Below are 57,671 nucleotides of genomic sequence, written 5' to 3'. Positions count from 1 at the left end.
TACACTCCTGCGGTAAAGATGCAATGTTGCCAATCGCGTTAAGCTTAATGTTGTTTTTATTAAGTGTTTCGGTTTCTTTATTGATGGTAGAGATAAGAATCTGCATCAAAGCATCCACTTCTTCTTTAGGCCGGTTCCAGTTTTCGGTAGAAAATGCATATAGAGTTAAGTACTCGATACCTACTTCCACGCAGCCTTCTACAATGTCTTTCACAGAAAGTACACCTTGTTCATGGCCAAAAACCCTCACTTTACCCTGGCCTTTTGCCCATCTTCCATTACCGTCCATGATTACGGCAATGTGCTTTGGCAGGCGGCTATAGTCTATTTGTTCTTTAAATCCCATTAATTATATCAAAATCAGCTTAAAAGGAATAGCATTTTGAGGATACAAAGGTAAAAGATATGCCAACACTAACAAATAGATAAGTGTCCCTTTTTCGAAAATCGCCTCTTTGTGTGCCTGGCTGTCCAATTTGATAACGTGAAGGATCGGATAAATTCACCTGATTCTGGCCATTTCCAACAAAAACGGGATTAACCGGATAGCGGCCGCTTACATCATCAATATAATCGGTAGAAGGCGTTCTGTAACCCAACTCGGTAAAAACACTCCAGGTATCTTTATAATTATACCTTAAGCCCAGGCCATAAGGAATGGTTAAAACGGCATTCTTATATCCATTTTCCTGTCCTTCGGTAGCCAGGCGGTCTAACCGGTACCGCTCGCCATTTACTTTTACAGTTGGTTTAAATACCAGTAAACCCACCCCGGTGAAGAGGTATGGTGTAAATTGCCTCGTTCCGCCACCAAGGTTGAAATTAAAAAAATTAAAATCCACCAGTCCGCTAAATTCGTTCAGTGAAGTTCTAAAACGCAGGTTCCGCTCACGGAACTGCTCACTGCTCGAATAGGAATCATCAGCTTTTACCTCTCCATAGGTATAATTTAAACGAACACCCAGGTATTGGTTAAAATTCCGCTTCACATAAGCCCCGCCAGATAAACCACTGATATATAAAGGATTGTTTTGATTGAGATCACCAATATAACCTGCCCCACCAGCCATCAGCCCAACTTCCCAGGAGGGTTCGCCTATAGGTGCACGCTGTGCATGGACAAGCTGCCCGCTAAAGAAGAAAAAGAGGATAATGAATAGCTGTTTGCCTGGCGTCATACTTAGTAGTTACGGGTATCAATGCCCCATAATAATTTATTCCTTAACGTGTTTAAGTACGTTTCATTGTTAAGGCGGATCAGATTTATGCAAAAATCGGCTTTTTTGATGCTGATTTTAACCGAACGCTCTACTGTTACCGTGCGGCTATCGCAGGAAACGAGGAATTTCGATTCCCTGGCTTCTACTTCAAAAGAGAGGGTGTTGCCATCAGGAACCACTACCGGCCTAACATTTAAATTATGTGGTGCAATGGGCGTAATTACAAAGTTTTTGGAATCAGGGTAAATAATCGGTCCGCCGCAGCTTAGTGAATAAGCGGTAGATCCTGTTGGGGTGGCAATAATTAATCCATCTGCCCAGTAAGAATTAATAAACTCACCGTTCATGGAGGCATGGATAATCATCATGGCCGAATTATCGCGTCGGTGGATCGTAATATCGTTCAAAGCAAAGTTTTCTTCGCCAAATAAGCCATTATCCGATTCTAAGGTTAACAACGAGCGGGAATCTAAAGTATATTCGCCATTGCTCAAGGCCTTTAATGCCTGTCCGATTTCATTTTTATTGATACTCGCCAGAAAACCTAAACGGCCAAAATTAATCCCGATTACGGGGATCCCCGAATTGCGGATTAGCGATAATGTATCTAACAAGGTCCCATCACCACCCAGGCTCAGCAATACATCAGCATGGTCTTTAAGCTCGGCGTGGTTATGAAAGATAAGGGTATTTGAGGGCAGTTTGATTTTGCCGTGAAGGGATGTTTTAAATTTAGAATATAAAACGGGTTGGATATGATGTTCGGCAAAATGATCAAAAACCTCCTGAACATAGGGCAAAACCGTATCATTAAAATCTCTCCCGTAAATTGCAATCCTCATAAAGCAGGTTTATACATTTAAATAATTCATGAAAGAATCGTAACGCTCCTGCGACCCATCATCAATCTGTGTGTTATTATATACTTCTTTAACGAGGTAATCGTACCTTTCGAAAGAAGCTACCAATGAAGTAATTTCTGTTTTATTTACTTTGAGCGTTACTTCTAAACGTGTAGAATCTTCGAAAGCGTTGACGTAAGAAGAGAGTACCTGTGCATTATCGGCTTCAACAATCTGAGCGATGTGCGCAAGTGAATTATCACGGTTGCTGATTTCGAGTACAATAATTCCACCGGGTTCATTTACGGCGTATTGTTCTGCTACAGCATTAACCATATTATTGATGGAAATTAAGCCTACATAATTTTTCTGTTGATCCAGTACCGGAACAGCAGTAAGTTTTAGCTGGCTCAACAGCCTGATTACATCATATGTATGTGCATTGTTGAGCACAAAAACATTAAGTGTATTTACGGCAGCATCACTTAAAAGGGTATCGTGATCAGGGATATTTAATAAATCATCTTCAGAAACCAAACCCAGCAAAGTAGCCTCGTTAACTACCGGCAAATGCTTTAGTTTAAAATCGTTCATGCGATCTAAAGCTTTTTGCACCGTGTCAGCGGTTCTTAATGATGGAATTGCATCCGATATGATTTCTGCAGCAAACATTATTTCAATAATATCCTATCTAAAAATTTATCCAAAAAGGTATTAAATATTTCGGGATGTTCCATCATAGGCGCATGCCCGCATTTATCTACCCAGTTTAATTCAGAATTTGGCAATAACTGGTGAAATTCTTCTGCCACTTCCGGTGGGGTAACTTTATCGTTTTTTCCCCAGATCAATGATACAGGGATGGTAATTTTTGAAAGTTCTTTGGCCATGTTGTGGCGGATTGCCGATTTAGCCATGGTTAAAATCCTGATTACCCTCGAGCGGTCGTTAACGGTTTTAAATACGTCATCAACCAGTTCTTTGGTTGCCGTTGCCGGATCGTAAAAAGTAAATTCTACTTTTTCTTTAATGTAATCGTAACTCTCCCTGCGCGGAAAAGAACCACCAAAAGCATTTTCGTATAAGCCCGAACTTCCGGTGAGTACCAGGGCTTTCACAAATTCCTGATGTGCAACCGTAAATACCAGTCCAACGTGGCCACCAAGCGAATTGCCCACAAGCACTACCTGGTTTAAATTTTTATATTTTAAAAAACGGTGAATGTACCTGGATAAAGCCTTTACACCGAGGGTTAAAATCGGCAGATCATAAATGGGTAAAATCGGGATAATTACACGGTAACGGTCTTTAAAGTGCTCTATAACAAGCTCCCAGTTACTTAGTTCGCCCATTAAGCCGTGCAGCAATACCAGTGTCTCGCCTTTTCCAGCTTCGATGTATTTAAATCCGTCTTCTTCTATTATCGGGTAAGTCATATATATTTAGATGGTATTGTGCTACTAAGTTAGTAGAGTAAAATTAAATTTATGCATTTCTATGCCATTTTTCTGAAATAAAATCGAAAACGGTATAAAAACTCCATTTGTAATGCGTAAAGCGGCTAGCGGCTGGCGATAAATTAGCCTTAAACCTTTCAAGCCTCTACCTTTTACCTTAATTAAGCCAGTTTTTCTTTAACAATTTCGGCAATTAATTTTCCATCGGCTTTACCAACAAGTGCTTTATTTGCCAGGCCCATTACCTTCCCCATATCTTTAACCGATGTAGCACCAGATTGTTTGATTACCTCTTCGATAATTGCGGCAACTTCTGCCCTGTCCAGCTGCTTAGGCAGGAAGCGGTTAATTACTTCAATTTCTTCTTCTTCAACCTGGTATAAATCTTCGCGATTTTGCTGTTTATAAATATCAGCAGATTCACGACGTTGTTTAATCAGTTTCTGAAGGATTTTAAGCTCAGCTTCTTCTGTAATTTCTTCGGCTGAACCTTTTTCTGTTTTAGCCAAAAGTAAAGCAGCTTTAATTGCCCTTAAACCTCTTAATGTTGCCTGGTCTTTAGCCAACATGGCTGTTTTCATTTCCTGATTTATAGTATCTGATATCATTTTTATTACCCCAAACCCCTAAAGGGGCTTTCTTTTTATTAATTTGAATTATTTCTTATTAAATTTCCCACGTAATCCCCCCTTTCAGGGGGTTAGGGGGTTTTATTCACTATCGTTGCTGTTGCCTGTGCGGTTGGCATTATCAGCATATCATTAATATTTACATGCTTTGGTCTGCTCACTACGTACCAGATGGCATCGGCAATGTCATCGGCAATTAAAGGCTCAAAATTTTCATATACCTTTTTTGCCCGCTCTTCGTCGCCTTTAAAACGCACCACCGAAAATTCGGTTTCTACCATACCCGGATTAATTGCAGTCACTTTTATCCCGTGGGCAAGCAAATCGATACGCATGCCTTTGGTTAAAGCATCAACAGCATGTTTACTGGCACAATATACGTTTCCATTTGGATAAACTTCCTTACCTGCAATAGAACCGATGTTGATGATATGGCCTGACTGGTTAGGGATCATCCAGTTGGAAACAATTTTGGTTACATAAAGCAAACCTTTCACATTGGTATCAATCATGGTATCCCAATCATTTGTATCGCCTTTATCAATCGGATCTAAACCCTGACTTAAACCTGCATTGTTAACTAACACATCTACTTTTTTCCATTCGTCAGGCAAAATTGCTAAAGCCGCGGTAAGGCTATCTTTATCGCGTACATCAGCAAGAACCTGTTTAATGGTGATGGCATATTTATCTTCAAGGTGATGGGCAATTTTAGCCAGTCGGTCTTCCCTGCGCGCCAATAGCACCAAATTGTAACCTTGTTGGGCAAATGTATGTGCACAGGCTTCGCCAATACCAGAAGTTGCGCCTGTAATTAATGCAATTTTAGACATGTTTATGAATTTTAAGTCACGGTAAGCCCCAAGCTAACACTTCAAGGTTTACCTACATCAGCAAAGGTAAGTTTTTTTGAATTGCAGGACTATTGAAAAATCAAACTGAATGTTAATTGACGTAATTTCAACTTATCTATCGGATTGGCATAAACGGTATCGTCATGCTGGAGCAGATCGCCTTTAGAATACGACAGTTTAATTTCGGGCGACATTTTGAAATATTCGAAATAAATATCAAAGCCAATCCCCGTTTCGTAAGAAAGATAATTACGCTGATTTTTTAACAATTTGTTTACCGGACTTTCACCTTCATCGAAGGTTTTCTTCTTCGAGGCAATATCTATCGAGTATTTTGCACCACCGAGCCAGTAAGCCCTGAAATTGTTCAGGCGGTTGGATTTTACTTTTATCCCCAGTGGAAATTCGAACATGGTAGCCTGCACTTTCCGCTCAACCAGTGATTGAAAATTTTTGGTCTGTCCGTTACCCAGGTTAATCGGTTCCTTTGGTTCATATTCGTAACTGACTACCCTATCGCTGAATATAAGTGAAGGGGTTGCACGGATATCAAAATTATCGGAAATCATCCGGTTCATTACAAAGCCCAGTCCAAACCCTTGCGAGGGGGTACTGTAAATCGCATTTAAACGTGAAGTAACAGGAATGCCCGAATTGGGATCGTAAGAAACCCCTAATGAATTTGGTACTTCGTAGAAAGGCTCACGCCAGTTTGCTTTTTTAAGGATTTTGTATTCTGCAGAGATGTATTGAAAATTAAAACCAAAACTCCAATCTTCATCATCTATACCACCACCCCAGTTTTGGGCAAAAGCAGTTGCAGAAACAGCGAAGAGTGAAAGAATGAGGCTTAATTTTCTGATCATTTGGTCCCTATGTATATCGAACTTATTCCAAACGTTAAAATTCTTTGTTTGGTACTTTTGAAACCTATTTTTTGCATCAGCCCTGTAAAATCTTCTCCATCAGGAAAAGCCGCTACCGATTCGGGCAGATAAGTATAAGCCCTGTGATCTTTAGAAAACAGTTTACCAAAAAATGGCGTGATGTGCTTAAAATAGAAGTTATATAATTGTTTTACCGGAAATACCTTTGGTTTGGAAAACTCTAAAATCACCATTTTTCCATTGGGTTTTAGCACCCGGTACATATCGGTTAATCCTTTTTCGAGGTTTTCGAAATTCCGCACGCCATAAGCACATGTAATGGCATCGAAAGTATCATCTTCGAAGTGTAAACCCTCCGAATCGCCCACCTGAACGGTAAAAGTTTCGTTCAAATTACGTTCGTTGATTTTTTTCCTGGCTACATCAAGCATGCCTTCAGAAATATCTACACCAATTACCTTTTCGGGATGAAGCTTTTTAATGGCTTCAAAGGCAAAATCGCCCGTTCCTGTAGCTACATCAAGCATAATCCGTGGCTGGATGGAAACCAGTTCTTTAATGGCTTTCTTACGCCACAACACATCAATGCCTAACGACAGAAAATGGTTTAAAAAATCGTAAGTGCCCGAAATGTTATTGAACATGGTTGCAACCTGCTCTTTTTTAGTTGCATCTTCTACTTGGTATGGGGTGATATTCTGATTCATGATATGAGGCAAAGATAGATAAAAGTCGGGAGTCTTTAGTCCGGAGTCCGAAGTCTTTGACGCAAAGTATTCAGTGTATTGTCAAAAATGAGATTAAAAAAGATTATCAAATTGGACTCCGGACTTCGGTCTTCGGACTTCCGACTCAAAACCCTACCTTTGCGCCTATGATTATCAAAACGGCAACATTTGTTTGCAGCAACACCCAAATTTCGGCCCTGCCAGTACCAACAATGCCCGAATATGCATTTATTGGCCGCTCTAACGTGGGTAAATCTTCCCTGATCAATATGTTGGTAAATCAGCATGGATTGGCCAAAACTTCCCAGCGACCAGGAAAAACCCAATTAATTAATCACTTCCTGATTAACGAGAAATGGTATATTGTCGATTTACCGGGTTATGGTTATGCCAAGGTTTCGAAAACAAGCAGAGAGAAATGGGAAAAATTTATCCGCGCTTACATTACCAAAAGAGAAAGCTTACAGTGCGTTTTTGTTTTAATTGATAGCCGTTTGGAGCCTCAGGGAATCGACATTGAATTTTGCTACTGGTTAGGCGAAAAACAGATTCCTTTTTCTTTGATTTTCACTAAAGCCGATAAACAGGGAATGACCACCACTCAGAAAAATGTAGCTGCCTTTAAGAAAAAATTAGGGGAATTTTTTGAAGAAATCCCGGCAACCTTTATTACATCTGCTGAAAAAGGAAACGGAAAAGACGACGTTTTAAACTTCATTTATGAGGTGAATAAAGATTTCGTGGTTCCGACAGATTATAAAAAGTTTTAGATGGTTTAGTAGTTCATTAGTCATTGGTTAATGGTTCATAGTTTTGTAGCTCATGGTCCATGGTTGGGTTGTCGATAGCAAGTTTCAGAAATCTATTTAACGACTGATTTTTCTTTAAACTATTAAATTTTCAACTATAACGATCAAACCATTGAACCAACTAACACAATTAACCGTTAACCAATTTATACAGTTAACCCTTTCTATTAAATGAAAAAATACTTTTCACTCGTATTATTCGCTCACTCAGTTTTTGCGCTTCCATTTGCCATGATTGGCTTCTTTCTGGGCGTTACCACTACCGAAAGTCCATTTTCGTGGTATAAACTGATTCTGGTTTTGCTTTGCATGGTTTTCGCCCGTAATTCGGCAATGGCCTTTAACCGTTATCTGGACCGGAATATCGATGCTAAAAATCCGCGTACCAAAATGAGGGACATTCCGGCTGGTAAGGTTTCGGCAAATGAGGCGCTGATTTTCGTCATAATCAACTGTGTCCTTTTTGCCATTACCACATACTTTATCAACCCGCTTTGTTTCTATTTATCGCCGGTAGCGCTGTTTGTGGTTTTATTTTACAGTTATACTAAAAGATTTACTGCACTATGCCATTTGGTATTAGGCTTAGGACTTGCCCTGGCGCCTATTGGTGCCTATATTGCCGTTACCGGACATTTTGCCCTCGTTCCTGTACTTTATTCGTTAACGGTACTTTTCTGGGTAAGCGGATTTGATATTATCTATGCTTTGCAGGACGAGGAATTTGACCGTGAAGAAAATTTACACTCCATACCATCTGCGCTTGGCATTAAAAATGCTTTAAATGTTTCGGTGCTGCTACACGTGTTATCGGCTACCTGTGTAATTTTACCAGTGTTTTTTACATCTTTCAGCTGGGTTTATTACGTAGGTATTGTGTTTTTCTGTTCGATGTTGATATATCAGCACTTACTCGTTAAGCCAAACGATATTAGCAAAGTAAACAGGGCTTTTCAAACCTTAAATGGTTATGCATCGGTGGTATTTGCCGTATGCTTTTTAATAGATGCGTATTTGAGACATAAATAAAATGAGAGAATGAATGAGTTTTAAATGAGTGAGTGATGACCATTCTCTGATTCAATCCTTCTCTCATTCAATAATTAAAAATTTTAAATGAGTGAGTGATGACCATTCTCTAATTCAATCCTTCTCACATTCAATAATTAAATATTATGATGATAACGAAAAAACCCAGAACATATATTCCGCAGGAACTAACCATTACCTGGGAAAATTTAGAACCGATTTTTACTGAATTACAACACCGCGAAATAAACAACGCAGCTGAACTGGAGCAATGGCTAAAAGACCGCTCGGAACTGGAAGCCGCTTTGGAAGAAGATTTTGCGTGGAGATACATTAAAATGAGTTGCGATACCGCCAATGGAGAGCTGGTAAAGAACTTTCAATATTTTGCAACAGAAATAGAACCGAAAATCTCTCCGTTAGGCAACAAACTGAATAAAAAGTTTGTAGAAAGTCCGTTTATGGAAGAACTGGATAAGGAAAAGTATTTCGTTTACAGCCGTGCAATTAAAAAAGCTTTAGAACTTTACCGCGACGAAAACATTGAACTGTTTACTGAATTACAGGTAAAACAACAGAAATACCAAAGCACCACAGGTGCAATGAGCGTGCAAATTAACGGACAGGAATACACTTTGGAGCAGGCTTCGATCTTCATTAAAGATTTAAACCGCGAGGTTCGTGAAAATGCATGGAAAACGATCCAGCAGCGCCGCTTAATTGATAAAGATGACTTAAATATCCTGTTTGACGAGTTAATTAAGCTACGTAACCAGGTAGCGTTAAATGCAGGTTTCGAAAATTACCGCGATTATATGTTCCAGGCTTTGGGCCGTTTTGATTATACGCCTCAGGATTGTTATGATTTTGCCAATGCGATTGAGAAAGAAATTGTTCCGATTTTAAAAGAACAGGCAGAAAAACGTCGCGAAGCATTAGGTTTAGAGGTACTAAAACCCTGGGACCTGGAAGTAAGCGTAAGTGGTAAACCAGCTTTAAAACCCTTTAATAATGGTGAAGAACTGATTGATAAAAGTATTGCCTGTTTTAACGCCATTGACGAAAAATTGGGTGCAAAACTGGCTACCATGAAGGCCAATAATCTTTTTGATGTAGAGAGCAGAAAAGGCAAGGCACCGGGTGGTTACAATTATCCTCTGGCCGAAACCGGAGCGCCATTTATATTTATGAACTCTGCAAACTCGCTGCGCGATTTAACCACAATGGTTCATGAAGGAGGACATGCCATCCATACTTTTTTAACAGCTAACCTGGAGCTGAACGACTTTAAACACTGTCCGTCTGAGGTAGCTGAACTGGCCTCTATGAGCATGGAGTTAATCTCAATGGATAACTGGGATGTTTATTTCGACAATGAAGAAGATTTAAACCGCGCTAAAAAAGAGCAGCTGGCCGATGTGTTAAAAACATTGCCATGGGTTGCGGTAATCGATCAGTTTCAACACTGGATTTACACCAACCCTAACCATACCGCTGCCGACCGCGAAGAAACTTTTAAACAGATTTATAACCGCTTTGGCGCTGGTTTTGCCGATTGGACAGATTTAGAACAGCAATTTGGTAACGGATGGCAGAAACAACTTCATTTGTTCGAAGTTCCATTTTACTATATAGAGTATGCTATTGCGCAATTAGGTGCCATTGCCGTTTGGAAAAACTACAAAGAAAATCCTGAAAAAGCTTTGGAGCAATACCTGGCTGCACTTTCTTTGGGCTACACCAAACCAATGAATGAAATATATGAAACCGCAGGTATTAAATTTGATTTCAGCGCAGAATATGTAAAAGAACTGGCCGGTTTTGTAAAATCGGAGCTTGAGAAACTGGGATAAGAGTGGTAGAAGGTTTGAAGGCGGAGGGCTGAAAGGTTTCCCTCCTCACCGTTAAATAAACGAAAGTCGTGGCATTTTGCCACGACTTTTTTTGTTTGCATTTAAAAAAAATTCGTCATCTCGACCGGAACGCAGTGGAGCGCCCGCCTGCTTCGGGCAGGGAGAGATCTATCTCGAGGTAGATCTCTCGACTACGTTGCACTCCGCTCGAGATGACGGTAACTTAATAAACAAATGGCCAATAAACTATAAAACAACTTCCTTTTTCCGAATCCTTGAGATGATAAACATGACTAAAACCGATAACAGGATCATAACCAGGTAACTGTAACTTAGGTTTCGTTCATCTTTGGCAGGGATCAGGTTTACCACACCATAACTCAATAGCGAAACAATTACATAGGTGAAACCACCTGTCAGGCCACCTGCAATTCCTGCATTTTTAGGGAACTTGCTTAAACAGAAAGTGAAGTAGTTATTAAACGTATAGCCTGCACCGACATGGATAATAAAAGCAAAGAAAATTAACGACCATAAGTTAGACACGAAATTTAAGCTCACAATCATTAGTACTACAAAAGCAACCTGCAACAGCGAATTGATCATTAATCTTCTAAAAAAGGGTTTATTAATGGTTGCTTTACCGATAAAGCCACCAACCATCCAGGCGAAACCCAGAAACAGTGAGCTATAACCTGCTACCACCGGAGAAAAATTTAAATGGTGCTCAATGATAAATGGTCCTGTCATATTGTAAACCATCACCATGCAATAGGCCAAACCCAGCATTACAATACCTAGCGTAAAACTGGTGGTTTTAATCATTTCGGCATAAATGCCTGTTATTTTCTTCAGCTGGAAATCGGTAAAATGCCTTAAGGTTTCACCGCTGAATATGATTTCCAACACTGCAAAAACGACTGCAAATCCGGCTAAAAAGTAAAAATTAGATTCCCAGCCAAAAGCGGTTTGCAGATAACCGCCTATAAATGGCGCAACGATTGGTCCGGTGCTCCAGATGATGGAAAATAAACTCAAATAATGTTTTAGCTGATCGCCTTCAAAAAGATCGACAAAATATGCCCTTTTTGCCACCACAATTGCACCTACCGTTACCCCATGGATAACACGCATGAAATAAATAAGGTAAATGTTATGCGTTGTGGCAATAACAATACTGGCTACGGCAAAAATCAATAATGCATAGAGTGAAATTTTATACCGGCCAAAACTATCGAGTACGCTGCCAATAAAAAGCTGCGAAATACCATAGCTGATTAAGAAAATACTTAAGGTAAGCTGAACCTGAACATTGCTTACCTGTATTGCCCCTGCCATATCAGGCAATGAAGGGATATAAATGTCTGTGGCAAAGCCCGAAATAGGAAGTAAGGCAAAGGCCAGTAATGTGGCAATGCCCTGGTTATGTGCTTTGATATATCTAATTGATGTTGTATTTGCGGTCATGATACTACCCTGTTGTCATTAATATTCTAATCAAACAAGGTTTTATGGCATTGTATAACCTTTTTCGATCAAACAGCGGCAAAAATATAACTTTTAAAAAGCCTAAAATTATGCGAATCAAATAAAGGATTATTCTAGCCAAATAATTGCCTTTTTTGACTTAAAATCAATAATCATACAATTTTTAAACCCGTTTTATCCTTAAAACCATCTGTAATGAAAATTATATGCGGCTTTAAACGTTTTTAACCAAACTTTTTATAAGTTTGAAGAAACAATCAAACAAAAGATGTTCGAAAAGCTATTCAGAAAGAAATCCATTTCCAAGATATTACAAGATGCAGCAAAAGGCTATGGCGACCATGAAAACACATTACGTAAAACACTAGGTGTTCGCGATTTAACCGCTTTTGGGATTGCAGCAATTATTGGTGCTGGTATTTTTAGTACGATAGGTAAAGCAAGTGCCGATGGAGGTCCGGCAGTAATCTTTTTGTTTATTTTTACTGCAGTTGCCTGTAGTTTTGCAGCCTTTGCCTATGCAGAATTTGCCTCAATGGTTCCGGTTTCGGGCAGTGCATATACTTATTCTTATGTGGCTTTTGGCGAACTTGTTGCCTGGATTATCGGCTGGTCGCTCATTATGGAATATTCCATAGGGAACATCACCGTAGCCATATCCTGGTCTGATTACTTTACCGGACTACTCTCCACGATAAAAATACCTTTTCTCGGCATAGATGGCATTCATGTACCCGACTGGATGACAATGGATTACCTAAGCGCTTATAACGGACATAAACATGCGGAGGCACTTTTGGCGGCTGGTAAAAACCTGGCAGGCCTGGATCCGGCTACGGCTCTGGCCAACAATGCCTGGCTTACCGCACCACAAATAGGTGGTTTTCACCTTGTGGCAGATATTCCGGCTTTAGGCATTATCATATTGATTACCTGGTTAATTTACCGCGGTATGAAAGAAAGCCGCAACGCAAGCAATGCCATGGTGGTAGTTAAATTGGCTGTAATTCTTTTGGTTTTATCGGTTGGCATATTTTATGTTGATACGAAAAACTGGAATCCCTTTGCTCCAAACGGTGTTTCAGGGGTTTTAAAAGGCGTTTCTGCAGTATTTTTTGCTTATATCGGTTTCGATGCTATTTCTACCACAGCTGAAGAATGTAAGAATCCACAGCGTGATTTACCCCGCGGTATGATGTGGGCAATCATCATCTGTACCATACTTTACGTTGCCATTGCCCTGGTTTTAACGGGTATTGTTAAATCAGATACTTTAGCTGTCGGCGATCCTTTAGCGTTTGTTTTTGACCAGATTAATTTAAAATTAATGAGTGGTATTATTGCAGTAAGTGCGGTATTTGCCATGGCCAGTGTGCTATTGGTTTTCCAAATGGGACAACCGCGTATCTGGATGAGCATGAGCAGGGACGGATTATTACCTAAATCATTTTCTAAAATCCATCCGAAATATAAAACACCTTCATTTGCCACTATTGTGGTGGGGTTTGTGGTTGCTGTTCCATCACTGTTTATGAACCTGACCATTGTTACCGATCTTTGTTCTATCGGAACATTATTCGCTTTTGTACTGGTTTGTGCAGGCGTTTTAGTATTGCAAAACAGACCGGATGTACAACGCGGAAAGTTCAAAATCCCTTACGTAAACAGTAAATTTATTGTTCCTGTAATATTTATCGCAACAATCATTTTCGCCTTTACACAATATAGTAAGGAAACCAAAGCATTCTTCTTCAATTCACCTAAAACCATTCAAACGGTAACTTTTGTTACTTCTTTAAGTGGCGATGAGCTAAAAATTGTAAAGGAAGAAATAGTTAGAAATGCTGCCCCACAGATTATATTAACAGAGAAAGTTGATGCTGAATCTTATCTAAGCGCCTTACCTGCTGATCGTTACGAACAGTTTATATCAGCTTCAAAAGTACCGGTAGAAAAGAAATATGAAAGCGGCTGGGGCTTGTTTAAACACAAAATCCCAATGTGGATCTTTTTGATTATCTGCATTATAATTACCTATTATTGCATCACCAAAAACCTTTCATTAATTCCGGTTTTAGGATTGATCAGCTGTTTATATATGATGTGTGAACTGGGCATCTCCAACTGGATTGGTTTTGGGATCTGGCTGGTAGTAGGGCTTGTGGTTTATTTTGCTTACGGTTACAGGCATAGTAAACTGGCACATCCTGAGGTTTAGTTTTAGTAAATGAAGTACAATCCTTTAATACACCATCGGAGATCGGTCAGGTTAAAGGGTTATGATTATTCAAAAGCAGGGGCCTTTGGCTCTATCGGTTGGTGTCTCACCAACCGAAACAAAATAATTCTAATATTTGTATCTTGTATATAGGTTGTCCCTGCAACTTAAATACTGATAAAACTATGAACATCTTCCATAAAAGACAGGGACAAATGGATTATAATTATCCATATTTTTATACAGATACCATCTGTAATTTCGCACATTTATTACATGATGATAACTTGAAAATGATCATCATAAATTCATTGAAGTTTTTAGTTGATCAAAAGCTTATTGAGATATACGGCTATGTTATCATGCCTAATCACATCCATTTGATATGGAATATGCTTAAATTAAACGGAAAAGAATCTCCAGCTGCCAGCTTTACTAAATTCACAGCACACGAGTTCAGAAAGTATTTTTTAGTTAATAATCCTATACTTATAAACCAATATCGTTCTCAAAAGAATGACAGGACTTTTCAATTCTGGAAAAGAGATCCACTGGCTATTCCATTAAGTCGTGAAAGTATTTTAATACAAAAACTAGATTATATCGATGATAATCCAATTAAAGAGAAATGGAATTTATGTACTCACCCTAAAGATATGAATGGAGCAGCGCAAACTTTTATGAAACAGGAATTGATCAATTCAAAATCCTTATACATTTTAGAGATTAATTACTTCCGCCAGTGAGCCCCCAATAAAAATACGTCGTTCAATTCAAAATCCTTTATTTCGGTCGGTGAGACACCAACCAATAGTCCCCCTTCACAGAAAGAGGATCTTATTTATTTCTTCTTAATAAAAGCCATTGCTGTAATCATTATAAGACCTAATCCTGATGCGATCATGTAATTATTCGCATGATCAAGATGGTATATCTTAGCTGCGGGACCTGCTATAAATAGCACAATACCCAAAATCAAAAGCGCAGTTCTCATTAATTAAACGGGGAGTCTGTGCAATTCAATGTCATCCGGGGTAACGAAAATCAACGGCACCTTCTCCACATCCACATAACTGCTGTCCAAGCCAAAACTGCGCTCTTCTGATAAACTTAATTTTTTAAGGATAAAGTAATAATCCATAATGGTACGTTCATAGAAACTCAGTTTGGTAAATTTAGACAAGTGTTTTTCTAAAAGCACGAACCTGAAATCGCCGGCAATTTTATGCTTGTTTAACGAGGTATATTGACTGGTGATATCAATTTCGCCGTTTTTAACCAACTCTTCAACCACTTTACGATAAAGCAGGTTTACACGCTGCTCTACCCTGAAACCTAACCTGAAATCGATCCTGATCAGCTTTCCGGGAATTAAGAACTCCACCTTATAATCTAATGTATAAGGTTCATCCATTACATCAACGTGCACTAACCAGTACACATCAGCACGTTTTGGTTCCTTCTGGATAATCGAATAAATAATTTTAGATTCTATTTCTGTTTTAAAGTTTGCACTCGTTAAATAAACCAGCTGAGAAGAATATTTCGGAACAGATTCGTCGTTACTTAATTCGCTTAAAATCTGATAATAATCTTCAATTTCTACATATTTAACAAACCGGTTTTTAATCTTGCGGGCAATAAACCAGCTCCACATCACGGTAAACAGTGCCGAACCAATTAATACGGTTAACCAGCCACCATCCGAAAACTTGTGCAGGTTACTGAAAAGGAAAGTACCTTCTATAACAACATACACCGAAATAAAAATGGCGATGAGGTATTTGGGGAAACGTTTGCTCCTTAAATAAACACTTACCAAAATGGTCGTCATCAACATTGCTATGGTAATGGAAAGACCATAGGCAGCATCCATTTTAGAAGATTCTTTCCAGAAGAAAACGATACTACAACAGCCCAGCCAAAGCATCCAGTTGATGGAAGGTACATAAAGCTGTCCCTTTTGAACAGATGGATAAACGATTTTGATTTTTGGCCAAAGGTTTAAACGTACCGCTTCTGATATCAGCGTAAATGAACCACTAATTAAGGCCTGACTGGCAATAACTGCAGCCATAGTAGCCAGAATTACCATCGGAACCTGGAAATGGCTAGATATAATCTGAAAGAAAGGATTCATTTTTGAACTTGGAATAAAAGTACCCTCATTCTGTAAAATCCAAACCCCCTGACCTAAATAATTCAAAATCAGGGTTATTTTTACGAAAATCCAACTAATTCTGATGTTATTCCGTCCGCAGTGACCTAAATCTGAATATAAGGCCTCGGCCCCGGTGGTACAAAGAAAAACACCACCTAAAATAATAAATGCCTTACTGTTTGTAGCCAGCAAATGTATGGCGTAATAAGGATTAAGTGCTTTTAATATGCTTAGGTCTTTAACGATAAATAAAAGTCCGGCGATACCCAAAACAGTAAACCAGACAAACATTACCGGCCCGAAAAGCTTTCCTACAAGGTTGGTTCCAAATTGCTGGATAATAAAAAGCACCGTTAAAATGGCAATTACTACCGGAACTACAGGTATATCGAATTTACTGGTTAAGCCTTCTATTGCTGATGTTACCGTGATACTCGGCGTAATTACACCATCGGCAAGCAGCGCACAACCTCCAACAACAGCAGGCACAATTAACCATTTTGCCTTTTTTCTCACCAGAGAAAACAGTGAAAAAATTCCTCCCTCACCTTTGTTATCGGCCCTTAAGGTTATGATTACGTATTTAATGGTGGTTTGTAAGGTTAATGTCCAGATGATGCAGGAAAGCACTCCAAGTACTACATCAGTGGTAATAGACCCCGGATGGTGCGCAATGCCTTCTTTTACACCTAATATGCTGGTAAAAATTGCGTTGAGTGTGTATAAAGGTGATGTTCCAATGTCACCGAACACAATTCCTAAACTAATTAGAACACCGCCGGCGGTTAACGCGTTGACATTTTTATGATTTGACACTTCGTTGATATTTTTAGTGCGGCAAAAGTAAACTAACTATAACAATTTAACAACCAAATTATTGTGTATTTTTAACACTATGAAAATAATTTTTTATTGTTAAATTGTGTTAAATTATGGCTTTTAAACAAAATGTTTAATTTCTTTGTTTTAAATTAATACATTTGCTATACCAATTTGATGAAACTCTACGCTAAGATAACGTTACTCACAAAAATAGCATGCACATTGTGCATCGCATTGCTGTGCAACGTAAATTCTATGGCGCAACAAGCTGATAGTATTCACATTAGCTTAAAAAACAGAACCAAAAAAGTAGGCAGAATTCCTGAAATTAAAGCCAACATTACGCCTTACAAACCGCTCTACATGTCTATTGGAGGTTCAGGAATGTTCAATACTTATTCAACGACAACCAAAAATACAACGGTTGTAGCAAAGGATAAATTGTTAACGATTGTAAAAATATATCCCAATCCGGTAGAAGAACAACTTAATATTATACTTTCTATTGGAAAAGATGGCACTCAGACCACTATTAAAATCATCGATTTATTAGGTAATGAGGTAGCAACGCTTGCCAACGAACGCCTGAATGCAGGCGAGCAAACCAAAACCTTTAACATTCCAAACAGAATAAACCCGGGCATTTACTTTTTAAGGGTAATTGCAGGGTCAGAAAGTCAGGTAAAACGCATCTCTGTTTTATAACATCATTTTCTTTTCTATTTTTGACTAAGAGATATTCTTTTATTGAAGGAATATTGAAGAATATTCTTAAACGATACAGATTATGAAAATTTTTGTTCTACTTGTATTTATGCTAATATTACAAAGCTGCCAGCAGCAGAAATCGCCTGAACAATCCTTATCTATTAAAAAAAGAGTATTCTACAACAAAGATTTTAAATGGGAAATCGCAATTCCTGAAAATTTTGAAGAAGTAAGCGCAGCCGAGAGAGAGAAAAAACAGGAAATGGGCGCAAACAAACTCAAAGATAATTACGGAGATAATGTTGAGTTTAAGGGAAACAACATTTTCTTATTTAAGAATGAGCAAGCTAACTATCTTGAAGCCCTATATGAGCCATTTTCCAGCAGCGATAGGGATTATTCCAGGTCGTTTAAAGATGTAAATAAAATGATATATGAAACGCTCAAAAACCCTGCGGTTTCCAAATTAGATTCATCAAGTACCCTGGAAGTAATTGATGGGCTCAAGTTTTATACATTTAAGATAGGGGTCGATTATCAAAACAAAACCACTATGCATTGGTGTATATATAGCAGGCTTTTTGATAAAAAAGCCTTTACTGTTAATATTATAACAATCGACACAGCTAAAGAAAGAATACTTTTGGATAGTTGGAGAAATTCAAAATTTGGTCATAACCAAAAAATTAATTAAAAAATGAAAATCATCGCCATTGGCAGAAACTATGCCGAACACGCAAAAGAACTGAACAATCCTGTTCCAACTACCCCGGTAATTTTTCTGAAACCTGATACCGCAGTTTTAAAAGACAATAAACCATTTTACCTGCCCGATTTTTCGGATGATGTGCATTACGAACTTGAGGTGGTTTTAAAAATTTGTAAGGAAGGAAAACACATTGCCGAAAAGTTTGCGGCCAATTATTATGATGAAGTGGGTTTGGGTATCGATTTTACAGCCCGCGATATTCAGGCGAAACATAAAGAAAAAGGATTGCCCTGGGAGCTGGCCAAAGCATTTGATAATTCGGCACCCATCAGTATTTTTCTTCCAAAAAGCGATTTCGAAGACCTTTATAACGTAAATTTCGAGTTAAAAGTAAACGGGGAAAGCCGTCAGGTTGGCCATACTAAAGATTTATTATTCTCGTTCGAGAAGATAATCAGCTTTGTTTCCCAGTACATCACCTTAAAAAAAGGCGATTTAATTTTCACAGGAACGCCGCAGGGTGTTGGCAAAACAAACCGTGGCGACAAATTGGAAGCCTGGTTGGAAGGAAAGCAACTTTTAAATTTTGATGTAAAGTAACGAATGATTAAAAACCCGATCCAGTACAAGTTAAAATTTTCCGTTTCAATTTGCCTTTTAATTGCTTCAACTTTTGTTCAGGCACAACAGATTTTTAGTAACAATAAATACCCGATTACCGATTTCAGACAGCCTTTAGATATTACTCCCCCTGCCCTTGCAGGCTCTTTCGGTGAAATCCGAGGTAATCACTTTCACTCTGGAATCGATTTCAGAACCAATCAGCGCGAAGGTTATCCTGTTTACGCCGTTGCTGATGGTTATATTTCGAGGTTAAGGGTACAGAACAGTGGTTTCGGACAGGCTTTGTACATTAATCATCCAAATGGCTTTACCACAGTTTATGGTCATTTGCAACGTTTTGCACCAAAAATTGCAACCATTGTTAAAAACCTCGAGTATGAAAAGAAATCTTTCGAGATTGACGAATTTCCTGATGCTACATTGATTCCGGTTCATAAAGGTGAGATTATTGCCTGGTCGGGTAACCGCGGCAGTTCGGGCGGTCCGCATTTGCATTTCGAAATCAGGGATACCAAAACAGAAGAAACCATCAATCCACAGTTTTTTGGAATTGTAATTCCCGATAATATTCCGCCGGTAATCCATGGATTATATGTTTACCGTTTAAATGGCAAAACTTTTAACGAATCTACTCCCAAACAGGCCATCGCCATTACCGGTGCAAACGGCACTTATAAAGCCGCTGCTCCAGTCAGTTTAACCGGCGAAGTAGGTTTTGGTATCGTAGTAACCGATCGCCATAATGGTTTATCGGGTACAAACGGGGTATATTCCATTCAGTTAGAAGTTGATGGTAAAATGGTGTACACCTCCGCATTGGAGCGCTTTGCTTTCGAAGATAGTAAGGCCATCAACTCGCATATCGATTATCCTACCTATTTAAATACCAAAAGAAGCATCCAGAAAAGTTTTGTAGATCCGGGAAATCCTTTAAAAATTTATAGTGGATTAGTTAATAACGGCCGTATCAACTTTAACGATGGCGCCCAGCATCATCTCCGCTACATCATTACCGATTCGAAAGGAAATGCATCTGTTCTGCCATTTACCGTAAATGCAGGTTCGGCGCCGGTTGTAACGCCGGTAGTGCCGGCCGGAATCATTTATCCTTATAATAAGGTAAACGAATTTAATGCTGAAGATGTCAAAGTGGTTTTTCCGCAAAGTACTTTATATAGCGATTTAAATTTTACCTATAAAAAATTACCTCGGCCAGCAGGAAATGCATGGTCGGCAGTGCACCAGATCCATAACAGGTTTACCCCATTACATATTGGTTTCGATCTTTGGATTAAGGCTGATAATTTGCCAGAAAACCTGAGAAGCAAAGCACTGATTGTAAATTCAAATGGCTCATCGCAAGGCGGAAGTTTCGACAACGGTTACGTTAAAGCTACTCCTAAAAACTTCGGCAGCTTTTATATTGCAACTGATACCATCGGCCCACGGATTTTCCCGGTCAATATTTCAGAAGGGAAAAGCATGGTCGGTTTATCTAAAATCTTTTTCAAAATCAGCGATAATTTATCAGGTATCAAAAGCTTCAATGGTTACATTGATGGCAAATGGGTTTTAATGGAGTTCGACACCAAAACGGCAACACTTTGGCATAGCTTTGATGAGAGAACAACTTCGGGTAAGCATACTTTAGAACTGGTTGTAACGGATATGAAAGAAAATACAAGAAAATATACCGTCAATTTCTTCAGATAGTAACAGGATCTTTTGGATTAGGAATTTCATGATCAGGATGCCGTAAAAACTTATGCTTTGAACGCAGAAATGTCATCTTTTAACATATCCCGAACAGTATAATACATTAATCTGTTTAAATTGCACGTGATAATAACATTCTATCATTAAAACATTCAAAATTCAATCATTATATATGGCAGAGTTAAAAGAAGGTGATCAGGCACCGGCAATTACATCAAAAGACCAAAATGGCAGCGAAGTTTCCTTAAGTGATTATAAAGGAAAAACGGTGGTGCTTTATTTTTATCCAAAAGATGATACCCCGGGTTGCACCGCTGAGGCATGCGATTTTAGAGATAATTATCAGGGCTTACAGGCTAAAGGCATTGTAGTTTTAGGCGTGAGTGTTGATGATGAAAAATCGCACCAGAAATTTGTAACCAAACACAGCCTGCCATTTACCCTGCTGGCCGATACCGACCAGAAAATTGTAAACGACTATGGCGTTTGGGCAGAAAAAAATATGTATGGCAAAAAATATATGGGTACTGTACGCACTACATTTATTATAAATGGTGATGGAAAAATTGCACACATCATCAAAAAAGTTGACACCAAAAACTCAACACAACAAGTACTCGATTTAATCAATAACTAATTATGATATAGCGGGTAAAATATTACCTTTGCTATGTAACAACAACCTCTTATTTTAATGAAACATACAATTAAAGAGCTAGAAGATATTGCCTCTCAGATCAGAAGAGATATCGTAAGAATGGTTCATGGATGTCAATCAGGCCACCCAGGTGGTTCATTGGGTTGCGCCGATTTTTTTACCGCACTATATTTCGAAGTCTTAAACCATAAGAAAGAATTCAGTATGGACGGCATTGGTGAAGATTTATTCTTCCTGTCTAATGGCCACATTTCTCCGGTTTGGTACAGTACCCTTGCCCACGCAGGTTATTTTGATAAAAGTGAATTGGCAACTTTCCGTAAACTGGATTCCAGGTTACAAGGTCACCCAACCACACACGAACACCTGCCAGGTATCCGTGTAGCTTCAGGCTCATTAGGTCAGGGTATGTCTGTAGCTATCGGTGCTGCCTTAACCAAAAGGTTAAACGGCGATAAATCTTACGTTTTCACCCTACATGGTGATGGAGAATTACAGGAAGGTCAAAACTGGGAAGCTGCTATGTTTGCACCATTCCATGAGTTAGATACTTTAATCTGCAGTGTAGATTATAATGGCCAGCAAATTGATGGTCCTACTAAAAAAGTACTTTCTTTAGATAGTCTTCAGGCTAAATTTGAAGCTTTCGGATGGCACGTAATCAATACTGATGGTAACGATATGCAAGCTATTGTTGAAGGTTTACATTATGCAAAAACTTTAACAGGAAAAGGTAAACCAATCTTAAACTTAATGAGCACGCAAATGGGTGCTGGTGTAGATTATATGATGGGTTCTCATAAATGGCATGGTACAGCGCCTAATGACGAGCAATTAGCTGCAGCCTTAGCGCAATTACCAGAAACTTTAGGGGATTACTAGCCCCCTTACCCCCTGAAGGGGGAGTAAATAACTTTTAATTTTAACTACAAATAAAGCCCCTTTAGGGGTTTGGGGTATGAAAACCTGCGAAGCAAGCTTGAACACCTTTAAATAAAAATATAAGCTCGTGAAAAAATATACATATACAGAAAAAAAAGATACACGTTCGGGTTTTGGTGCCGGCTTACATGAAGCTGGAAAGAAAAACGAAAATGTGGTTGCCTTATGTGCCGATTTAGTCGGATCGCTTAAGATGGATGCTTTTATCAAAGATTTCCCTGAGCGCTTTACACAGGTTGGTATTGCCGAAGCAAATATGATCGGTATTGCGGCAGGTATGACGATTGGTGGTAAAATTCCATTCACAGGTACTTTTGCCAACTTCTCAACCGGCCGTGTTTATGATCAGATCCGTCAATCGGTAGCTTATTCAAATAAAAACGTTAAAATCTGTGCTTCTCATGCAGGTTTAACCCTGGGCGAAGATGGTGCAACCCACCAGATTTTAGAAGATATCGGTTTGATGAAAATGTTGCCGGGCATGGTGGTGATCAATCCTTGCGATTACAACCAAACCAAAGCAGCAACTTTAGCCATTGCAGAATACGAAGGTCCGGTTTATTTACGTTTTGGCCGTCCGGTTATTCCTGTATTTACAGATCCTGATCAGAAATTCGAGATCGGTAAAGCCTGGATGGTTAACGAAGGAAAAGATGTAACCATTATTGCTACCGGTCACATGGTTTGGAAAGCAATTGAAGCTGGTGAAAAACTGGCTGAACTAGGCATCGATGCAGAAATCATCAACATCCACACCATTAAACCATTGGATGATGAGGCGATCTTAAAATCAGTTAAAAAAACCGGTTGTGTAGTTACCTGTGAAGAACATAACAAATTTGGTGGTTTAGGCGAAAGTGTTGCCCGTTTATTAACTACCGAATTGCCAACCCCACAAGAGTTTGTTGCGACGAATGATACTTTTGGCGAAAGCGGAACACCAGATCAGTTAATGGCTAAATACGGCTTAGATGCGGTGAACATTGTTGAAGCGGTACAGAAAGTAATTGGCAGAAAAAAATAGATTTGGAACATTAGATATGAAAAATTAGATGTGAGATTTGAGACGTTGTGTCTAAGCGAATCTCACATCTCATATCTCGTATCTCACATCTAAAAAAATAAATGAAACAAGTTGAAGATTCAGAAATCCTTGCCATGTTTGCCGTTGAGCGAACGCGAAATGAAGCCTTTAACCTGTTATTGAAAAAATACCAGCAAAAAATATACTGGCACATCCGCAGGCTGGTGTTAAACCATGATGATTGCGATGATCTTTTACAGGAGGTGTTTGTTAAAGTGTGGAAAAACCTCGATAAGTTTAGAAGTGATTCTCAGCTTTATACCTGGATTTACCGCATTGCCACAAATGAATCGATCACTTTCTTAAATAAGCAAAAACAGCGCAGTAACACGCCCCTGGATGAAGTATCATCCGAACTTGCTGATAATCTGGTTGCATCATCTTACTTTAACGGCGACAAGCTCGAGCTCAAACTGCAAAAAGCCATCCTTACCCTTCCCGAAAAACAGCGGATCATCTTCAACATGAAATATTTTGATGATATGAAATATGAAGAAATTTCGGAAGTTTTAGGCACCTCTGTAGGCGCTTTAAAAGCATCATTTCACATCGCTGCAAAAAAAATTGAAGCTTTTATTACAAATGATGAAATAGACTATTAAACCTTTTCACATTAATTGTATCATATATCTGTGATGAACGAAAATATAGAAAATAACGATTGGATAAACGAAGCCCCTGGCCTTGCGGCAATGGGGAAACGCAATCCATTCTCCGTTCCTGATGGATATTTCGAAAATTGTGATGAGGCCATTTCTTCTGCTGTCTTTTTAGATGGATTAAAACAGAAAACCAGTGACAATAATTTTAAAGTTCCGCAGAATTATTTTGAAGAATTAACGGAACGGATACAAACCCACATTGCCCTTGCAGAAATGCCTAAGGCAGAAAGTACTTTTGCAGTACCCGAAAATTACTTTGATACTTTACAAAGCAGGATTACGGATAGAATTGCAGCATCAGAATCTAAAAAAGAGGCAAAGATTATTCCTTTATGGCGCCGTAATATTGTTAAATATGCAAGTGCGGCATGTTTTGTTTTAATGGCTTCATTTGGAGTTTATTTTTACCAGAATGGTTCAACAACTACAACAGTTCAACAGGTACAATCTGCTGAAGCGGTAAATGAACAAATGTTATATGATATTGATGAAAGTACGATCATTGATCATTTAGAAGCCCAAAACACCACTTCATCAAATACCAAAACTACTTCTGCGTCAGATACAGAAATGGAAAACTACATCCTGAGCAATTTTTCATCAAACGATTTATCTCAGGAACTAAATAATTAATAAAGAAATGAAGAATTTACTATTTGTTGCTTTAATGTTTTTATTACCGACTACCCTTTTGGCACAAAGACCAAAGGGAGAAGAAATAGAATCACTTAAAATAGCTTTTTTTACCCAAAAACTGGATCTGTCACCTGAAGAAGCTAAAATTTTCTGGCCAATTTATAACGATATGCAGGAAGAACAAAATGCCCTGCGTAAAGAGCGCATGCAGAAAATGATCTCTTTCCGTAAAACAACCGAAATTGATAATTTAACGGATGCGCAGGTGCAAAGTTTAATTACGAGCGAATTCGATTTTAAGCAAAAAGACCTCAACCTGGATAAAAAATATTACAACAAACTTAAATCTTCATTACCGATTAAGGTAGTAGGCAAGTTTTACAGGGCCCAGGAGGGCTTTAAACGGGAATTGCTGAACAGGTTTAAAGGCGGACAAAGACAATAATAAAACGGACTTACAGCGATGTAGGTCTTTTTTGTTTTAAAGCACTCTATCATTTCCGTACTTTTGTGCTATGCTTACCCAACGTCAGTTGTTTTTACAACACAATGCACAAACCTCTCCCGAACCGCTCATGCTCGAATTTGTCAGGGCAAAGGGCGTTTATATATATGATACTACCAATAAAAAACATCTAGATCTGATTGCCGGCATCGGTGTCAGCAACGTCGGCCACTGCCACCCTACAGTAGTTAAAGCAATTCAAGAACAAGCCGCAACCTATATGCACCTGATGGTTTATGGCGAATATGTGCAAACACCACAGGTAAATTTTGCCAAAGCCCTTGCTGATATTTTACCCGAAAGTTTAAGTTGTACCTACTTTTTAAACTCAGGAACCGAGGCTGTTGAAGGCGCCATGAAACTGGCCAAACGTTATACTGGCCGTAAAGGTTTTATTGCCTGTAAAAATGCTTACCATGGCAGTACCCAGGGTGCTGAGAGTTTAATGGAAAGCGATTTTTATTCATCTGGCTATGGTCCGTTCTTGCCTCATGTAAGTTTTATCGAACATAACAACCATGCTGACCTCGAAAAAATCACCACAGAAATTGCAGCAGTTTTTATAGAACCCATTCAGGGTGAAGCCGGAATTCGTGTGGCCGATTTAAGTTACATGCAGGCTTTAAAGGCTAAATGCAATGAAACCGGAACTTTATTAATCTTCGACGAAATACAATCGGGTTTTGGCCGAAGTGGTAAAATGTTTGCTTTCGAGCATTACAATGTAGTGCCTGATGTATTACTTTTAGCCAAAGGTATTGGTGGCGGTATGCCAATCGGCGCTTTTATCAGTTCCCTCGAAATCATGTCGGTTTTATCGCATACCCCTATTTTGGGCCACATGACTACCTTTGGCGGCCATCCGGTTTGTTGCGCAGCAGGTTTAGCCACTTTACGCACACTTGTTGATCATCACATTGTGGATGAAGTGGAAGAAAAAGGCCAGTTGTTTAAACAACTATTAAAACACCCTGCCATTAAAGAAATAAGAGGAAAAGGTTTAATGCTGGCGGTTGAATTCGAAAATTTTAAGATCAACAAAAAAATAATTGATGCCTGTATCCTCGATGGCGTACTTTCCGACTGGTTTTTACATTGCAGCAACTCCATGCGCATTGCCCCTCCTTTAATTATCACCAAAGAAGAAATTGAAGAAGCCTGTGCGATCATATTAAAAAATATTAACTTAGTTGTAGGGTAAACACATAGCGCTGAGCGCAAAGCGCATGGCGGTTAAACATTAAAACACAGTTAGCAGAATGAATGTACTCATAGTTGAAGATGAAAAGAGCCTGGCACTCGAAATGGATGAATTCTTAAGTAAAGAAGGCTTTATTGTAGAACATGCATGGAAAAAATCTTCTGCGGAAGAAAAGATATTTGTAAACAGTTACGATTTTATCTTGCTTGATTTAGGCTTGCCTGACGGCGATGGTTTCGATATTTTAAAGCAACTAAAAAGCACCAAAGACCGCGATGATGCCGTAATCATTTTAACTGCCCGCAGTGCTGTAGACGACCGGATTAAAGGACTTGATGAAGGTGCAGATGATTACCTGCCAAAACCATTTTCGTTAAACGAACTTTTGGCACGGATGCACGCCATTACGCGAAGAAAACATAAACTGGAGAAAAACGAAATCAACGTTCATGATTTTCTGCTCAATATCCAAAACAGAACGGTGGCTTTTGGCGAAGAAAGATTAAACCTGACCAAAAAAGAATTCGAGATTTTTAACTACCTGGTACTGAACAAAAACCGAGTAGTATCGCGCATGAGCTTAACAGAACATGTTTGGGGTGATATTTTAGAAGTAAATTCCGATTCTAATTTTGTAGATGTACACGTTAAAAATTTACGAAAAAAACTAGCAGCCCTAAGTCCTACTGATTGGTTTGAAACGGTGAGAAGTATTGGTTACAGGATTAATTGCTAGTGCGTTTTGGGTTGTGCGTTTGGCGGCTAGCGTTCAATTAACCGATTTAAACAATTAACCAGTTAACCCAACGATAAATAAACCTTTATCCATTTTACATCAAACATCATCCATCTAAATGAAGTTACAGGTTAAGTTTTCTCTATACAATGCAATCACCAAAATCGCCATCATACTGGTATTGGGTTCGATCATTTTATTTTCGTTAGACCGACTTGCCTATAACCAGCTCGATAACCGTTTAATTAAAAAAAAAAATAAGATTCTCGAACATTTAAGTAATAATGAAATCGACAGTCTGTTAAATAAAGAACAATCTTTCACCGATTACAATATTTTAAAGGAAGAGTTTATCGTTTTAACCGATATTGCAGATAACCAGTCGGATTCTACCGCAAAGGTTTTTACCGAAAAAAGGGAGATAGAGGGCGATATAGAAGTTTACCGCATCCTGAACTATAAGTTTTCCTACCAGAAAAACTGGTACAACCTGGAGATCGGCGAAACAATGACCGCGCTTCAATCGATTAAAAATTCAATCCGTTTTTACATGTTGATTGTGCTGGTTGCCGCCTTATTGATTACCCTGGTTGCAGATTTTACCTTTTCTAACTTCCTGCTGAAACCATTTTACCTCATTATTGATAAGAAGATTAACCTGGTTGATGATCCCTCCCATTATAATTATCAGAACATCCCAACCAGCACCAACGATTTTAAAATTCTAGATAATAGCATCAATTCGTTAATGCGAAAAATAAACACCCTTTTTGCTTTAGAAAAACAGTTTATTGCCAATGTTTCGCATGAGTTGCTTACTCCTATTTCCATTTTAAGCACACGCTTCGAAAACATGCTCAATACACCAGATATTCCGGTAGAGCACGAAAATAAAATCTACGCTTCTTTAAAAACATTAAACCGTTTAAAGCTGATTATCAATAGTTTATTACTGATTTCTAAGGTAGAGAACAATCAATACCTAAAAACAGAAGAAATTAGCTTAAAACAGGAGATAACCGATATTCACGAAGACCTGGAGGACAGAATTATTGATAAAAAGATCAATTATCAGTCTAAGCTTACCAAAGACTTCCATTTCACAGGCAATAAGGCCTTAATTCATACCCTTTTGATCAATATTATTAATAATGCGATCAAATATAATGTAGATGGAGGCTCGATTACCATTAGCGATAAAACAGAAGCTGAAAAATATATACTCACCATTAGCGATACCGGATCGGGCATGAGCGCTGAACTGGTAGAAAACGCTTTTGACCGCTTTAAACGTGGTAACAGTGAAGAAAATGGCTTCGGTTTAGGTCTGGCCATAGTTCAAAGTATTGCCAAATTTCATAAAATTAAAGTGGATATTAAATCTGAAGAGCATAAAGGCACCAGCATTTCGTTAATTTTTTAAAATGAAATTCGGCTGATAACCTGACCGATACGTCATCGTTACAAATTTGTACCTTTGCAGATCATGCTGGCACCAATTCATTTTAGGCGTTTCCCTTTTTTCGCTGTTATCCTGCTATTGTTTTCTGTTTCAAGCTTAAAAGCGCAGAAAATAGTCGAAATGCAGGATTCTGTGCCGCAGCATATCTTCACTTTTAAAGAAATTGAGGTTTTGGAAGATGCCGGCAACCGCTACACTTTCGACCAAATTAACAGTAGGGCGTTTGATCAAAAATTTAAAGCCAGCCTAACGAGTACGCCGCAAACCAAACAGCTCAACAAAACATACTGGTTCAGAATTAAAATTAAACAGAACGACAAGGCAGATAAACCCTTTTTGCTCGAATTTTTCGACCAAACCATTGACCATATTACCGCCTACATTCCCCAGGCCAATCAAAAATATGCTGTTGAACAATTGGGTGATGCCAATCATTTTGGTCACCGGCTCATTCACCATAAAAACTTCGAAATTCCGCTTCAAAACGAAGGGAACGAAACACAGACCTACTATTTCAAAATCAATTCCTCTCAAATTGCCGATATCATTATTGTATTAAGAACCACCGAATGGTTTATTTCATATGCCCTGGACGAGTATTTCTATTTCGGGATTTTTTATGGAATGATCCTGGTTTTCAGTTTCTACAACCTCATTATGTTTATTGCCATCAGGCAAAAGCAATACCTCTATTATGTACTCTATAATTTAAGCGTCGGCTTTTTCGAAATGAGTACCGACGGGATTGCCTATCAGTATTTATGGCCCAATGCACCTGCATGGAACCAGGTTGCCTATGCTTTTGCACTCTGTGCCACCAGTATTTTTGCACTGTTATTTACGCGAGAACTTTTATATGTTAAGGCCAAAGCGCCTAAGTTAAACAGGTTTATTATAGGAGTTATTATTCTCAGGATAGTTTTCTTCGCCTATTGTTACCTGTTCGATCAAACGCTGTTCAGCTATAAATTTATAGAAGCTATTCCACTGTCGGTTGCTTTTTTTACAGGCATTTATATCTACAGAAATGGCTACCAACCAGCACGTTTCTTTGTTTTGGGTTATAGTTTCTTGTTTGCAGGCTTTACCTTGAAATTCCTGATTATGCTGGGCATTGGCTGGTTAAATTTTGGGGCCATCAGTTATTACAGTTTAAGTTTCTGTTTTGTGCTCGAAATGATCTTTCTATCATTTGCCATAGGCGATAAAGTGCGGATCCTTAAAGTGAAAAAAGATAAAGCACAGCAAAAAATCATCAGGCAGATGGCTGTAAATGCCAAACTGAAAGATAGTATTAACCAGGAACTGGAAAGCAAGGTAGAAGAACGTACACGTGAGGTTTATCACAAATCGCTGATTATTGAAAGTAAAAATCAGGCTTTAGAAGAAGCTAACGCCCTTTTACAACAACAGGCAGAAGAAATTTCGCGGATGAACGTTTTGCTGGAGCATGATAATGAAGAACTGCAAACCAGTGTAGAAAAGGTAACTCGAGACAGGGTAATGTCTACCGAGGTTGATTTTGAGGAATTCAGTAAAATTTATCCTGATAAAGAAACCTGCTACGAATTTCTTGCCGAATTAAAATGGAGTAATGGTTACCACTGCCGCAAATGTAGCAACGATCATTATTTTGCCGGACATATTTTACACAGTCGCCGTTGCAGCAAATGTGGTTATGAAGAATCGGTAACTACCTATACCATTTTCCATAATACCCGCATCCCGATTAATAAAGCGTTTTATATGATTTTCCTGATTTACTCTTCTAAAGGAAAAATCTCCTCACATAAACTCTCAGAACTACTCTCCATCAGGCAAAGTACCTGCTGGACGTTTGGCTCGCGCATTAAAAAAGTGATGGAAGACCGGAAGAAAACGCTTAAAAAAACCGCCAAAAATGGCTGGAGCCAGCTTGTAATTGAGTAATTAGCCCTCATAATCCGTCACAATTTTGTTTGTTTTAATGCTTTTTTCAAGAAAAAAGAAAGGGTATTTAAGCGTATCAGATTGTAACCGGGATACGACTTGTCTAAGCTACTTAAACGCTGATTATCAGCATTAAAAAGGCCTTTTCAACAACGGTATTAAAGCGTATCGAAATCATCACAAAAACCTAAATATCAGATAGTTACAAAAAATTTAACATTCAAAATGCTTGTATTTAACATTAATTGGGTGTTAACTTTACCGCATATAATATTATCAATGAGCAAAATTATGAGAAAAAAGTTTACATTGCTTATGGTGTGTATTCTATGCGGTATCTCACTGAGTATGGCACAGAATATTACTGTAAAAGGTTTGGTAAAAGATAAGCAGGGATTACCATTGCCTGGCGTATCTGTAAAAGTGAAAGGAACTAACCAGGGGGCTTCTACCGGAGATAATGGTGGATATACAATCAGCGCTCCACAAAACTCAACATTAGAATTTACATTTATTGGTTATAAAACGATAGAAGAAGCGGTGGGTGGACGTACAACCGTAAACGTTACTTTATCTGACGATAACCAACAGTTAAATGAGGTGGTCGTAATCGGATATGGTACCACAACTAAGAAAGATTTAACAACAGCTGTAGTATCGTTATCATCAAAGGATATCGAGAACCAGCCAGTAACCAATCCGCTTCAGGCTATTCAGGGTAAGGCTGCCGGTGTGCAGATTACTTCACAATCAGGAAAGCCAGGATCGGGCGTATCGGTTACCATCCGCGGTAACACCTCAATCAATGCATCTAACAGTCCGCTGTATGTTATTGATGGGGTAACTTCACGCGATGCGAGTTTCTTAAACCCAACCGATATTGAAAGTTTAACCATTTTGAAAGATGCCTCAGCTGCCGCGATTTACGGATCGAGTGGTGCAAATGGTGTAATATTGATTACCACCAAAAAAGGATCGTCTGATAAAATCCGCGCAACCTTTAATGCATTTACAGGTTTTTCTAACCTTTGGCAAAAACAGGATGTGTTAAACAGGGACCAATACATCGCCCTGATGAAAGAACTGGGTTATGATACCAACGGTTTAGGTAATGAGAATACCGACTGGCAAGACCTTACTTTTGGCACAGGAACCCAGAACAGCTATCAGGCATCTATTTCTGGCGGTGTAAAAGGCGGACAATACTCCTTATCAACAGGATATCAACAAGATAAAGGTGTGGTATCGCCAGCAAAACTGGATAAATACACCATCCACTTTAATGGTTCACAAAACATTACCAAATGGTTAAAATTAACCGGTAATGCGGCCATTACTCAAAATAACTCGATAGATGTAAGCGATAACGCTAACGTAGCAAGAGGCGGAACCATTTTATCGGCATTAACCACCCCTCCTACCATTGGCGTTTATGCAGCTAATGGCACTTATGCATTTAACCCTTACAAAGGCGGATCAGAAAACCCTGTGGCCAATGCTAACGCTGCAAGAAACAGAAACAGAAACTTCCGTTTCTTAGGTGCTTTTGCTGCTGAAATTAAATTCACACAGGATTTCTCTTTCAAATCGAGTATCAGTACAAACAATAACGATAACAGATATTCTTATTTCTTAGATCCGTATTCAACAGATTATGGCAGAACACAAAAAGGAATTATCAATTCTAATTTCAGTACCGACCATGTCTGGTTAAACGAAAACATTTTAAACTATACCAAAAACTGGGGTAAAAATGCTTTTACAGCCACTGGGGGTATGACTTTGCAACAATCTAAATATTATTACCTTGCTTATAACGAGCAGAATTTTATCGGTGCAAATGGTCAGCTTTTAGATCATGGTACTTCAATTCCACCACAACTGCCAAATGCATCTGAGTGGTCTAAACGTTCGTACTTAGCGCGTTTAACTTATGCTTATGATGGCAAATATTTATTCAGCACTAATTTCAGGGCCGACGGTTCATCACGCTTTGGTAAAGAGAATAGATACGGTTATTTTCCTTCAGCATCAGTAGGATGGAGAATTTCCGGCGAGAATTTCTTAAAAGATGTAAAATCGATCAACGATTTAAAATTAAGGGCGAGCTGGGGTAAGGTGGGTAATGATGAGGGCATTGGAGATTATTCTTATTTACAGTTATATAATCCAACTACTCAAGGTTCCTACGTACTTGCACAAATCGGAAACCCAAGATTGAAATGGGAAGAAACCACACAGACCAACATTGGCTTAGATTTATCTATGTTCAACAGTCGCGTGGTTTTTACTGCTGATGCCTATTTAAAGAAAACTAAGGACCTTTTAATTAACCAGCCTTTGCCTAACTCAATCGGTTTCGGTAGTATTCCCGCAAACGTTGGTAATATGGAGAACAAAGGTTTAGAGTTTGTTTTAACGACCAAAAACTTTATAAAAGATAAATTTACCTGGACAACCGACATCAACTTCTCTTTAAACCGCAATAAAGTAACCAGCTTAGGTGATAAAGTAAATTCGATTACTTTTGGTGGTATTTATGAGCGTGATGCTGCAATCAGAGTGGTAACCGGTCGTCCGTTGGGTAGCTTTTACGGTTATGTTTCAAACGGTGTAGATCCTCAAACAGGAAATATCATTTATCAGGATTTAAATGGAGATGGTGCCATTAATGCGGATGACAGAACTTTTATCGGTTCGGCACAACCTAAATTCACCTATGGTGTTAACAACACGTTTACATTTGGCAACTTTGGTTTAAACTTCCTCTTCCAGGGTGTTCAGGGTAACCAGATGTTCAATGCATCGAGAATGGAACTGGAAGGCATGAATGATTCTAAAAATCAATCGGCCGTGGTGTTAAACAGATGGACAACGCCAGGACAGATTACCGATATTCCGAGAGCAATAAAAGATAACACGAACAACACTTTAACTTCCAGCCGTTTTGTTGAAGATGGTTCTTACCTGCGTTTAAAAACCACCACATTATCGTACAATTTTGGTGCAGCTACGCTAGGTAAACTTAAAATGAGCAAAGTAATGCTTTATGCCTCTGCTTATAACTTATTAACCTTTACAAAATACACAGGTTTTGATCCGGAGGTTAACGTAAACTCGGCCAACGGACCAGCAATGGGTATCGATTATGGTACTTATCCTCAATCGAGAACTTTCTTATTTGGTGTTAACGTAGGCTTTTAATTCAGACAACAATGAAACTTAAAATATATTCATTAATTGCAGCGGGTACCATTACTTTGGCATTGAGCAGCTGTAAAAAAGATTTCTTAGATCAAACTCCCATTACACAGGTAGGTCCTGATGTAGCTTTTGCAGATGCAGCAGCAGCAGAGAAACTAATCCAGGGTGCATACGATGGGATGTACAACGATTTCCATATCTGGGATTACATGACAAATGGTGATGTACGATCGGATAATGCTTATGCCGGTGGAGATAACCCGGCCAATATCCAGTTGGATCTATTTACAGTAAACTCTACAAACGGTAACGTAGGAAGAGATTGGAATGCTTTATATAGCGATATTAAAAATTGCAATCTTATCATTACCAATATTTCAAATATACAAGATCCAAAACTTGATGTAGGTGATAGACGTAAACAAATCCTTGCAGAAGCCAGCATTTTAAGGGCTTACATGTACTTCAACCTTGTAAGAACATGGGGTTCGGTTCCGTTAGTGGTTAAAGTACCTACAACCGATGCCGAATTCTACCCTGCAAAAGCAAGTGTAGATGCCATTTATGCACAGATCATTTCCGATCTGGAGTATGGTGCAGCCAATGCACGTGTTGCAGGCCCTACTAAAGGCATTATGACTAAAGGCGTGGCAAATGCACTTTTGGCTAAAGTATATGCAAGTAAATCGACTCCGGATTGGACTAAGGTTAACACTTATTGCGATGCGGTAATTAGCGGTGGTTATTCTTTGATTTCAAATTACGATTTCCTTTGGGATTCTAACCACAAAAACAATTCAGAAGCCATTTGGGAAATGCAGTACGATGGTTACGGAGGTTTACACGGCAACTGGATGCCCAGCGTATTGGTTGGTACAGGCTGGAAAAGGTTTAACACGCCTACCAATAGTTTAGCTAAAGCATTTGATGATGCAGGCGATGCGATCCGCAAGGCTTCGAGCATCAAGTTTAATAATGTGGTATCAGAAGGCTGGAGCGATTCTTACTGGTCAAAGGCCAATTACCCATACATCAATAAATACCGTGCAGATGATAAATCTGATAACTATATTTTGAGATTGGCTGATATCATTTTATTAAAAGCAGAGGCTGTAAACGAGTTAAGTGCTTCGGGGTGGTCAACTGCTGCCCCATTGGTTAATCAGATCCGTAGCCGCGTTAATTTGGGCGCCACACCTGCTACAGACCAGGCATCCATGCGTTTAGCAATTGAAAACGAACGTCGCCTGGAACTGGCGTTCGAAGGTCACCGCTGGTTTGATTTATTAAGAACAAACAGGGTAATTCCGGTTATGAATGCACAGGTTGATGGTACAGGAGCAAACCTGAACTATAACCTGAATGCTTCAAAATTATATTTCCCGATTCCGCAGGATGAATTAGACAAAAATCCTAACGTACGTTAATTTCTATAAAAAACAGAGGCGGCTACGGTCGCCTTTGCTTTATAACTTAATTTCTATGATGTTAAAAAAAACCTTGCTCTCACTCCTGGCAATGGGAAGTCTTTTCAGCGCCCAGGCCCAGATCAAAAATACAAACCAGGCCAAAATTGAGGCTTTATTAAGCAAAATGACCCTCGAGGAAAAAGTGGGCCAGATGGCACAGATTACCCTTGATGTAATCGGAACCGGGAAAAGCCGTTTCGAAAGTGATGAGCCTTTTACGCTCGATAAAGCCGCAATGGATAAAGCTTTAATTCAATACCATGTGGGTTCGGTATTAAATACTTCCAACAACAGGGCACGCACGCCACAGGTTTGGTATAAAATTATCAGTGAAATCCAGGATGTGGCCATTAAAAAAGGTAAAAATAAAATCCCTGTAATTTATGGTGTTGATGAAGTACACGGTGCAACTTATACCGCCGGTGCAACCATGTTCCCGCAACAGATTGGTCAGGCAGCAACCTTTAACCGAAGTCTGGTTAAAAACGGCGCTTCAATCACGGCTTACGAAACCCGTGCCAGTTCTATTCCATGGAACTTTGCTCCTATTCTGGATCTAGGCGCCGATCCGCGTTTTCCACGCCAGTGGGAAAGTTTTGGAGAAGATCCTTACGTGGTTACCGAATTGGGGAAAGCAGCAGTTAAAGGTTACGAAGGAGAAGATAATAACGTAGCCAATCCTTATAAAGTAGCAACCTCATTAAAACACTTTTTAGGCTACCAAACCCCAACCACCGGAAAAGACAGAACGCCTTCTTTTATTTCCGACCAGGCTTTAAGAGAATACCATTTGCCACAGTTTAAAGCTGCTGTAGAGGCTGGCGCACACACGGTGATGATCAATTCGGGTATTATCAATGGCATTCCGGTTCACTCCAACTACAATATCGTTACCAAATTATTAAAAGAAGAACTGGGCTTTAAAGGCTTGGTGGTTACCGACTGGGGCGACATCGAAAATCTTTTTAAAAGAGACCATATTGCTAAAGACGATAAAGAAGCGATTATGCTGGCCATTAATGCGGGAATAGACATGAGCATGATTGCTTATAACTACGAAGTATTTTGCGATAACCTGGTTGCACTGGTTAAAGAAGGAAAAGTGAAACAGGAAAGGATCGACGATGCGGTACGCCGGATTTTACTGGTAAAATTTGTAACCGGTTTATTCGAAAAACCAACCACCAACCCTAAAGATTACCCAAAATTTGCCAGTAAAGAATTTCAGACTGCTGCTTACAATACTGCAGCCGAATCGATCACTTTATTAAAAAACACCAATAACATCCTTCCCTTAAAAAAAGGCATAAAATTATTGGTTACCGGACCAAATGCAAACTCGATGCGTACGTTAAACGGCGCATGGACGTATAGCTGGCAGGGTGAAAAAGTAGAAGAATTTGCAAAAGATTATAATACCATTTTAGAAGCTTTGCAACATAAAAACGGTGCCAATAACATTAAATACCTTCCTGGCGTGAGCTATAAAATGGACGGCAAATATTTCGAAGATTTTGCCGATAAAATAGACGAAACCATTGCTGCCGCCAAAGATGCAGATGCAGTGGTATTGTGCCTGGGCGAAAATACTTATACAGAATCGCCGGGTAATTTGAGCGATCTTTATCTTTCTGACCTGCAAACCGAACTGGCCAAAAAGATTGCCGCAACCGGAAAACCTGTTATTTTGGTATTGAACGAAGGCCGTCCGAGGATTATCAGCAAGTTCGAAAAAAACATGAGTGCTGTGGTTCAAACCTACCTTCCGGGAAATTACGGTGCTGATGCGCTGGTTGATATTTTATTCGGCGATGTAAATCCATCAGGTAAATTGCCTTATACTTATCCACAATTCCCAAATGCCTTATTTACCTATTACCACAAACCATCAGAGGCACGTGAAACCGTAGAAGGTGTTTATAATTACGATTCGGATTATAACCCGCAATATGTTTTCGGTCAGGGTTTAAGTTATACCACTTTCAAATACAGTAACCTTAAATTAAGCAGCAATACCCTAAAAGCTGGTGAAAGCTTAAGCATTTCTGTTGAAGTGAGCAATACCGGAAACCGGGCCGGCAAAGAAAGTGTACTGCTTTTCACTTCCGATCTTGTTGCAAGTGTAATTACTCCGGATGTAAAGCGTTTAAGGGGTTTTGAAAAAATCGACCTAAAAGCAGGTGAAAGTAAAACAGTTACCTTCACTTTAAAACCCGAAGATATTGCCGTTGTAAACGTAGAGGGCAAAAAAGTAACCGAAGCTGGAGAATTCAGAATCCAGATCGGCGACCAGAAAATAAACTTTAATTACACAAATTAAACCAATCCTGTTTTTACAGGTGCATTGCTTATACCCAAAAAGTATAGGCAATGCTTTTAAATATCTCACCAATTTTATACTATGCGAAATACCCTGAAATCTCTAACCAAAACCATAATTATGAAACCTGTTTACAACCTGGGCACTGCACTGGCCATCTTGATTGTTGCCTGTGCCTGCAGCAAAAGTCCGAAGGCAAGCGGAGGCGATACATCACCACCAACGTCTAACGAACCCGTTAAAACCGATGTAACTTTCTGGCTAACCAAAGGCGATCAGTCGCAATTGTTAAAGAAGCAGAACGTTGCCTTAAATTTTTCAAGCACAACCAACAACAATCCTACTATTGAGGTAGATCCGGCCACCACTTTCCAGAGCATTGATGGTTTTGGTTATACTTTAACAGGCGGTAGTGCAAGTTTGATTAATGCTTTACCTGCTGCGGCACAGGATAAACTATTAAACGAGTTATTTGCAGGCACTGATGATGCCATTGCCGTAAGTTACCTCAGGATCAGTATTGGCGGATCTGATTTAAGTGCATATCCTTTTACCTATAACGACCTGGCTGATGGAGAAACAGATGATAATTTAGCCAAATTCTCTATTGCTAAAGAACAGGCAGATTTAATCCCCGTATTAAAAAAGATCGTAGCCATTAATCCTTCAATTAAAATTTTAGGCTCACCATGGACAGCCCCTACCTGGATGAAAACCAATAAAAGTTTCATCGGTGGAAGTTTAAAACCAGAGTATTACCAAACTTATGCCAAATACTTGGTTAAATACATTCAGGCCATGAAAGCCGAAGGTATTGTAATTGATGCCATCACACCACAAAACGAGCCCTTGCATCCGGGCAACAACCCAAGTATGTATATGACAGCTTTAGATCAGGCTGATTTTATCAAAACTGCTTTAGGCCCGATATTTCAGAGCAGCGGCATTAAAACAAAAATTATTGTTTACGATCATAATGCTGATAAACCCGAATATCCGATCACCATTTTAAACGATGCTGATGCGAAGAAATATGTTGATGGTTCTGCATTTCACTTATATGCCGGCCCCATTACTGCACTTACGCAGGTACACAACGCCCACCCCGACCGTAATGTGTATTTCACCGAACAATGGGTTGGTGGACCGGGCAATTTTGCCGAAGATTTAAAATGGCATGTATCTACTTTAATTGTTGGCGCAACCCGTAACTGGAGCCGTAATGTTTTAGAGTGGAATTTAGCTGCCGATCCGAACTATAATCCACATACCGATAAAGGTGGCTGTACCACTTGTTTAGGTGCCATCACCATTGCCCCGGCAGTAAGCAGAAATGTGGCTTATTATGTCATTGCACATGCATCTAAATTTGTAAAACCAGGTTCGGTACGCATTGCTTCAAACATTACAAATAACCTCCAGAATGTGGCTTTTAAAACCCCTGATGGCAAAAATGTATTGATTGTGTGCAATAACAACAGTACAGAAACAGCATTCAATATTAAATACAACGGTAAAACCGTAGCCAGTAGCCTGGATAAAGGCGCGGTAGGTACTTACGTTTGGTAAAAATCTTTTTTGTTTAATTGTTAAGTTAGCCCCGTACGTACGGGGCTTTCTGGTTAATGGGCTATTCGGTTAGTATGAGTTCATTTCCTTAATGTGATCGTCACCCTGAATTTATTTCAGAGTCTATCATGCGAAAAGATGCCCTAAGTTGGTCGGTATTTGCAATCCCGACCTTCGAATTGTGGATTTGTAATCCACAGTCTAATTTTATTAGCATACCGATAGCACATTAGTTTTTGCCACGGATTCACGGAAAACACGGAAGAATTTATCGGCTTCGCTAGAAATAACGGTACTGTGAGGTTACAACAAATTCTTTTTGGCAGGCCCTTTGCTTAACAAAAGCTAACAACCCCATAAGAAAATGAAAAACATCATCCCAGTATTAAGCGTAGCTGCTTTATTTATAGCTGCCTGCCAGGGCGGTACCGCAAAAAAGACCCAGGCCAAAATAGATTCTACCATTGTAACCAATGCAGAAACTGCACCAGATTCGGTTCAATGTTATCAATACATTAAAAACCGGGATACCGCTACGCTATCGCTTAAAAACAGCGATAATAAGGTAACAGGTACCTTAGGCTATAATTTATACGAGAAAGATAAAAATGCAGGTACAATTGCCGGAGTAGTTAAAGGCGACACCATTATCGCAAATTATACCTTCCAATCAGAAGGGCAAACCTCAGTGAGGGAAGTTGCATTCTTAAAAAAAGGTGATCAGTTAGTGGAAGGTTTCGGTGATGTGCAGGAAATTAAAGGCGAAACCAAATACAAAGATTTAAGCAAACTGAAGTTTGATGGATCGCTGGCTTTTGGTAAAATTGATTGTAAATAATTTTATAAGTTGGTCGGGATTTGCAATCCCGACCTTCGAATTGTGGATTTGTAATCCACGGTCTAATTTTGTTAGCAAATCGATAGCACTTTAGTTTTTGCCAGGGATTCACGGAAAACACAGATAAATTTCTCGACTTCGCTATGCTTCAGTCGAGATGACGATTTTTTTATTTCCCTACCGCATCCTTCGCTGCCTGTGTCCACTCTTCGCTTAGCTTCAGCACATAATCAGAATACTTTTGTATTTCATCAGGCTCTAACTTAGCAGCCCAGCCTGTTGCCTGATTTGCCCAGGCGGTATATTTATCGCTGATGGCTTTAATTTCTGTTGCATTTTTGCTTTTTACAGCAGCAACATATTCATCTTTTAGTTTGCTGTACTCAGCCAGGCCTTTATTTACTTCTTCGCTTGAGAAAGTTGGAACTTCGGTTTTAACAGTTTCGGTAGTAGTGGTGGTTACCTTAGTAACCGTATCGCCATTTACAGCAATATTGCTCGAATCTTTGGTTGTTTCTGTTTTTGTAGTACTGTCGCAAGAAACTAATGTAGTGGCCAATAAGCCAACTGCTGCAATCGATAAGATGGTGTTTTTCATAGTTTTATATTTTATTCAGAGGTAATGAGTTTAGTCCGAAGATGACTAAATATTTTGCCAAATCATAAAAAATCCGGTCAATAACTCAAATATTGTAACCGGAATCTAATGTGCAGTTTTTTATAAATCCTCAAATCGTTCCCAAAAACCATCAACAGGCAATTTGGCAAAAATATTTACAGGTTCCTTTTTAACAGGATGTATAAACTGCAACCGGCGGGCATGCAAACAGATGCTACCTTTTCTGCTTCCCCGTGGATAACCGTATTTATTATCTCCCATAATCGGACAGCCCATTGATGAAAGCTGAACCCTGATCTGATGCGAACGGCCTGTTAAAGGATCTACTTCCAAAAGGTAATAATCGCCCACTTTAGCCTTTACTTTATAAGATAACTCTGCCCGCTGACTTCCGGTAACTTCGGTATTATAATAAGAAACCACGTTTTTCTGTGGGTTTTTAACCAGCCAGTGGATTAAAGTAGCCGATTCTTTTTCAGGTTTGTTCTTTACCACAGCCCAATAAGTTTTCTTTACCTCGCGGTTTTTAAAAACAGCATTCATCCGTTCTAAAGCCTTACTGGTTTTGGCGAATAAGATCACGCCACTAACAGGCCTGTCTAAACGGTGTACCACCCCTAAAAAGGCACCATTAGGCTTATTATATTTTTTAGCGATATATTTTTTTACCTGCTCATCCAAAGGTTCATCCCCTGTTTCATCAACCTGCACAATATCACCCGCCCTTTTATTAATGGCGATTAAATGATTATCTTCAAAAAGGATGTCGTTATCGGTAATTGGCATTTAACCCCTCCGCCCCTAAAGGGGGACTTAATTTTAATGATATATTGATTTATTCTTTTAAATATTAACCTCATCTAATAAAGGCCCCTTTAGGGGTTTGGGGTTAATACTGTTCTTTTTCATTCGGAAAATCATTTCCCTTCACATCGCGGATGTAAGATTGTGCCGCACCTAAAATTTCGTCGTACAAGTTAATGTATTGACGTAAAAAGCGCGGTTTAAATCCTTTGGTTAGCCCGATCATATCATTTACCACCAAAACCTGTCCGTCGCATGCCTGGCCTGCGCCAATACCGATGGTGGGAATATGCAAACTTTCTGTAACTTCTTTACCCAAAGCTGCCGGGATTTTCTCCAGAACTATTGCAAAGCAACCTGCTGCCTGCAAGGCAAGTACATCAGTTTTTAATTTATTTGCTTCCTCTTCTTCCTTCGCACGAACAGTATAGGTTCCGAATTTATAAATAGATTGAGGTGTTAGGCCCAAATGCCCCATCACAGGGATACCAGCAGTTATAATGCGCTGAACCGATTCAATAATCTCTTCGCCACCTTCTAATTTAACACCATGCGCACCCGATTCTTTCATGATCCTGATGGCAGAGTTCAAAGCTTCTTTTGAATTTCCCTGGTAAGAACCAAAAGGTAAATCAACTACCACAAAAGCACGTTTAACTGCCCTGATTACAGAAGCAGCATGGTAAATCATCTGATCGAGGGTAATTGGCAAAGTCGTTTCGTGACCAGCCATTACATTTGAAGCAGAATCGCCAACCAGTAAAACGTCTAAACCTGCATCATCCAAAATGGTTGCCATTGAATAATCGTAGGCCGTTAGCATGGATATTTTTTCACCACGCTGTTTCATTTCCTGCAAAATGTGTGTGGTGATGCGCTTAATTTCTTTATGTACCGACATGGGATTTGTTTTGTGTTGCCAAAAGTATTGTTTTTTCTTTAATTAAGCCGAAAGACCAAAGGTAAAAGACCAAAGCAATCTCAGACTAAAATCATTTTTAATGTAATCGGGGTTTCGTTTCTTTCGGCTTTGGTCTTTCTGCTTTTGGCTTTAGTCTTTCTGCCAAACCTTATTTCATTTTTCTCTTTACATTTCCAATCTTAAACCATATCTTTGTACCCCGAAATGGAAGGGATATATTCATCTTTTTTTGCATCCTGCAAATACGGCTTTAATGCCGAAAGCCATTCTTTTTTCAACTCTTTTTTAAATCAAAATCCATATTGTAATTACCATGACTAACTACACCAAGTTACCTGCGATTTTATTACTGGCCGATGGCACAGTTTTTTACGGCAAAGCGGCCGGAAAAATTGGCACTACTACCGGCGAAATTTGTTTTAATACCGGGATGACAGGTTACCAGGAAATTTTTACCGATCCAAGTTATTTTGGACAGATAATGGTTACCACCAATGCGCATATTGGTAATTATGGTATCCATAAAGATGAAATCGAATCAGGTTCGATCAAAATTGCTGGTTTAGTCTGCAAAAATTACAACATTATTTATAGCCGTAAAGAAGCAACAGAATCTATCCAGGATTATTTCCAGAACGACAATTTAGTTGCCATTTCCGATATCGATACCCGTGCACTGGTTCGCCACATCAGGGATAAAGGCGCAATGAACGCCATTATTTCTTCTGAGATCACGGATTTAGAGGAATTAAAACAAAAACTGGCTGATGTACCTTCGATGGAAGGCTTAGAACTTTCATCAAAAGTAAGTACAACAGAACCTTATTTTTATGGCAACCCTGAAGCAAGCTTAAAAGTTGCTGCTTTAGATTTGGGGATCAAGAAAAACATTTTGCGCAGTTTCGAAAACCGCGATATCTACGTGCAGGTTTTCCCGGCTAAAACTACTTTCGCCGAAATGGAAAAATTCAGTCCGGATGGTTATTTCATTTCTAACGGTCCTGGTGATCCATCGGTAATGCCTTATGCGGTAGAAACCATAAAAGATATCCTTGCAGAAGACAAACCATTGTTCGGTATCTGCTTAGGTCACCAGTTATTGGCCGAAGCTAACGGTATCGGAACCATGAAAATGTTTAACGGTCACCGCGGATTAAACCACCCCGTTAAAAATATCATTAAAAACCATTGCGAAGTTACTTCACAGAATCATGGTTTCGGGGTAATTCCTGATGAGGTAAGAAACTCTGATAAAGTGGAAATTACACACGTTAACCTGAACGATAAATCGATCGAAGGTATCCGTGTTAAAGGTAAAAAAGCATTTTCGGTTCAATATCACCCTGAATCTTCTCCGGGCCCACACGATTCGCGTTACTTATTCGACGATTTTGTTGAGGTAATGAAAGGCGATTTAGTTTGGTAGGCCTTAAAAGACCAAAGCTTAAAGACTAAAGACCAAAGGTAGGCAGATGGCTGGAAGGCGGAAGGTTTAGGATTAAAGACTAAAGGTTAAAAACTAATGACCAGTGACGAAGTTAGGAGTTTTGCGGGGCAGAACAGTTAACCAATTTAAACGATTAACCAGTTAACCCAATAAACTAATCAACAAAATAGATCTGCGGATTTGCGGCAAAACCGGCCAACAATCCGCAGATTTCTTTTATAAGCTATTTTCGCCTGCTTAAAACATCATTTTACCGACATTTTCAGCAATCCGGGTAATAATTCATTTTCAATTCATTTAAAGCTCCTTACATTCGCAGTATGGAAACAAAGAAAGCCATTATCAGCGTAAATAACCTGGTAAAAAAGTACGATGATTTTGTGGCCGTTCAGGGCCTTAGTTTTGAAGTTTATGAAAATGAGATTTTTGGTTTGCTTGGTCCAAATGGCGCCGGAAAAACCACAACGCTTGAAATTATCGAAACTTTACGCGACAAAACCTCAGGTGAAATTATTGTTGATGGCTTTTCGGTAGATAAACAGGCGCACAATATTAAACAGATTATCGGTGTGCAGTTACAGGCCGCTGGCTATTACCCCAACCTGAACCTGATTGAACTGATTGAACTTTTTGCAGGTTTATATGGCGCCAACATTAAACCGATGGAAATGCTGGAGAAAGTAAACCTTCAGGACAAAGCCAAAGCTAAATACAAGGCACTTTCTGGCGGACAAAAACAACGTTTTTCTATCGCCACTACCCTGATTAACCAACCCAAGATTATTTTCCTTGATGAGCCTACTACAGGTTTGGATCCGCAGGCCCGCAGAAATCTTTGGGACCTGATTACCGAAATCCGCGATGCAGGCACAACAGTGGTAATTACCACCCACTATATGGATGAAGCCGAACAACTTTGCGATCGCGTTGCTTTTGTAGAGCGCGGACAGATCATCGCCCTGGACACGCCGGATAACCTGATTGATAAATTGATAAACAGTGGTTTTGAGCGTAAAAAAGAGGTTAAAAAAGCCAATCTGGAAGATGTCTTCATCAACCTGACAGGGCAAGAATGGCGTGAGTAACCCCCTAGCTCCCTAAAGGGGAAAATTTATATCAAATTTCAACATACAGTTCAAAACATAATCTAGCAGAATTAATATGCAAAAAGATATACAAGATCAAAATCCAAGCTCCCATTTAGGGGTAGGGGGCTATAGCAACATTAAAGCTACCCTTGCCCTTGCCAAAGCGAGTTTCCGGTCGATTATGCGGAGCCCTTCGGCGGTGGTATTTACACTTGCTTTCCCGCTAATCTTTATCTTGGTGTTTGGCTTTTTGGGTGGCGGCGGAACGCATATCGATGTTGGGGTAACACCAGGTTCTGATGTAAATAACCCGGTTATGGGCATGCTTGAAAAAACCGGCATGATCCGTTTGGTTAAGGATAAATCGAAAGCCGATTTCGATAAATTGTTGGAAAAAGGCAATGTTGATGCCATGATCGATGTACACAGAAAGGTAAATTCTGCCGCTTATTCGGTTAATGTGGTCTATACATCAGCATCAAGGGATAAAGGCGGCATTTTAAAATCGGTTTTAAACAATATATTTTACGATAAAACCTTAAAACCAACGGTAGCTGAGATAAAAGAAAGTACCATTACCGGTCGCGAATATAAAACCATTGATTTTATTCTACCCGGACAACTGGGTTTCTCCCTTTTGAGCACAGGCGTTTTCGGAACCGCTTTTGTTTTCCTAAGTCTTCGCCAGACATTGGTAATTAAACGCTTTTTCGCTACGCCAGTAAGGCGTTCGAGCATCGTAATTGGCGAAGGCATTGCCCGTATCGGCTTTGCTTTAATCGGCGCATTATTCATCATTTTAATTGGTCACTTATTTTTTGGCTTTACACTCGTGCACGGGGCAGCCACCGTCGTCAATATGCTCATACTGGCTACAATGGGTATTATTGTTTTTATGGGCTTCGGGTTTATTATTTCGGGCATTGCCAAAAACGAGAGTATGGTACCGCCAATATCCAACATTGTTACTTTACCACAGTTCTTATTATCGGGTACATTTTTCTCCATAGAAGCCTTTCCAAGCTGGCTGCAACCCATCAGCAGGGCTTTACCCCTCACCTATTTAAACGACGCCATGCGTAAGGTCGCTTTCGAAGGTGTGGGTTTATGGGATGTTAAATTCCAGATTATGATCCTTTTATTATGGGGAATCGGTATTTATGCCGTAGCCGTGAAGGTATTTAAGTGGGAATAACCAACATCATAAAGAAATTTTAAAAAGATAACCGTTTGGTTATCTTTTTTTTTGGAGAAAAATTTAACATCGGATAAGTAAATTTTTATATCCATCCGATAATTTGTACATTTGGGTATGTGGGATTTTGATTTAAGCGATTTAGAAGAGTTACAACAACAAATAGGTAGGTTGTACGATAAAAAGACCAAGTTAGAAAACTCTAGGCCCTTGCCTAATAGCGCCCTACACCGCATCAAAGAAGACCTTACCCTCGAATGGACGTACAATTCCAACAGCATAGAAGGAAACACCCTAAGCCTAAAAGAAACCCAGATGGTTTTACAGGAAGGCATTACCGTTAAAGGCAAATCGTTAAGAGAACACTTCGAAGCCTTTAACCACGAAAAAGCAATCGATTACCTTTATACGCTGGTAAATCATAAATATACACTAAGGAGCATCGACATTTTATCATTACATGGCTTGGTTTTGCGGAGCATAGAAGACGATTACGCCGGCCGTTTAAGAAATGGCGGCGTGCGCATTGTTGGTGCAAATTTCACACCGCCAAATGCCAGTAAGGTTTCCGATCTGCTGGATCAACTGATCACATTTGTGAATGATAATCCGTTAGGGTTAAATGATATTGTATTGTAACCATTTTTCACCATAAACTGGTATGGATCCATCCTTTTTTCGATGGAAACGGCCGTACGGTAAGGCTTGCCATGAATCTTTTACTCATGCGCAGGGGCTTCCCTCCTGCTATCATTCTCAAAAACGACAGAAAAAAGTATTATGAGGCACTTAATCAAGCTAACAAAGGTAAATACCATAAGCTCTGCCTGCTTATGCTTCAGGCCGTAGAACGCTCGTTAAATATCTATTTAAATGCGCTACCCAATAGCACTTATGGCGATTACGAACCCATATCGCATATTGTTTCGGAGCCAGATGTGCCTTATGGGCAAGAGTATGTAAGTTTACTGGCGAGGCAGGGCAAAATAGATGCCTACAAAGAAGGCAGGGATTGGTTAACCACAAAATCTGCAGTAAAAAGCTATATCCAAACGCGTAAAAGGAAACGTTAACCTTTTTTAACTTTTTGCGGTTTGATAATGACGTAATTTTACCGAAAAATATTTAATGAAAAATTTGATCATCTTTTGCAGTATCTTATTGATTGCCAATACTTCAAAAGCGCAGTTTAAATTCCTCGCCAATAACAGTTCTAATCAATATAAGGCTAAAATTATTGTAGATAAGTGCGAAAACGGAACTTGTGATGGAAAAGCTACTGTTATACTCTACGATAAAATAAACGATCGGGAAATCGATACTTTTCATTCAGATGATCTGGAATTCGGCTTAACAGAAACCCAGAATGCAAAACTCGGCTGGCTTGAACTCGGAAAATACCAAACGCCTTTAATTTTCGGCGATTTTAATTTCGACGGAATTGAAGATATTGCCATCAGAAATGGCAATAAAGGTGCCTACATGAGTCCATCTTATGATGTGTACTTAGCCGCAGCCGAAAACAAGTTTTTATTAAACACTGAACTGACCAAACTGGCCAGCGAAAACCTCGGCATGATTGATGTAGATAAAAAACTTAAGCAGGTTTCTACCCATCAAAAAGACGGATGTTGCTTTGATAAAACGATCAATTACAAATACAGTAGTAAAAATGCATTATACGAAGATTCGTCGGTAATTGAAGATTCGAGCATTGCCGATTATGTTACGGTAATTACCCAAAAACTCGTTGATGGCAAAATGAAAAGAACCGTGCAAAAATTTAAGATGAAAGATTATTATAATCAATAGCCCAGGTTATTTTAGCTCAGATGCACAAGACTGATTACCGTCATTTCGAGCGGAGTGCAACGCAGCCGAGAACCATAAAGTGTTCTGCAAAGCAAAATCTATCTCGAGATAGATCTCTCTCCCGAATATTCGGGACGCTTCAGTCGGGATGACGAATTTTTATTTAAAGTGCCGCTTTTACCAAAAATGGTAATATCTCTTTCTGAAAGCTTACAAAGTTTTTACGTACATCCGAATCACTTACCGAGGTAAATGCAAACGAGAATACAATGCTTTTACTTGCTTTTAGTAGAAAAGCCAGTCCTTCTCTTCTGGCAGGGTTATTCTTAAAGTTATCCAATTGCAGGTAAGCAGCCAATAACAATGCTTCTAACTGATCTGATAAATGTTTTAAAAATTCTTGTGAGTTGGCGTTTTCGCGTACAAAATCCCAACCGATAAATTCGTTACAGGCCGTAAATGATAAACGGCTGGTTTTCATCACCAGGGCTTTTAAATGCTCTTCTTCTGATGCGTAACTTACCTTATTATTTAAAATCTCATGCAGGTTCTGATCCAGGTAATCCATCAGGATACTGTCTAATACCTGCTCTTTGCTTTCAAAATATTTATAAATCGTTGCTTTGGCAATACGTGCCTTTTTTGCAATTTCGTTTACGCTGGTTTTATGATAACCGTATTTTCTAAATAATTCTTTGGCAGCCTTTTTTACTGTTTCTTTTATTTTTTCAGCTTCCATTTTAATTGCTTACGTGTAATAGTGTGTTGCCCTGCAACGAAATGTTGTACGCTTTTAAGTTTTTTTCGGCAGGTGCTTTTTGAGGACTTCCATCCAACAAAGAAAATTTTGCGCCAGAACAAGGATCTGTTGCGGTTACCCCGCTATCATCAGGTGCTACTTTACAAATTTTCTCAGGATTTACTGTGCTGCAACGATCAAAAGCTACATAAGTGCCAAGTGGCGTTTTTACGATCAGCAACCCACCAACACCATTGTTAGGCACTACCAGCACATTATTTACCGCTTTAATACTAAATTCGGTTAAAGTAACATTATAATTTACCGGTACATCCGGAATGTAACCATCTTCTTTACCGCAACCTGTGCCCAGTACCAGAACAAATAATATACTGTATAAATATTTCATCATTAAATTAATGCCGATTTAAACTGCTTTAAGAAACGCGCATCATTTTCAGAGAATAAACGCAGATCTTTAATCACATATTTCAGGTTGGCAATACGCTCAATCCCCATTCCAAATGCAAAACCGCTGTATTTTTTAGAGTCGATGCCACAGTTTTCCAAGACATTGGGATCTACCATACCACAGCCCAAAATTTCAACCCAGCCACTGTATTTACAAAGCTGGCAGCCCGCACCTTTACAAATGGTACAAGAAATATCCATTTCTGCAGATGGCTCTGTAAAAGGGAAATATGACGGACGGAAACGTACTTTGGTACCTTCTCCGTACAACTCCTGAACAAAATAAAATAATGTTTGCTTTAAATCAGCAAATGAAACATTTTCATCAACATACAAACCTTCTACCTGGTGGAAAAAGCAGTGCGCCCTTGCCGAAATGGCTTCATTGCGGTAAACACGGCCCGGCATAATTGCCCTGAATGGCGGTTGCCCCTGCTCCATCATCCTCACCTGTACCGATGAAGTATGTGTACGTAGCGCAATATCACCTTTTTCGCCTCCTTTTTTAATGAAGAAAGTATCCTGCATATCTCTTGCCGGATGTTCCTCAGGGAAGTTCAACGCCGAGAAATTGTGCCAGTCGTCTTCAATTTCAGGACCTTCTGCCACCGTAAAACCAAGTTTGGCAAAAATCTCTACAATTTCCCTGCGCACTAAAGCCAGAGGATGGCGTGAACCAATCTCGAAACCTTCGCCAGGTAAAGTTAAATCCAGTTCTGAATTTTCACTTTTGGTATCTGTGCTTTCGGTAGATTCTTTTAAAATCTGATATTTTGATTCGGCAAGTTGCTTAAATTCGTTTAAAACCTTACCTAACGATCTTTTTTCTTCAACAGAAACTGATTTAAATTCGTCGAAAATCTCTTTAATAATGCCTTTGCTTCCTAAATATTTAATGCGGAATTGCTCCAACTCGTCTGCTTTTTCAGTTACGAAAGCATTAATTTTTTCGGTATATTGTGTTATTTTGTCCTGTAACATGGCTTCAAATATACAGGAAATTTTATTAAAGTTTTAGGTGTGCCGGGTTCAAAAGCATTCCTGAAATGCATTTATTACAAGAAAATGAACTGGCATTAACAAAAACTGAAGAACTGTTAAAGTAATCCGATCGTTGATAAACACACCTGTTAAGATTTTTCAGGTTATTTTAACAGATTTGTAGCGGAGTAAGGCTTTTTCGCGTTTATGTGAAAAAACCATATAAAACCTATGAGAAAATTTCTAATTGCATTTGTGGCGATCTTTATCGTGAATTTTGGCTGTAAAAAAATAACCGACTCGGGTGGGCTATGTGCCTGCTCTCCGATTAATTACCCCTATTTGAGTTTAGTTATAAAAAATGCCGCAGATCAGGATTTACTGGATACTAAAAATACTGGCGCATTTACTAAAGACAAGATACAATTGTATTATAAAGAAGCAAACGGGAACACTAAACAGATTAACTTTTTTATACGTCCGCCATTTTCATACGGTTCCGATCAGTTTAAATTTTCACAGGTATATTCAGAAGAAATTGTAGCTGTATCCAATAATAAAGATAATACTCTTTTCCTTAAACTGGGAGATAATGTGCCTTATGAACTGAAGCTGCAAATGAACAGCACAAAAAGCAAGGTAGAAAAATTAACCATTGATGATAAGGAAGCACCTGCCGAAAACGGTAAAGTGAGCACTTATTTGGATGGGAATATTTTTAACCTGGTGCGATAGCGTAATGCTATAGATTAAAAATTATTATACAAAAAAGGCCCGTAAATAAATTTACGGGCCTTTTTATTTTGAATATTATTTAATTACACCTAATTCTTTACCTACTTTGGTAAATGCGGCGATTGCTTTATCTAAGTGATGTTGCTCGTGCCCGGCAGATAACTGTACGCGGATCCTTGCTTTACCCTGAGGCACTACCGGATAAAAGAAACCAATTACATAAATACCTTCTTCTAACATTTTAGCGGCAAATTGTTGTGCAATTTTAGCATCATATAACATTACCGGCACAATCGGGTGAAAACCTGGCTTGATATCAAAACCGGCTGCCGTCATTTTTTCGCGGAAATATTTGGTATTGCTTTCTAACTTATCCCTTAATGATGTGGTTTCGCTCAACATATCCAATACTGCGATTGATGCACCTGCAATAGCCGGAGCGAGGGTATTAGAGAACAAATATGGACGTGAACGCTGACGCAACATATCTATAATTTCTTTCTTTCCGGAAGTAAAACCACCAGATGCACCGCCTAAAGCTTTACCTAAAGTACCGGTAATAATATCGATACGATCTATCACGTTAAAATGTTCGTGTGTTCCACGACCGTTTTTACCGATAAAACCGGTACAGTGTGATTCATCAATCATGATCAAAGCTTCATATTTATCGGCCAGATCGGCAATTTTATCCAGTGGAGCAACAGAGCCATCCATAGAGAAAGCACCGTCGGTAACGATAATGCGGTGACGGCAATCTTTTGCAGCAATCAACTGTTTTTCCAGGTCTTCCATATCTGCATTTTTATAACGGAAACGTTGTGCTTTACATAAACGCACACCGTCTATAATAGATGCATGGTTTAATTCATCTGAAATAATCGCATCTTCAGCATTGAACAGGGGTTCGAAAACACCTCCGTTGGCATCAAATGCAGCTGCATATAAAATGGTATCTTCCGTACCTAAAAATTTAGAGATTTTCGCTTCCAGTTCTTTATGTACATCCTGAGTTCCACAGATAAAGCGCACTGAAGACATTCCATAGCCATGATCGTCGATTGCTTTTTTAGCTGCCTCAATCACTTTTGGGTGAGAAGATAGTCCTAAATAGTTATTTGCGCAAAAGTTGGTTACTTCAGTACCACCACTAACTTTAATGTCGGCACCCTGAGGTGTAATAATGATCCTTTCGCGTTTAAATAATCCAGCGTTTTCGATTTCTTCAAGTTCTTTTTGAAGAACTGGTTGTAATGTTTTGTACATGGCCTTTTTATATGGTTGATTTTACGTCCAAAGTTATAAAAAAAAGTCTTTTCTGACCTAAAAAGGCAATTTTAACAACATATTTACCAAACAAACGTTTGATTGATCCGGCAATCGTTAGCACGGCTTTTATTTTTGTTAAAATCCGGTGCATTTATTATTTTTTTTCATCGTTAACAAACTTTAACACCTCGCTATATGTATAGTGTTAAAAGTTATTCGATATTTATAGCTTACTAATCTACGTATGATAAGAATTTGCGCACTCCTGTTGTTTTGCGGCCTCACTAATTTTGCTTTTGCTCAACATTTCACAGCCACAGGCATAGTTAAGGATACGAACGGGCAACCTGTACCCTTCACTTCAGTTTATTTAAAAGGCACCACTACCGGTACTTCTGCAAATGTTGATGGGAAATATTCAATAAAACTTAAGAAAGGAGAACACACCTTAAGCTTTAGGGCAGTTGGTTACAAACAACAAGAGCATATTGTTAACATATCGGCAGATCTTTCACTCAATGTAACGTTAACAGCAGAAAGCTATACTTTAGAAAATGTAAATATCAGGGCAAATGCCGAAGATCCGGCTTATGCCATTATCCGTAATGCCATTAAGCAAAGGAAAACGCATTTAAATGAGGTTAATGCTTTCAGTTGCGATGTGTACATTAAAGGTGTACAGCGATTAAAAGGGGCTCCTAAAAAGTTTTTCGGGCGGGATATCCAGAAAGTTTTAGAACTTGATACCAACCGGAAAGGCATTATTTATTTATCAGAATCGCAGAGTAAATTTAATTTCAGACGACCTAATGATGTGCATGAAGAAATGATTTCATCAAAAGTTGCGGGCAGAAATAATGCCTTCAGTTTTAACAAGGCATCAGATCTGATTATTAATTTTTACGATAATTATTTACTCGAAAATAAACTGAGCGCCAGAGGTTTTATTTCTCCAATTGCAGATAATGCCCTTTTTTATTACAAATACAAGTTACTTGGCGAAAGCAAGGAAAATGGAGAAACCATCCACAAAATAGAAGTAATTCCGCGCCGCGAAAACGACCCGGTATTCAGGGGAATTATTTACATTGTTAATGACAGCTGGAGAATTTACAATACAGATGTGTACCTCACTAAAAATTCAGGAATTAACTTTATCGATACGCTGAACATTAGTCAGCAATTTACTAAAGTTAATGAAGTGTACATGCCTACTTCTATCAATTTTCAATTTGCAGGTAATGTACTGGGCTTTAAAATTGCCGGTTATTTTGTAGGTATTTACAGCAATTATAACCTCGACCCTAAGTTCCCGAATAACTTTTTTAATGGGGAAATATTAAAAATAACCGAAATGGTAAACAAGAAAGATTCTGTTTACTGGAAAAATAACAGGCCTATCCCTTTAACTGAGGATGAAAAAATCAATTACGTTAAAAAGGATAGTGTTGCGAAGTTGAAGGAGTCGAAAAAGTACCTCGATTCGTTGGAAAAAGACAACAATAAATTCGGTATAGGCAAATTGCTGTTACATGGCTATAGCATTAACGACAGATATGATAAGGAATACTGGTCGTTCGACCCGGTTCTCAGGGCTATATTTTATAATACAGTAGAAGGTTTCGCTGTTAAATATGGTGTTACCTATAGAAAAGAGTTTGAGAACAGAAGATCTTATTCTATCCGCCCGGAACTGAGGTACGGTTTCGCCAACCAAAAACTCACCGGAAGTTTAACCGGAAGCTATTATTACAATCCGCTTAAACGTGCCAGTGTAGGAGCATCATTCGGAAACGGAATTTTCGATTTGAACAACCTGGGCTCAATGACAACCTTGGGAAATTCGATCAACTCGTTGTTTTATGAAAAAAACTTCGCGAAGTTTTATGAAAAAAGCTTTGTGAATATCAACACTACCCGCGAGCTGGCATCAGGTCTGCAAGGCAGTATAAGTGTAGATTATAGCAGAAACAAAACCCTTACAAATAATACCGATTTTAAATTTATCGATGCAAAAGACAGGGAGTTTACTTCGAACAACCCGTTTACACCTACGGTAGAAACACCGCTTTTCCCTACTTATAATTCTTTAAGTGCAACGGCAAGCTTAACCTATACCTTCGGACAGCAATACATTACCCGTCCTGATGGCAAATTTTACACCGAATCGAAATTTCCTAAAATTACGGTATTGTATAAAAAAGGGTTTAATGGTGTACTAAACAGCGATGTTGATTATGATTTTGTAAAACTTGAGGTTTCTCAGGACAGAATCGGATTAGGCCTGTGGGGTTATACTTCGTTTTTAGCTGGTGTTGGCAAGTTCCTGAACAATAAAAACATGTATTATCCTGACTTTAAACATTTTGCAGGTAACATTTCTACCATTTTCCCTCCAAATTTAAGGAAGTTTCAATATTTAGACTTTTATCAGTTTAGCACCAACCAGCAATACTTCGAAGCGCACCTGGAGCATAATTTTGCCGGTTTCTTTATGAATAAAGTTCCATTATTGCGTAAAGCGAAGCTGGAAGAATTTATCGGCGGAGGTTATTTATCTTCTCCCGAAAAAAGAAACTACAAAGAATTTTATTTTGGTATCCAACGCCTGGTATTAAGGGCAAGCTATGGCTTCGCTTATGATGGCGGCACCAAGTTAACGCAGGGATTCAGGATATCTTACGGCTTTTAAGATGGATGATGTTTGATGTAAGATGGATAATGGCTAGCATTACCTTATCCATTATCCATTTTACATTTTCCAATTTTACATTTCTAGGAAGGATAACGTCTGATATCATATCGATGCCGGAAGTACATCATCCATATTACATCTTCCATTTTACATATTACATTTTCACATCTTACATAATTCCCGTATCTTTGCCCCGCTTTAAACGCCGTTTGCAACGGTATCAACAGCGTTATGAAAAAATATCAGACACTACTTTACTATTGCTATAGTTACATAGCAGAGGCAGAACAATTTGCTGCCGATCACCTTAAATTTTGTAAATCATTAGGTTTAGTTGGCCGTATTATCGTTGCTGATGAAGGCTTAAACGGAACTGTTTCTGGTACTGCTGAAGCCTGCAAAGCTTATATGGAAGCCGTACATGCCGATGAAAGATTTGCCAAAACAGAATTCAAGATTGATGATGTTGAGGAACCTTCTTTCCTGAAAATGCACTGCCGTTATAAATCTGAAATTGTACATTCAGGCTTAAGGGATACTTCAATTATTAATCCGAACGAAAAAACAGGGAAACATTTAGAGCCGGTTGATTTCATGAAAATGAAAGATGATGAGGATGTCATAATCCTCGATGTGCGTTCTAATTATGAACATAATCTGGGTAAATTTAAGAATGCAGTAACACTTGATATTGAGAATTTCCGTGATTTCCCCGAGCAGATTAACCAGCTTGCCCAGTATAAAGACAAAAAAATATTAACCTATTGCACCGGTGGGATTAAATGCGAAAAGGCATCTGCCCTATTGTTGCATCATGGCTTTAACGATGTGTACCAATTGCATGGTGGCATTATTAAATACGGAAAGGAAGCTGGTGGAAAGGATTTTGAAGGCAAATGTTATGTTTTCGACAACCGTATTGCGGTTGATGTAAATGAGGTAAATCCTACCATTGTTTCCGTTTGTTATAACTGTGGCAAAACCACTCCAAAAATGATCAACTGTGCCAATCCTGAGTGCAATGAGCACATTACCCAATGCGATGATTGTGGCAACGAACTTCAGGGATGTTGCTCAACGGCTTGCACTACTAATCCGCGCAAACGTCCTTATGATGGCACGGGTTATTATGTAAAGGTTCCGCAGCCGGTGGCGGTGAAAGGGTAGCTCCGCTTATTGCCTGTTGGTTGATGGTCAATGGTTTGATTGTTGATAGCTTATAGCCATCATACTATTGGTTCATGGTTAATGGTTTGATAGTAATAACAAATAGTAATTTAACTTAGCAAAAATTCGAGTAATTCTAAGCCATAATATTGAAGGAGATGATTATATTCATTTAAAATTCAATATTATGGCTTTCAAATTTGAAGAATTAAAAGTTTGGCAGATTTCACTCAATCTCAGTAACGAAATAGACATTATTGCTAAAAACTTCCCGCGGATAGAGCTATTCAGTCTCTCCAATCAAATTAAAAAAGCAGCAGACTCAGTAAACCTTAATATTGCTGAAGGTTGCATGGGTCAGTCAAAAGCTGAGTTCAAAAGATTTCTAACTTATTCTGTCCGATCTGGGTTAGAAGTAGTGAGCTGTCTCTTTATGCCTGCATCAAGAAATTATATTACCGAACCTGAATTTAAAAGGTTATACATGGAATACGAACAGCTTTGTAAAATGATATCAAAATTGAAGACTTCGCTTTAAAAAAGGTCATTTTTTTTAATGGTTCATGGTTAACAGTCTTTTAAGCAAGTAGGATAAAACTAGGTTTTGAACCTTTACTATTTGGTTTGATGGTTGATGGTCTGATAGCCGCATTGTATAATCAGCCTAATCAAGTACTTACCGCTAAGTCATGAACGATTTGCTTAAGCAATTTGGCTATTGACCGTGAACAAAAAACCATCAACCCTAGGAAATCATCAAACCACAAGCTAACCTAATCATTAATCACTGGTCTGAGCAATTTGTCTATCAACCATCAACTAAAAAACCATCAACCCTAAAGCAACATTAAACTCTCGCCCGTTTTAAACATTTTTTCATTTACTTTGTGTAATAATGGCTTTATCCAGTAACCATTTTATGCTAAACTATTTTCGTTTCCTATTACTGCTATCTTGTTTTACTATAAGCTCCTATGCATCAGAAATTAAAAGCATTGGTGTACCCTATATAGAAAATTATCCCAAATCTGTTTACTCGTCCGGCAATCAAAACTGGAGCATTACAAAAGATAAAAATGGAGTAATGTATTTTGGCAATGCCGAAGGACTTCTAACTTTCGATGGGCGTTACTGGCAGAAATATCAGCTACCTAACCGGCAGATTGTCAGATCTGTTGCTACCGACAATAAAGGAAAAATTTACACCGGCGGTTTTGGCGAATTTGGATTCTGGGCAATTAAAAGCAACAAATTAAGTTATAATTCACTCATTAATCTGTTACCAAAAGGGATCAAAATTAATGATGAGGTTTGGAAAATTTATGTAGATCAGGACCGGGTAATTTTTCAGTCGTTCTCCAAAATCTTCATCTACAAAAACAATAAAATAGAAGTGGTTAAGTCGCCATCTTCCTTTTTGTTTTTGCATAAAGTGCGTAACAGGTATCTTATCGAAGTATTGGAAAAAGGCCTATTCGAACTGGTTGGCAACAAACTAATCCACATTCCGAATAGTGAGAAACTGGGCAAAGAAGGTATTCTTTCTATCCTGCCCTATAAAACAGATGGTTTGATTATCGGCACCAGCAAAAACGGATTATTTACTTATGATGGAAAAGATTTTACACCATTAAATACACCTGCAAATGGTTATCTAAAAACCTATCAGCTTAACAATGGGGTAAGTTTATTGGGCAAATACTTTGCTTATGGAACTATTTTAAACGGCTTGATTATTATTGATGAAAATGGAAGGGT

At 38.9% G+C, this 57,671-nt stretch carries 53 protein-coding genes (2 of these 53 cut by a window edge); 35 read left to right on the top strand and 18 right to left on the bottom strand.

Annotated features, from left to right (window positions below; translation table 11 throughout):
- The 9 genes from uppS to ubiE form a co-directional block, all read right to left on the bottom strand.
- Positions 1–346, bottom strand: the beginning of a protein-coding gene (gene uppS, locus ABD769_RS19630; RefSeq protein WP_344853056.1) for an undecaprenyl pyrophosphate synthase. 395 nt of this gene lie to the left of the window's left edge; 346 of the gene's 741 nt are visible here — the first part of the coding sequence; its start codon is at positions 344–346; its stop codon lies off the left edge, out of view.
- A gap of 19 nt (positions 347–365) precedes the next feature.
- Complete coding sequence (gene porG / locus ABD769_RS19625; protein WP_344853055.1) at positions 366–1,178, bottom strand: type IX secretion system protein PorG; 813 nt, start codon at positions 1,176–1,178, stop codon at positions 366–368.
- A 2-nt stretch (positions 1,179–1,180) separates the two neighbouring features.
- Positions 1,181–2,062, bottom strand: a complete 882-nt coding sequence (locus ABD769_RS19620) for an NAD kinase (RefSeq protein WP_344853054.1) — start codon at positions 2,060–2,062, stop codon at positions 1,181–1,183.
- 9 nt (positions 2,063–2,071) lie between these two features.
- Positions 2,072–2,734 carry a CBS domain-containing protein gene (locus tag ABD769_RS19615; RefSeq protein ID WP_344853053.1) on the bottom strand — a complete coding sequence of 221 codons (663 nt, stop codon included), beginning with the start codon at positions 2,732–2,734 and terminating at the stop codon, positions 2,072–2,074.
- Positions 2,734–3,498, bottom strand: a complete 765-nt coding sequence (locus ABD769_RS19610) for an alpha/beta fold hydrolase (RefSeq protein WP_344853052.1) — start codon at positions 3,496–3,498, stop codon at positions 2,734–2,736. Before ABD769_RS19610 ends, ABD769_RS19615 begins: the two co-directional genes overlap by 1 nt.
- A gap of 182 nt (positions 3,499–3,680) precedes the next feature.
- The gene (locus tag ABD769_RS19605; protein WP_344853051.1) at positions 3,681–4,127 is read right to left on the bottom strand and encodes a GatB/YqeY domain-containing protein; all 447 of its coding nucleotides are present in this window, start codon (positions 4,125–4,127) and stop codon (positions 3,681–3,683) included.
- A gap of 92 nt (positions 4,128–4,219) precedes the next feature.
- Complete coding sequence (locus ABD769_RS19600) at positions 4,220–4,981, bottom strand: SDR family NAD(P)-dependent oxidoreductase (protein WP_344853050.1); 762 nt, start codon at positions 4,979–4,981, stop codon at positions 4,220–4,222.
- An 89-nt stretch (positions 4,982–5,070) separates the two neighbouring features.
- Positions 5,071–5,868 carry a type IX secretion/gliding motility protein PorT/SprT gene (porT, locus tag ABD769_RS19595; RefSeq protein WP_344853049.1) on the bottom strand — a complete coding sequence of 266 codons (798 nt, stop codon included), beginning with the start codon at positions 5,866–5,868 and terminating at the stop codon, positions 5,071–5,073.
- Positions 5,865–6,596 (bottom strand): bifunctional demethylmenaquinone methyltransferase/2-methoxy-6-polyprenyl-1,4-benzoquinol methylase UbiE, encoded by a 732-nt coding sequence (ubiE, locus tag ABD769_RS19590; RefSeq protein ID WP_344853048.1) that lies wholly within the window; start codon positions 6,594–6,596, stop codon positions 5,865–5,867. Before ubiE ends, porT begins: the two co-directional genes overlap by 4 nt.
- A 167-nt stretch (positions 6,597–6,763) precedes the next feature.
- On the opposite strand from ubiE, the gene yihA reads away from it, so the two are divergent.
- The 3 genes from yihA (at position 6,764) to ABD769_RS19575 (ending at position 10,308) form a co-directional block, all read left to right on the top strand.
- Complete coding sequence (gene yihA / locus ABD769_RS19585; RefSeq protein WP_086547449.1) at positions 6,764–7,387, top strand: ribosome biogenesis GTP-binding protein YihA/YsxC; 624 nt, start codon at positions 6,764–6,766, stop codon at positions 7,385–7,387.
- Positions 7,388–7,597: 210 nt separating this feature from the next.
- Entirely contained in the window at positions 7,598–8,455 is an 858-nt protein-coding gene (locus tag ABD769_RS19580) for a UbiA-like polyprenyltransferase (protein WP_344853047.1), read from the top strand.
- Positions 8,456–8,601: 146 nt separating this feature from the next.
- Positions 8,602–10,308, top strand: coding sequence for a M3 family oligoendopeptidase (locus ABD769_RS19575; protein WP_344853046.1), 1,707 nt, complete (start codon positions 8,602–8,604; stop codon positions 10,306–10,308).
- 246 nt (positions 10,309–10,554) lie between these two features.
- Here the strand turns inward: ABD769_RS19575 and ABD769_RS19570 are convergent, their stop codons facing one another.
- Entirely contained in the window at positions 10,555–11,775 is a 1,221-nt protein-coding gene (locus ABD769_RS19570; RefSeq protein WP_344853045.1) for an MFS transporter, read from the bottom strand.
- Positions 11,776–12,064: 289 nt separating this feature from the next.
- Between ABD769_RS19570 and ABD769_RS19565 the strand changes: the two genes are divergently transcribed.
- Together ABD769_RS19565 and ABD769_RS19560 are read left to right on the top strand one after the other, a co-directional pair.
- Complete coding sequence (locus tag ABD769_RS19565) at positions 12,065–14,014, top strand: amino acid permease (protein WP_344853044.1); 1,950 nt, start codon at positions 12,065–12,067, stop codon at positions 14,012–14,014.
- Between the two features lie 215 nt (positions 14,015–14,229).
- The gene (locus tag ABD769_RS19560; protein ID WP_344853043.1) at positions 14,230–14,760 is read left to right on the top strand and encodes a transposase; all 531 of its coding nucleotides are present in this window, start codon (positions 14,230–14,232) and stop codon (positions 14,758–14,760) included.
- Between the two features lie 251 nt (positions 14,761–15,011).
- On the opposite strand, the gene ABD769_RS19555 is transcribed toward ABD769_RS19560, so the two are convergent.
- Positions 15,012–16,991 (bottom strand): KUP/HAK/KT family potassium transporter, encoded by a 1,980-nt coding sequence (locus ABD769_RS19555; RefSeq protein WP_344853042.1) that lies wholly within the window; start codon positions 16,989–16,991, stop codon positions 15,012–15,014.
- A 261-nt stretch (positions 16,992–17,252) separates the two neighbouring features.
- Here ABD769_RS19555 and ABD769_RS19550 point away from each other — a divergent pair, with 261 nt between their 5' ends.
- From ABD769_RS19550 to ABD769_RS19460, 19 genes are all read left to right on the top strand, one after another.
- A complete protein-coding gene (locus ABD769_RS19550) occupies positions 17,253–17,702 on the top strand; it encodes a T9SS type A sorting domain-containing protein (RefSeq protein WP_344853041.1) in 450 nt (149 codons plus the stop codon).
- Between the two features lie 82 nt (positions 17,703–17,784).
- Positions 17,785–18,399, top strand: a complete 615-nt coding sequence (locus tag ABD769_RS19545) for a hypothetical protein (RefSeq protein ID WP_344853040.1) — start codon at positions 17,785–17,787, stop codon at positions 18,397–18,399.
- Between the two features lie 3 nt (positions 18,400–18,402).
- The gene (locus tag ABD769_RS19540; protein WP_344853039.1) at positions 18,403–19,014 is read left to right on the top strand and encodes a fumarylacetoacetate hydrolase family protein; all 612 of its coding nucleotides are present in this window, start codon (positions 18,403–18,405) and stop codon (positions 19,012–19,014) included.
- A gap of 3 nt (positions 19,015–19,017) precedes the next feature.
- Positions 19,018–20,751: a M23 family metallopeptidase gene (locus tag ABD769_RS19535; RefSeq protein ID WP_344853038.1), complete on the top strand. Its 1,734-nt coding sequence runs from the start codon at positions 19,018–19,020 to the stop codon at positions 20,749–20,751.
- A 175-nt stretch (positions 20,752–20,926) separates the two neighbouring features.
- Entirely contained in the window at positions 20,927–21,391 is a 465-nt protein-coding gene (gene bcp / locus ABD769_RS19530; RefSeq protein ID WP_344853037.1) for a thioredoxin-dependent thiol peroxidase, read from the top strand.
- Positions 21,392–21,448: 57 nt separating this feature from the next.
- On the top strand, positions 21,449–22,294 hold the full coding sequence (locus tag ABD769_RS19525) for a transketolase (RefSeq protein ID WP_344853036.1): 846 nt from the start codon (positions 21,449–21,451) through the stop codon (positions 22,292–22,294).
- Positions 22,295–22,421: 127 nt separating this feature from the next.
- Positions 22,422–23,378 (top strand): transketolase family protein, encoded by a 957-nt coding sequence (locus ABD769_RS19520; protein WP_187591410.1) that lies wholly within the window; start codon positions 22,422–22,424, stop codon positions 23,376–23,378.
- Between the two features lie 101 nt (positions 23,379–23,479).
- On the top strand, positions 23,480–24,040 hold the full coding sequence (locus tag ABD769_RS19515) for an RNA polymerase sigma factor (protein ID WP_344853035.1): 561 nt from the start codon (positions 23,480–23,482) through the stop codon (positions 24,038–24,040).
- 33 nt (positions 24,041–24,073) lie between these two features.
- Positions 24,074–24,733 (top strand): hypothetical protein, encoded by a 660-nt coding sequence (locus tag ABD769_RS19510; protein ID WP_344853034.1) that lies wholly within the window; start codon positions 24,074–24,076, stop codon positions 24,731–24,733.
- Positions 24,734–24,740: 7 nt separating this feature from the next.
- A complete protein-coding gene (locus tag ABD769_RS19505; RefSeq protein WP_344853033.1) occupies positions 24,741–25,181 on the top strand; it encodes a hypothetical protein in 441 nt (146 codons plus the stop codon).
- 70 nt (positions 25,182–25,251) lie between these two features.
- Positions 25,252–26,442 carry an aspartate aminotransferase family protein gene (locus tag ABD769_RS19500; protein WP_344853032.1) on the top strand — a complete coding sequence of 397 codons (1,191 nt, stop codon included), beginning with the start codon at positions 25,252–25,254 and terminating at the stop codon, positions 26,440–26,442.
- Between the two features lie 58 nt (positions 26,443–26,500).
- Positions 26,501–27,178, top strand: a complete 678-nt coding sequence (locus tag ABD769_RS19495; RefSeq protein WP_025145709.1) for a response regulator transcription factor — start codon at positions 26,501–26,503, stop codon at positions 27,176–27,178.
- 118 nt (positions 27,179–27,296) lie between these two features.
- The gene (locus ABD769_RS19490) at positions 27,297–28,601 is read left to right on the top strand and encodes a sensor histidine kinase (RefSeq protein WP_344853031.1); all 1,305 of its coding nucleotides are present in this window, start codon (positions 27,297–27,299) and stop codon (positions 28,599–28,601) included.
- Between the two features lie 63 nt (positions 28,602–28,664).
- Positions 28,665–30,569, top strand: a complete 1,905-nt coding sequence (locus tag ABD769_RS19485; protein WP_344853030.1) for a 7TM diverse intracellular signaling domain-containing protein — start codon at positions 28,665–28,667, stop codon at positions 30,567–30,569.
- Positions 30,570–30,860: 291 nt separating this feature from the next.
- A complete protein-coding gene (locus ABD769_RS19480; protein ID WP_344853028.1) occupies positions 30,861–33,773 on the top strand; it encodes a SusC/RagA family TonB-linked outer membrane protein in 2,913 nt (970 codons plus the stop codon).
- An 11-nt stretch (positions 33,774–33,784) separates the two neighbouring features.
- Complete coding sequence (locus tag ABD769_RS19475; protein ID WP_344853027.1) at positions 33,785–35,200, top strand: RagB/SusD family nutrient uptake outer membrane protein; 1,416 nt, start codon at positions 33,785–33,787, stop codon at positions 35,198–35,200.
- Between the two features lie 55 nt (positions 35,201–35,255).
- Positions 35,256–37,562, top strand: coding sequence for a glycoside hydrolase family 3 N-terminal domain-containing protein (locus ABD769_RS19470; RefSeq protein ID WP_344853026.1), 2,307 nt, complete (start codon positions 35,256–35,258; stop codon positions 37,560–37,562).
- 120 nt (positions 37,563–37,682) lie between these two features.
- Positions 37,683–39,131 carry a glycoside hydrolase family 30 protein gene (locus ABD769_RS19465; protein ID WP_344853025.1) on the top strand — a complete coding sequence of 483 codons (1,449 nt, stop codon included), beginning with the start codon at positions 37,683–37,685 and terminating at the stop codon, positions 39,129–39,131.
- A 364-nt stretch (positions 39,132–39,495) separates the two neighbouring features.
- On the top strand, positions 39,496–39,969 hold the full coding sequence (locus ABD769_RS19460; RefSeq protein WP_344853024.1) for a hypothetical protein: 474 nt from the start codon (positions 39,496–39,498) through the stop codon (positions 39,967–39,969).
- Between the two features lie 169 nt (positions 39,970–40,138).
- Here ABD769_RS19460 and ABD769_RS19455 read toward each other — a convergent pair whose 3' ends face one another.
- From ABD769_RS19455 to panB, 3 genes are all read right to left on the bottom strand, one after another.
- Positions 40,139–40,567: a hypothetical protein gene (locus ABD769_RS19455; RefSeq protein WP_344853023.1), complete on the bottom strand. Its 429-nt coding sequence runs from the start codon at positions 40,565–40,567 to the stop codon at positions 40,139–40,141.
- Between the two features lie 120 nt (positions 40,568–40,687).
- A complete protein-coding gene (locus tag ABD769_RS19450; RefSeq protein WP_108198402.1) occupies positions 40,688–41,374 on the bottom strand; it encodes an RluA family pseudouridine synthase in 687 nt (228 codons plus the stop codon).
- 103 nt (positions 41,375–41,477) lie between these two features.
- Complete coding sequence (panB, locus tag ABD769_RS19445) at positions 41,478–42,293, bottom strand: 3-methyl-2-oxobutanoate hydroxymethyltransferase (protein WP_344853022.1); 816 nt, start codon at positions 42,291–42,293, stop codon at positions 41,478–41,480.
- Positions 42,294–42,627: 334 nt separating this feature from the next.
- Here panB and carA point away from each other — a divergent pair, with 334 nt between their 5' ends.
- The 6 genes from carA (at position 42,628) to ABD769_RS19415 (ending at position 47,856) form a co-directional block, all read left to right on the top strand.
- Entirely contained in the window at positions 42,628–43,740 is a 1,113-nt protein-coding gene (carA, locus tag ABD769_RS19440) for a glutamine-hydrolyzing carbamoyl-phosphate synthase small subunit (protein ID WP_344853021.1), read from the top strand.
- A 341-nt stretch (positions 43,741–44,081) separates the two neighbouring features.
- Positions 44,082–44,846, top strand: a complete 765-nt coding sequence (locus ABD769_RS19435; protein WP_344853020.1) for an ABC transporter ATP-binding protein — start codon at positions 44,082–44,084, stop codon at positions 44,844–44,846.
- Positions 44,847–44,922: 76 nt separating this feature from the next.
- A complete protein-coding gene (locus ABD769_RS19430) occupies positions 44,923–46,044 on the top strand; it encodes an ABC transporter permease (RefSeq protein ID WP_344853019.1) in 1,122 nt (373 codons plus the stop codon).
- Positions 46,045–46,254: 210 nt separating this feature from the next.
- Positions 46,255–46,683, top strand: coding sequence for a Fic family protein (locus ABD769_RS19425; RefSeq protein WP_344853018.1), 429 nt, complete (start codon positions 46,255–46,257; stop codon positions 46,681–46,683).
- Positions 46,677–47,117: a Fic family protein gene (locus tag ABD769_RS19420; protein WP_344853121.1), complete on the top strand. Its 441-nt coding sequence runs from the start codon at positions 46,677–46,679 to the stop codon at positions 47,115–47,117. Before ABD769_RS19425 ends, ABD769_RS19420 begins: the two co-directional genes overlap by 7 nt.
- Before the next feature lie 55 nt (positions 47,118–47,172).
- Entirely contained in the window at positions 47,173–47,856 is a 684-nt protein-coding gene (locus ABD769_RS19415; protein WP_344853017.1) for an XAC2610-related protein, read from the top strand.
- Positions 47,857–48,019: 163 nt separating this feature from the next.
- On the opposite strand, the gene ABD769_RS19410 is transcribed toward ABD769_RS19415, so the two are convergent.
- The 3 genes from ABD769_RS19410 to pheS are packed head-to-tail and all read right to left on the bottom strand — an operon-like array spanning position 48,020 to position 50,047.
- Positions 48,020–48,595, bottom strand: coding sequence for a TetR/AcrR family transcriptional regulator (locus ABD769_RS19410; RefSeq protein WP_025145723.1), 576 nt, complete (start codon positions 48,593–48,595; stop codon positions 48,020–48,022).
- A 1-nt stretch (position 48,596) separates the two neighbouring features.
- Entirely contained in the window at positions 48,597–49,007 is a 411-nt protein-coding gene (locus ABD769_RS19405) for a Rieske (2Fe-2S) protein (RefSeq protein ID WP_344853016.1), read from the bottom strand.
- The gene (pheS, locus tag ABD769_RS19400; RefSeq protein WP_344853015.1) at positions 49,007–50,047 is read right to left on the bottom strand and encodes a phenylalanine--tRNA ligase subunit alpha; all 1,041 of its coding nucleotides are present in this window, start codon (positions 50,045–50,047) and stop codon (positions 49,007–49,009) included. Before pheS ends, ABD769_RS19405 begins: the two co-directional genes overlap by 1 nt.
- Positions 50,048–50,278: 231 nt before the next feature.
- Here pheS and ABD769_RS19395 point away from each other — a divergent pair, with 231 nt between their 5' ends.
- Positions 50,279–50,782, top strand: coding sequence for a hypothetical protein (locus tag ABD769_RS19395; protein WP_344853014.1), 504 nt, complete (start codon positions 50,279–50,281; stop codon positions 50,780–50,782).
- A gap of 75 nt (positions 50,783–50,857) precedes the next feature.
- On the opposite strand, the gene kbl is transcribed toward ABD769_RS19395, so the two are convergent.
- Complete coding sequence (kbl, locus tag ABD769_RS19390) at positions 50,858–52,048, bottom strand: glycine C-acetyltransferase (protein ID WP_344853013.1); 1,191 nt, start codon at positions 52,046–52,048, stop codon at positions 50,858–50,860.
- 247 nt (positions 52,049–52,295) lie between these two features.
- Here kbl and ABD769_RS19385 point away from each other — a divergent pair, with 247 nt between their 5' ends.
- From ABD769_RS19385 to ABD769_RS19370, 4 genes are all read left to right on the top strand, one after another.
- Positions 52,296–54,743 (top strand): DUF5686 and carboxypeptidase regulatory-like domain-containing protein, encoded by a 2,448-nt coding sequence (locus ABD769_RS19385; RefSeq protein WP_344853012.1) that lies wholly within the window; start codon positions 52,296–52,298, stop codon positions 54,741–54,743.
- A gap of 234 nt (positions 54,744–54,977) precedes the next feature.
- Positions 54,978–55,913 carry an oxygen-dependent tRNA uridine(34) hydroxylase TrhO gene (trhO, locus tag ABD769_RS19380; protein ID WP_344853011.1) on the top strand — a complete coding sequence of 312 codons (936 nt, stop codon included), beginning with the start codon at positions 54,978–54,980 and terminating at the stop codon, positions 55,911–55,913.
- Between the two features lie 187 nt (positions 55,914–56,100).
- Positions 56,101–56,451, top strand: coding sequence for a four helix bundle protein (locus tag ABD769_RS19375; protein WP_344853010.1), 351 nt, complete (start codon positions 56,101–56,103; stop codon positions 56,449–56,451).
- A 381-nt stretch (positions 56,452–56,832) separates the two neighbouring features.
- On the top strand, positions 56,833–57,671 hold the 5' end (the start) of the coding sequence (locus ABD769_RS19370) for a ligand-binding sensor domain-containing protein (protein ID WP_344853009.1). Its footprint extends 2,041 nt past the window's final position; only the first 839 of its 2,880 coding nucleotides appear in the window; its start codon is at positions 56,833–56,835; its stop codon lies off the right edge, out of view.

Origin of the sequence: Pedobacter jeongneungensis, assembly GCF_039538295.1 — a bacterium.
GTDB lineage: Bacteria > Bacteroidota > Bacteroidia > Sphingobacteriales > Sphingobacteriaceae > Pedobacter > Pedobacter jeongneungensis.
The sequence above is the reverse complement of the archived record's forward strand: the minus strand, read 5'-3'. Positions and strand labels throughout refer to the sequence as shown.

Excerpts from the sequence above, each read along its gene's own strand:
- pheS (WP_344853015.1), bottom strand. The coding sequence starts at position 50,047 with ATGTTACAGGACAAAATAACACAATATACCGAAAAAATTAATGCTTTC.
- ABD769_RS19535 (WP_344853038.1), top strand. The coding sequence starts at position 19,018 with ATGATTAAAAACCCGATCCAGTACAAGTTAAAATTTTCCGTTTCAATT.
- ABD769_RS19615 (WP_344853053.1), bottom strand. The coding sequence starts at position 2,734 with ATGTTTGCTGCAGAAATCATATCGGATGCAATTCCATCATTAAGAACC.
- ABD769_RS19545 (WP_344853040.1), top strand. The coding sequence starts at position 17,785 with ATGAAAATTTTTGTTCTACTTGTATTTATGCTAATATTACAAAGCTGC.
- ABD769_RS19560 (WP_344853043.1), top strand. The coding sequence starts at position 14,230 with ATGGATTATAATTATCCATATTTTTATACAGATACCATCTGTAATTTC.
- ABD769_RS19480 (WP_344853028.1), top strand. The coding sequence starts at position 30,861 with ATGAGAAAAAAGTTTACATTGCTTATGGTGTGTATTCTATGCGGTATC.
- ABD769_RS19410 (WP_025145723.1), bottom strand. The coding sequence starts at position 48,595 with ATGGAAGCTGAAAAAATAAAAGAAACAGTAAAAAAGGCTGCCAAAGAA.
- ABD769_RS19405 (WP_344853016.1), bottom strand. The coding sequence starts at position 49,007 with ATGATGAAATATTTATACAGTATATTATTTGTTCTGGTACTGGGCACA.
- bcp (WP_344853037.1), top strand. The coding sequence starts at position 20,927 with ATGGCAGAGTTAAAAGAAGGTGATCAGGCACCGGCAATTACATCAAAA.
- ABD769_RS19450 (WP_108198402.1), bottom strand. The coding sequence starts at position 41,374 with ATGCCAATTACCGATAACGACATCCTTTTTGAAGATAATCATTTAATC.
- porG (WP_344853055.1), bottom strand. The coding sequence starts at position 1,178 with ATGACGCCAGGCAAACAGCTATTCATTATCCTCTTTTTCTTCTTTAGC.
- kbl (WP_344853013.1), bottom strand. The coding sequence starts at position 52,048 with ATGTACAAAACATTACAACCAGTTCTTCAAAAAGAACTTGAAGAAATC.
- ABD769_RS19495 (WP_025145709.1), top strand. The coding sequence starts at position 26,501 with ATGAATGTACTCATAGTTGAAGATGAAAAGAGCCTGGCACTCGAAATG.
- ABD769_RS19570 (WP_344853045.1), bottom strand. The coding sequence starts at position 11,775 with ATGACCGCAAATACAACATCAATTAGATATATCAAAGCACATAACCAG.
- ABD769_RS19610 (WP_344853052.1), bottom strand. The coding sequence starts at position 3,498 with ATGACTTACCCGATAATAGAAGAAGACGGATTTAAATACATCGAAGCT.
- ABD769_RS19430 (WP_344853019.1), top strand. The coding sequence starts at position 44,923 with ATGCAAAAAGATATACAAGATCAAAATCCAAGCTCCCATTTAGGGGTA.
- ABD769_RS19395 (WP_344853014.1), top strand. The coding sequence starts at position 50,279 with ATGAGAAAATTTCTAATTGCATTTGTGGCGATCTTTATCGTGAATTTT.
- ABD769_RS19580 (WP_344853047.1), top strand. The coding sequence starts at position 7,598 with ATGAAAAAATACTTTTCACTCGTATTATTCGCTCACTCAGTTTTTGCG.
- ABD769_RS19575 (WP_344853046.1), top strand. The coding sequence starts at position 8,602 with ATGATGATAACGAAAAAACCCAGAACATATATTCCGCAGGAACTAACC.
- ABD769_RS19465 (WP_344853025.1), top strand. The coding sequence starts at position 37,683 with ATGAAACCTGTTTACAACCTGGGCACTGCACTGGCCATCTTGATTGTT.
- ABD769_RS19600 (WP_344853050.1), bottom strand. The coding sequence starts at position 4,981 with ATGTCTAAAATTGCATTAATTACAGGCGCAACTTCTGGTATTGGCGAA.
- yihA (WP_086547449.1), top strand. The coding sequence starts at position 6,764 with ATGATTATCAAAACGGCAACATTTGTTTGCAGCAACACCCAAATTTCG.
- trhO (WP_344853011.1), top strand. The coding sequence starts at position 54,978 with ATGAAAAAATATCAGACACTACTTTACTATTGCTATAGTTACATAGCA.
- ABD769_RS19455 (WP_344853023.1), bottom strand. The coding sequence starts at position 40,567 with ATGAAAAACACCATCTTATCGATTGCAGCAGTTGGCTTATTGGCCACT.
- ABD769_RS19475 (WP_344853027.1), top strand. The coding sequence starts at position 33,785 with ATGAAACTTAAAATATATTCATTAATTGCAGCGGGTACCATTACTTTG.
- ABD769_RS19460 (WP_344853024.1), top strand. The coding sequence starts at position 39,496 with ATGAAAAACATCATCCCAGTATTAAGCGTAGCTGCTTTATTTATAGCT.
- ABD769_RS19550 (WP_344853041.1), top strand. The coding sequence starts at position 17,253 with ATGGCGCAACAAGCTGATAGTATTCACATTAGCTTAAAAAACAGAACC.
- ABD769_RS19470 (WP_344853026.1), top strand. The coding sequence starts at position 35,256 with ATGATGTTAAAAAAAACCTTGCTCTCACTCCTGGCAATGGGAAGTCTT.
- ABD769_RS19435 (WP_344853020.1), top strand. The coding sequence starts at position 44,082 with ATGGAAACAAAGAAAGCCATTATCAGCGTAAATAACCTGGTAAAAAAG.
- ABD769_RS19375 (WP_344853010.1), top strand. The coding sequence starts at position 56,101 with ATGGCTTTCAAATTTGAAGAATTAAAAGTTTGGCAGATTTCACTCAAT.
- ABD769_RS19565 (WP_344853044.1), top strand. The coding sequence starts at position 12,065 with ATGTTCGAAAAGCTATTCAGAAAGAAATCCATTTCCAAGATATTACAA.
- carA (WP_344853021.1), top strand. The coding sequence starts at position 42,628 with ATGACTAACTACACCAAGTTACCTGCGATTTTATTACTGGCCGATGGC.
- ABD769_RS19540 (WP_344853039.1), top strand. The coding sequence starts at position 18,403 with ATGAAAATCATCGCCATTGGCAGAAACTATGCCGAACACGCAAAAGAA.
- ubiE (WP_344853048.1), bottom strand. The coding sequence starts at position 6,596 with ATGAATCAGAATATCACCCCATACCAAGTAGAAGATGCAACTAAAAAA.
- ABD769_RS19515 (WP_344853035.1), top strand. The coding sequence starts at position 23,480 with ATGAAACAAGTTGAAGATTCAGAAATCCTTGCCATGTTTGCCGTTGAG.
- ABD769_RS19605 (WP_344853051.1), bottom strand. The coding sequence starts at position 4,127 with ATGATATCAGATACTATAAATCAGGAAATGAAAACAGCCATGTTGGCT.
- ABD769_RS19505 (WP_344853033.1), top strand. The coding sequence starts at position 24,741 with ATGAAGAATTTACTATTTGTTGCTTTAATGTTTTTATTACCGACTACC.
- ABD769_RS19485 (WP_344853030.1), top strand. The coding sequence starts at position 28,665 with ATGCTGGCACCAATTCATTTTAGGCGTTTCCCTTTTTTCGCTGTTATC.
- panB (WP_344853022.1), bottom strand. The coding sequence starts at position 42,293 with ATGTCGGTACATAAAGAAATTAAGCGCATCACCACACACATTTTGCAG.
- ABD769_RS19510 (WP_344853034.1), top strand. The coding sequence starts at position 24,074 with ATGAACGAAAATATAGAAAATAACGATTGGATAAACGAAGCCCCTGGC.
- ABD769_RS19525 (WP_344853036.1), top strand. The coding sequence starts at position 21,449 with ATGAAACATACAATTAAAGAGCTAGAAGATATTGCCTCTCAGATCAGA.
- porT (WP_344853049.1), bottom strand. The coding sequence starts at position 5,868 with ATGATCAGAAAATTAAGCCTCATTCTTTCACTCTTCGCTGTTTCTGCA.
- ABD769_RS19415 (WP_344853017.1), top strand. The coding sequence starts at position 47,173 with ATGAAAAATTTGATCATCTTTTGCAGTATCTTATTGATTGCCAATACT.
- ABD769_RS19620 (WP_344853054.1), bottom strand. The coding sequence starts at position 2,062 with ATGAGGATTGCAATTTACGGGAGAGATTTTAATGATACGGTTTTGCCC.
- ABD769_RS19385 (WP_344853012.1), top strand. The coding sequence starts at position 52,296 with ATGATAAGAATTTGCGCACTCCTGTTGTTTTGCGGCCTCACTAATTTT.
- ABD769_RS19490 (WP_344853031.1), top strand. The coding sequence starts at position 27,297 with ATGAAGTTACAGGTTAAGTTTTCTCTATACAATGCAATCACCAAAATC.
- ABD769_RS19500 (WP_344853032.1), top strand. The coding sequence starts at position 25,252 with ATGCTTACCCAACGTCAGTTGTTTTTACAACACAATGCACAAACCTCT.